This is a genomic window from Streptomyces silvisoli, assembly GCF_029269905.1.
In the GTDB taxonomy this organism is placed as follows: domain Bacteria; phylum Actinomycetota; class Actinomycetes; order Streptomycetales; family Streptomycetaceae; genus Streptantibioticus_A; species Streptantibioticus_A silvisoli_A.
Genome location: NZ_JARJBC010000020.1, coordinates 56,005 through 110,220, shown reverse-complemented (window position 1 = coordinate 110,220; position 54,216 = coordinate 56,005). Strand labels below are relative to the sequence as shown.

Sequence of the window (54,216 nt, the reverse complement as noted above, 5' to 3'; positions counted from 1 at the left end):
GGGGTCCGCACCTCGTCGGTGCGGACCCCTTTTCGCGTGCCCTACGGCGTGGCGCCCCCGAGCCGGCCCCGGGGCGCCGTACGCTGACGTCGTCAGCTGATCATTCGGACGGACCCTGCATGTGCTGGCTGATCCACTCGATCGTGCCCTCGTCCATGCCCCGGGTGTAGCTGCGGGCGTTGTGCTCGCCGCCGGCGATCACCTGCAGCCGGGTGTGCACCGGGCCGCGTCCGTACTCCTGTATGAACTGCTTGACCTTGACCATGTCGGACGTCTCGGTGGTGCCGACCTGGAAGCCCAGGTAGACGTCCGGGCCGCCCTTCCTGGCCAGTTCCTTGGCCAGGTACTGCGGGTTGTTGGCCTGCATCGCGGCCTTGTCGCCGTGCCACAGCGGCGAGTCCGGAACTATGTCCGGACCGCTGGGTATCGCGGCCTTGAAGGTGTCCGGGTACTGCAGCACGCTCTTGAGGCCGCAGAAGCCGCCGGAGGACGAGCCCATGAAGCCCCAGCCGTCACGGGTCTTCAGGGTGCGGAAGTTCTGCTTCACCAGGTCCGGCACGTCCTGGGTGAGCCATGTGCCCATCTTCTGCGAGCCCGGTATGTCACTGCAGTCGTGGTACTGCTTGTCCGGGTTGATCACCGGCATCACCAGGATGAAGGGCAGCGCCTTGCCCTCCTGGGACCACTTGTAGAAGTCCTCCTGGAGCTTCAGGTCGGCGCCGAACCAGTAGTTCGTCGGCCAGCCCTCACCACCCGGCAGGGCGATGATCACCGGGAAGCCCTTGTTGGCGTTCTCCTTCTGGAAGTACTGCGGCGGCGCCCAGACCCACACCTTGCCGGTGAAGCCGGACTTCGCACCGTGGTAGGTGGTCACACCTATTTTGGTGTTGTCCGCCGCCTCGACCGTCCGCTGCACCTTGAAGTTCGCGGCCGGGCCGGTCGGCATCTGTGCCAGGGAGTTCGGGTTGTCCGGCTTCGGCGCCGCGGAGCCCGCGGCGCTCGGGTTCGTGTTGCCGAACGACACCGGGTCGCCTTCGTCGCTGCAACCGGCGACCAGGCCCAGGGATATCAGGGCCACAGCCGCGGTCAGCCAACGTTTCATCAAGGGTCGCTCCACCGAATCGTTCTTCCTAACGGGTCCATGGCGAGTCATCTGCCCTCTGTGAGATGCAGAAAACGAGCGGGTGGATCCCGTCCTCCTCCATGAATTACGTCATAGGTTCGTAACAGCCGACAAACAGGGGGGTGATAGCCGGGTGAGAGCACCCGCCCCGTCACCGTCCGTGAAGATCAGTCTCCCAGCCCACGAGTTCGCCGCGCGAGCTGACGCCCAGTTTGGGATACGCCTTGTAGAGGTGGTAGCCGACCGTGCGCGGGCTGAGGAACAGCTGTGCCGCGATGTCGCGATTGGACAGCCCCCGTGCCGCCAATCGGACGATCTGTAGCTCCTGTGGGGTAAGCCCGGCCGGCGCCCCCGACCGCCCCGGTGTGCGCGGCGCCGACTCCCCGGTGGCGCCCAGCTCGGTGCGCGCCCGCTCCGCCCAGGGACCGGCCCCGAGCCGCTCGAACGTCTCGACGGCGGCCCGCAGTGGCGCCCTGGCCTCCGCCTTGCGCCGAGCGCGGCGCAACCACTCCCCGTACAACAGGGCGGTACGGGCCCGCTCCAACGGGCGGTCGGGGCCGTCCGCCTCCTGGTACGCGGCGAGCGCCTTGGTGTAGCAGGCCTCCTGGTCGGCGGGGTCGTCGGCGAGCAGCGCCCGGCAGCGCAGCGCCAGCGCCTCGGCCCAGGGCTGCCCGGTGAGCGCGGCCCACCCGGCGAACCGCTCGGCAGGTTCCCGGGCCCGCTCCGCACGGCCGAGCCGCACCGCCGCCTCGACCAGGTCGGGCACCGCCCGCGTGGCCGAGACATGGTGCCGCATCGGCCCCTCGACCAGCGGCGCCAACCGGTCCAGGGCCTCCGCCGCGCGTCCGGCGCCCAGGTCGAGCAGGCCGAACGCCCACCGCGTCCACGGCTCACCCGGCGCCATGGCCGGGGACCCGCCGGTGTCGGTGAGGGCGTCGTCACCCAGGCGGCGGCAGCCCTCCGCGTCGCCCTCGACGGCCGCCAAGTAGGCCAGGAATCCGGTCAGTTGACTGGTCCACTGCCGCTGCCCGGTGTCCCGGGCGATGCGCAGCGCCTCGGTGGCGCTGGCCAGCGCGTCGCGGTGGCGTCCGTGGAACAGTTCGGCCTCGGCCAGGAAGAACAGCACGGTGGGCAGTTGCCCGAAGCCGCCGCTCGCCCGGCAGCCGACGGCCAGCGAGGCGGCGAGGCGGTACGTTTCCGCGTCCCGCCCGTGGATCAGCGACGCCCCGCACACCTGGACCACGTCCCACGGCACCCGGGCGCCGTTCGCCTCGGCGGCGGCCACCGTCTTGGCGAGCGGCGGCAGCGGCACGGCGCTACGGCCGAGCAGCGGCGAGGTGGCGGCGACGAGGTAGTGGACCAGCGGGGTGACCGCGTCGTCCGCCGGATGCGTCAACCTCCCCAGCCCGTCGACGACCTCGCCCAGTTCGCGTTCGCCGAGGTACCAGGCGACGTGGAAGGCCTGCATCAGCATCCGGGCGGCCTGCCGCGGGTCGCTCCCGGCGGCGCGGTCGGCGCCGTCGACCAGCAGCCGGTAGGCGCCCGGGAAGTCCCCCCGCAGGAAGCGCGCGGTGGCCCTTACATGGGCCAGCACATCGCGCATTCCCGGCTCGCCCGGCATCACCGGGACGTCGTACAGCGGCTCGGTCAGGCGGGCGGCGGCGCGCTCCGCGAGGGACTCGGCGCGCGCCGGGTCGCCCGCCTCGATGGCCGCCTCCGCGGAGAGCGCGAAGCGGCGGGTGGCGGTGTCGCGGTCCGGGCTGAGGCGCGCGGCGCGTTCGATCGCGGCGGCGGCCGCCGCGTGGCCGCCACGGCCGTGGGCCCGCACGGCGGCCTGCTCCAGGGCCGCCGCCACCGTCTCGTCGGGGGCCGGGGCGGCCAGCGCCAGATGCCAGGCGCGGCGGTCGGCGGCCTCGTCGTCCGTCGACCGGGCGAGCGCGTCGGCCAGTGCGCGGTGTGCGGCGAGTCGGCTGGCGAGCGGCGCCCGGCGGTAGACGGCGGCCCGCAGCAGCGGATGGCGGAAGGCGAGCGTCCGCGGTGCCGGGTCCGACTCGACGGTGTGTACCAGGTCCGCCTCCTCGGCGGGGCGCAGGTCGGGCAGCCCGGCGCCGAGCCGTTCCGCGGCCCGGCGCAGCACCTCCAGGTCGCCGCCGGGTTCGGCGGCAGCCAACAGCAGCAGGGTCTGGGTGGCCGCGGGCAGTCTGCTGACCTGGCCGTGGAAGGCCACCTGGAGCCGGTCGGTGAGCGGAATCGCGCCCGGTACCTCGGGAACGCCCGCCGGTTCGGCGGCGAGCGCGGCGGGCAGTTCGGTGAGCGCCAGCGGATTGCCCCGCGCCTCGGTGAGCACCCGGTGCCGCACCGGGGCGGCGAGCCGGCCGAAGCGGGCGTCCAGGAGCTCCGTCGCGGCCGGCTCGGCGAGCCCGGTCAACCGCAGCTCGGGCAGTCCGGCGGTGGCCAGCCCACCCTCGCCGTCGCGGGCGGCCAGCAGCAGCGCGACCGGCTCGGCCTGTAGCCGCCGGGCGGCCAGCAGCAGGGCGTCGGCGGAGGCGCGGTCCAGCCACTGCGCGTCGTCCACCACGCACAGCAGGGGCCGTTCCTCGGCCAGTTCGGACAGCAGCGACAGCACGGCGAGCCCGGTCAGCAGCCGGTCCGTGACGGCGGGCGGTGCCAGGCCGAAGGCGCCCTCAAGCGCCTGGCGCTGCGGCTGCGGCAGGGCGGAGAGCCGGTCAAGGCCGGTTCCGAGCAGCAGATGCAGCGCGGCGTACGGCAGCTCGGCCTCGTACTCCACACCGGCGGCGCGGATCACCCGCATGCCCGCGGCGGCGCCGGTGGCGACCGCGTGGTCGAGCAGCGCCGTCTTGCCGATCCCGGGTTCGCCGCGCAGCACGAGGACGCCGCTCATGCCGTCCCCGGCCCCTTCGAGGAGACGGTCGAGCACCGCCTGCTCGTGCTCCCTCCCGTACAGCGATCCCGGCATGGACGTAAAGCTTAACGACGTCAACTCCCCTATCGGCTACGGGAATACCTATGGGCGACGGATTCCGCCGACCGCCGCTCTGCGTACGTTTCTGACCAGCGGGAACGCCCCGCGGTCGAGCAGGAGGAGATGACCATGAGCGACATCCAGGACCTCGTCGAGCGCTACATCGCCGTCTGGAACGAGACCGACCCGGTCGCCCGGCGCGGCAGGCTCGAAGCGCTGTGGGCCGAGGACGGCAGCTATGTGGACCCGATGGCGGTCGCGGAGGGGCGGGAGGCGTTCGACGCCACCATCGCGGCGGTGCAGGCGCAGTTCCCCGGGCTGGTCTTCCGGCTCGCGGGGCCGGTCGACGCGCACCACCATCTGGCCCGTTTCACCTGGGAGTTGGGTCCGGTGGACGGTGCGGCGCTGGCCGTCGGCTTCGATGTGGCGGCGGTCGCGGCGGACGGCAGGATCCAGACGGTGCACGGCTTCCTGGACAAGGTCCCGTCCCTCTGAACAACGCGGGCGGCGGGCGGTCGAACCCCTGACGGGCCATCTGGGCGGAACCCTCCGGACGGCTGCGCCAACCGGCGTACAAGGCGGCTTATCTGACGCCGGATGAGCTGATTATCGGGGTACATATCTGGCGTATCAGCCAGCCAGGGGAGGAAGCGCCCATGACCGCCAGCCTCGACCAGTTGCGCCGCTGCACCGTCGCCGTGGACCTCGGCCCGTCCAGGACCAGGGTGTATCTGAAGAACACCGGCATCATCGTGGACGAGCCCAGCATGGCCGCCGTCGACTGCCGCTCCGGTTCGCTCGTCGCCGTGGGAGACGACGCCGCGCACATGGTGGGCCGCACCCCCGAGCACATCCGAGTGGTGCGGCCCGTCGTCGGCGGCACCGTGGTCAACATCGACATGGCGCAGCGCATGCTGCGGGCGCTCATCGGCGACAAGCTGAGCAAGGCCTGGCGGTTCAAGCCGGTGCTGCGCGCCGCGGTGTGCGTACCGCACGGCAGCGAACCGCTCGCCCAGCGCGCCAGCATCGAGACGCTCGCCGGTCTCGGTGCCCGCCGGGTGGAGCTGATCGACGCGCTGGTCGCCGCCGCGGTCGGCTGTGGGCTGCCCGTGGAGCTGCCCGAGGCGACGATGATCGTGATGTCCGGGGCGGCGACCACGCAGGTCGCGGTGCTGTCGCTGGGCTCGATCGTGGCGGCCGAGACGATCCCGGTGGGGCGCGACATCATGGACCGCGCGGTCATCCAGCACCTGCGCAACCACCACGCGCTGATGATCCCCGGTCAGGAGGTGCATCCGCTGCACCAGATGCTGGACGCCGACGGCACCGCCATCCGCAGCACCGAGGTGCACGGCATGGACGCGGCCAGCGGGCTGGCCCGCTCGGTGCTGGTCGACTCCGAGAGCGTACGGATGGCGGTGCGCACCCCCATGAACGCGGTGCTCGACGGGCTGCGCTCGGTGCTGCGCCGCTGCCCGCCGGACCTCGTCGCCGATCTCGCCGACCGGGGCATCACGCTCGCCGGCAGCAGCGCGCCGATGCCGGGACTTGACACGATGCTGCGTACGACGACCGGGATGCCGGTGCAGATCGCGGAGAACCCGGACGACTGCGCGGTGCGTGGGCTGGGCGCCATGCTGGAGGGCCGGGTGCGGCCGGTGGCGTTCGACCCGATGCGCTGACGGCGCGGCCCCTAGGGGATCCCGGGTGGGAAATCCCGACCCAGGACCGGTTGGCCGCCCCATGGTCCGGTGCCCGCGGAGCAGAGATCCTGACCGGGACTTCGCACCACGACCAGGGGGATCTCCATGCACACGTCCACGGCCCGCCGCGGTTCAGGCGTCCGGCGAGGCGCCGGACTACTGCTCGGCGCCGCGCTCGCGGCCACCGCACTCGCGGCGCCCCAGGCGACCGCCGCGTCGAACGGCCCGACGCTGCCCGCGCCCACCGGCTCCCACCAGGTCGGCACGGTCTCCTTGCACCTGGTCGACCCGGCCCGGCGCGACCCGTGGGTCGCCGCCCGGCAGCACCGCGAGCTGATGGTGAGCGTCCGCTACCCGGCGCGCGACGCCGACCGGTATCCGCTGACGCCGCAGATGCTGCCCGGGGAAGCGGCCGGGTTCGACGCGCTGAACAACTTCACCGGCGTCCCCAAGGGCAGGGTCGACTGGTCGGCCACCCGCTCCCACGCTCACGAAGGAGCGCCGGTGGACCGGCGGGGCGGCCCGCTGCCGGTGGTCCTCTACGAACCCGGGACGCTGGACCCGCGCTCGCTGGGCACCACCCTTGCCGACGACCTCGCTTCGCACGGCTTCGTCGTGGTCACCATCGACCACACCTATGACGCCTCCGCCGTGCAGTTCCCAGGCGGTCGGGTCGAACGCTCGGTCCTGCCAAGCGAGTTCGCCGCCACCAAGGGCGAACCAGCCGCGATCACCGCACTGTTGGAGAAGGTGATGACGGTGAACATCGCCGACACCCGCTTCGTACTGGACCAGGTCGACGCCCTGGCCGCCGGGCACGATCCGGACGCGGAGCACCGCCCGCTGCCGCGAGGCCTGGTGGGCGCCCTCGATCCGCACCGCGTCGGCATGTTCGGCCAGTCCTCCGGGGGCATGGCGGCGCTGGAGACGATGCACGAGGACCCGCGCATCACGGCGGGCGCGGACCTGGACGGCGTGCTCGCCTACGAACAGGGTGACCACACCCCGGGCAACCCCTTCCCGGTGGCCACGGCCGGGCTGAAGCGCCCCTTCCTGCTGATGGGCATGGACGGCGACAACCACCACACCGTGCCGTCCTGGGGTCAGTTGTGGAACAACAGCCGCGGCTGGCACCGCGATCTGACACTGCGCGGCGGCCAACACGCCTCGTTCACCGACGCCGAGTCGCTGCTTCCGCAGATCGCCCGCCAGTTGGGGCTGCCCGCCAGTACGGTGCGGGAGAACGTGGGCTCCACCGACCCCGGCCAGGCCGTGGCCGCCGAAAGTGCCTACCTCACCGCGTTCTTCGACCAGTGGCTGCGCGGCGGCAGCGGCGATGGCCTGTTCGACGGCCCGTCCCCGCGCTTCCCCGTGATCGATTACGTACGCTGACGGCAAGACAGGAAACTGGCAGCGTAAGGGGAGCCGCATGGCACAGCGGGTACGTGGTGTGATCGCCCCGGGCAAGGGCGAACCGGTGCGCATCGAGACGGTCATCGTGCCGGATCCGGGGCCCGGCGAGGCGGTGGTACAGGTCCAGGCCTGCGGGGTCTGCCACACCGACCTGCACTACCGCGAGGGCGGTATCAACGACGAGTTCCCCTTCCTGCTCGGGCACGAGGCCGCGGGCGTGGTGGAGTCGGTGGGCGAGGGCGTCACCGACGTCGCGCCCGGTGACTTCGTGATCCTCAACTGGCGTGCGGTGTGCGGCCAGTGCCGCGCTTGTCGGCGCGGTCGGCCCTGGTACTGCTTCAACACCCACAACGCCCGGCAGAAGATGACCCTGGAGGACGGCACCGAGCTGTCCCCGGCGCTGGGCATCGGGGCGTTCGCCGACAAGACGCTGGTGGCGGCCGGGCAGTGCACAAAGGTCGATCCGGCCGCCTCCCCGGCCGCCGCCGGGCTGCTGGGCTGCGGGGTGATGGCTGGCCTTGGCGCGGCCATCAACACCGGCGGGGTCACCCGGGGCGACTCGGTGGCCGTCATCGGCTGCGGCGGCGTGGGCAACGCGGCCGTCATGGGCGCCCGGCTGGCGGGTGCGGCCAAGGTGATCGCCGTAGACATCGACGACACCAAGCTCGCCGTCGCCCGACAACTGGGCGCCACGCACACCGTCAACTCCCGTTCCCAGGACCCTGTCGACGCCATCCGCGAGCTGACCGACGGCAACGGCGCCGACGTGGTGATCGAGGCGGTCGGCCGTCCGGAGACGTACGAACAGGCCTTCTACGCACGGGACTTGGCTGGCACGGTCGTCCTGGTCGGTGTGCCAACTCCCGAGATGAAGCTGGAACTACCGCTGCTGGACGTGTTCGGGCGCGGTGGCGCGCTCAAGTCCTCCTGGTACGGCGACTGCCTGCCGTCCCGCGACTTCCCCATGCTGATCGACCTCTACCTCCAGGGCCGGCTGGATCTGGACGCGTTCGTCTCCGAGACGATCGCGCTGGACGGTGTCGAGGCGGCGTTCGACAAGATGACGAAGGGCGAGGTGCTGCGCTCGGTCGTACTGCTGTAGCCCCACCCATACCCGGGCTGCCGCTCGCCTTCAGCGCACTCGCGCCGCACACCGTGCGCTGGCGGCACGTGAGCCAGGGCGTCCCGCCCGGACAGCCCGGCGGCCTTGCCGCGTTCCCTGGGGAGCGCGGCGGGCACGCTGGACCGCCCCTGATCACCCACGCGCCTTGACGCGCCCCTGACGCTACTTGCGTCAATACGCAAGTAGCTGCGTATACTGCCGGTGGTTCCAACAGGAGGCACCTCGTTCGGTGAGGCGTCTTCACGGACACAGGCCACTGATCCCACCCGTCGAGAGACGCTCCGGATCAGGACAGGTCTCCCCGAGTTAAGGGGTGATCCCAAGTGGCTGCCCCCGCGGGGGACTACGCCGTGAAGTGCCAAAGCTCTGACGAGTTGGGGTGAGCCGGTCGGTCATGCGGGCCGGTCCGCTCCTGCCGAGTCGATGATGACGCGCACCATGCGCGGCCCCGGCCGGAAGGAGGCGACAGACATGGATCGCAGTAGCAGTACGTCGAGCAGCCCGAGTACTCCGGGCCATAGTCAGCCGCACACCCGGCCCGCTCCGCGCGCGTACTCGCCGTGCCCGGCGCCGCGTTCCGCGCGCTCTGCCGCCGACCGCTAGCGCCCCCTTTCCGTCGACCACCGCACCGACCCGCTCACGGCTCGCTGCGCACCACAGCACGTTGACCGATCTCCCCGCGTGCCGCGGGGGCACCGTCATGCCCTCGTGTCCCCCTCCCCGGAGGTGACCTCCATGACCGTACTGACCCTTCGCCGTACCCGCACCGTCCGCCTCGCGCTGTCCGACGGCGTGGAGCGCGACTACCTGCTCGACACTCCGACCTCGACCGCCAGCGCACTCGGCGGCCCCGTCTACGACCGGCTGGTGCACGCCGCGTACGTCCTGGCCCGCCAGGGCTACGACGCCCACTGGCTGACCCGGTTCGCCCAACTTCCGCCGACCGCCGCCCATCGCATCACCGAAGCGGCGGCGCACGCTTCCCACTGAACCCGCTCATCCCCCTTGCCTTCCTTCGATCTCCCCGAACTCCTCGGGAGGTGTCATCAGCATGACCGCGACCATCACCACCGTCCGCTTCCTGCGCCCCTCGTCGACCACGCGCCTGCGGCGCTTCCTCGCCGACGCGCTCAACCGGATCGCCGACGCCCCACTGCACAGCCCGGTCGTCACCGCGCTCCGGCCGACCGCACGCGCCGCCACCCTGCCGCACGGCGCCTGCCAACGCTCGTCCGTGACCCTGCACTTGGCGTGCGACGTACGCCAGGAGGGCCGGGTCCGCGCGCTGTTGAGTGATGCCCTCGCCACCTCGGGCCTGCGGTACGAGGGGCTGCGGGCCCAATTCGCCGACAACACCGTCGAGTTCCGGGCCACGGTCACCGTGCACGGCGCACCCGCTCCGGCCGTGGAGCCCCTGGTCTCCCGGTTGTTCCTCCAGCCTGGCGTACAAGACGTGCGCTGGACCGCGACGGACGCGCGGCCCCCGTCCCCGCCCGGGCCCCGCGCCGTAGCCGCCTGAACCGTCCCAACAGCCCCCCGGGGCCTCAAGGAGCACCGATGCCCGTCCGCTACCCCCGAGCCCACCGCCGTCGCGCCGTCTTCATACCGCCCTTCCGGGACATCCCGGCGACCGACGCGCGCCGGGCCGCCCCCTTGGCCTCCGCCACAGGGCGGACCATCCCTGTCCCGGAGGTGTCCTCAGCCCCAGGCCTGACCGTTGACACCGAACGCCGGGTGGCCTCGATCGAAGGCCGGGTGCTCAAGCTGACGTATCTGGAATTCGAACTCCTCGCGCATCTGGTCGCCCACCCCCGACGGGTGCACAGCCGCGCCCAGTTGATCGCCGCCGTGTGGAACCAGCCCGCGGTCGGCGACACCCGTACCGTCGATGTGCATATCGCTCGCCTCCGCAGCAAACTCGGAGTAGGTCACCGCCAGTTGATCGCGACGGTCCGCCAGGTCGGTTACAGCTACAGCCCCCTCTCCGCTTTCCCCGGCGACGACGAACGGCCATGACCGCGCATGAAGGCCGTGCCTTGCCGGGCATCACCAAGGTGACGGGGTTTCGGGCCGGGATGGTGGTGGCCGGGATGACGCTCACGACGCTGGTCCTCCTGCCGAGCCCGGAGGGACTTTCGACCGGCGCGGTGTTCGCCGTCGTCGCGGTGGCGGGCGCCGCCATGGTCTCGGTCGCCCTGTTCGGCGTCGCACGGCGGCGTCGGCGCGGCACGGTCCGGGCGTTCGATCCGGTGCTGCTCGTGACGGAGGAACCATGGTTCCCGGCCACGACACTGACCGGCTTTCCCGCGGACGCCCTGGACGCCACGCTCTCCGGTCCCGACGCACCGAGCCTCAACCGCCTCCATGTCGCCTGGGTGTTCGCCACCCAGGGCTACGACGCACCGTGGATCGCCCGCCACTTCGATCTGCGGTTGTCGGTGGCACGGATGCTGGAGGACGCGGCGCGCGAGTACCGGTGAGAAGTACGGCCCTGGCGCTGCCTGTTCGTCGCGGCCGTAATGCACCGCGACCCGTGCCCCGTCCCGCGCGAGCCGCTCCGCGATGGCCCGCCCGATGCCCTTGCTGCCGCCGGTGATCAGCACCGTCCTGCCTGCGAGCGCGCTCATGGCGGCACCCCCCTTCGCTTTTCTAGTGGTCGCTACAGAAATAGCGTAGGACACTTCCCGAGCGAACGCTACGGAATTTGGTTTTGGAATCAGGTTTCCACGCGATCGACGCGAGGGCGGGGTTGGCGGCGCGGCAGCGGCGGGCGTGGTCGGGGAAGGGTGGCGCGATGCGAGTGGGCGGGCGGGGACGGCGCGGCGGGCCGGGAGGGGGCAGCAGCCGCGGCGGCGAGGGGTCGCGGCGACGGCGGCCGGGTCAGCGGTGGCAACGCCTGCCGGAGCGGCGGCAGCGCCGCCCGGGCGGATGAGGGCCGGACGGACCCGCCGAGGGCCCTACTGCGGGCGCGGTGCGTCCAAGTGGGCGGCGAGCCGCTTCGGGGCGACCGCCCGGTAGCTGTCCTCGATCCACTCGCAGAGCACCTCCAGCGGCGGGATGCCCTCACCGAAGGGCACTGTCACCCAACCGGACTTGCCGAGTCCGTACCCCGCGGGCTCAGCGCCAGGAACGGCCAGGGCATCGGCGTGCACATCGTCATCCGTGAGCTTGAGTGTGAAGCGGAGCGGCCCCTCACCCTCGTCAGGACCGAGGAAGACGAAGATCTTCTTGTTCACCTTGGCGACCGAGCCACCCCACGGGAACTCCTCCCGCGCCTCCGGCAACGACAGCGCGTACTCGCGTACCGCCTCCCGGACCCCGCCCGCGTCGAACGCCGCGCCCATCCCGACCTCCCGCCGCCTGATCCATTCCCGGCCGATGCTAAGGCCTCCCCCCGGCGGCGCGCCCCCTTCCTAGTCGCAGGCCTTCCAGCCTCCGCCTGGACCGGTCCGCACGGTCTTCGCTGACCGAGGCATCCCTCGCGCCGAAGAAGTCCGCCGCCCACGCGCCGCCTATGACAAGGCACTTGAGCAGGTGAGCCTGCTCCTCATGCCCACCACCCCGCGGAAGGCGGAGCCACTCCCACCCGCCGACGCGTCGGTCGCCCAGTGGTGCACCCGAGCAACGGAAATGCTCGCCAACACCTCGTCCCTCAACGCCACCCACCAACCGTCCCTGCCCCTCCCCTGCGGCCCCTCGACGCCCTCCCCGTAGGCCTCACCCTGGTAACCCGCCACTTCGCCGAAGCCACCCTCTACCGCGCCGCGCACGCGTATGAGCGGCGGGACGGGAGGCACCCCCGGGGAAGCCGCGACAAACACAAGGCCCGCGACCTACAAGGTCACGGGCCAAGGTGTCGTTCCGCCAAGAGCCCCCTGTCGGGTTCGAACCGACGACCCCCGCTTTACAAGAGCGGTGCTCTGGCCAGCTGAGCTAAGGAGGCTTGGCCCTGCCGGGTGGACGGCTGGGGCCACGAGAAGGGTACCAAGGGGCGGGCGGGTGGCCACACAGATCGGGCAGGAAAACGCGGGTTCCGGGCGCTGACAAGTGGGCGGGCGGGGGGTAGCGTCACGGGCAGTCCACGCTGCGTGGACTAGACCTTTACTCGGATCGTCCGGCACGTTCCTGCCGGTGAAGGGATCTGCACCATGGCCACTGTCACGTTCGAAAAGGCGACCCGTATCTATCCCGGCGCGGAGCGGGCGGCCGTCGACAAGCTGGACATCGAGATCGCGGACGGCGAGTTCCTGGTACTCGTCGGGCCGTCCGGATGCGGCAAGTCGACGTCGCTGCGGATGCTCGCGGGGCTTGAGGACGTCGACGACGGCGCGATCCGGATCGGGGACCGCGACGTCACGCATCTGCCGCCGAAGGACCGGGACATCGCCATGGTGTTCCAGAACTACGCGCTCTACCCGCACATGACCGTCGCCGACAACATGGGGTTCGCGCTCAAGATCGCCGGAGTGAACAAGGCGGAGATCAGGACCCGCGTCGAGGAGGCGGCGAAGATCCTCGACCTCACCGAGTTCCTGGGACGCAAGCCGAAGGCGCTCTCCGGCGGCCAGCGGCAGCGGGTCGCGATGGGGCGGGCGATCGTGCGGGAGCCGCAGGTGTTCCTGATGGACGAACCGCTGTCGAACCTCGACGCCAAGCTTCGGGTGCAGACCCGCACTCAGATCGCCGGGCTGCAGCGACGGCTGGGGACCACCACGGTCTACGTCACGCACGACCAGGTCGAGGCCATGACGATGGGCGACCGGGTCGCCGTGCTCAAGGACGGGCTGCTGCAGCAGATCGACTCGCCGCGCAACATGTACGACCGCCCGGCGAACCTGTTCGTCGCGGGGTTCATCGGCTCCCCCGCCATGAACCTGGTCGAGGTGGCGATCACCGACGGCGGAGTGAAGTTCGGCAACAGCATCGTGCCCGTCAACCGTGAGGCCATCGCGGCGGCCGCTGCGAAGGGCGACCGCACGGTGACGGTCGGGGTAAGGCCCGAGCACTTCGACATTGTCAGCGGCGAGGCGCAGTCCCTCGCCAAGGACGAACCGGCGGGCGTCGCCGTCACGGTGAACGTGGTCGAGGAACTCGGTGCCGACGGATACGTCTACGGAACCGCCGAGATCGGCGGGGAGCACAAGGACATCGTGGTCCGGGTCGGCGGCCGCCAGGTGCCGATGAAGGGCGACGTACTGCACGTCGTACCGCGGGCGGGCGAGACGCACGTGTTCTCGACGTCGTCCGGCGAGCGGCTGAGCGACTGAGCCGGGCGTGGGCCCGTAGGGTCGATCCGCCGTACGGGCCCACATCGGCGAGTGCCGGGGCGATCACCGGCTCTGTCGACAAATAGCCAGACGTGGCGGGGCTTTCCGAGGGGCACGCGTCAATCAACAACCCCCGATCCAGGGACTTGCATCACTCGTAAGGGTGACTAAATGTCGCCAAATCATCACCCCTCGCTACCATCACCGTCGTGAACCAGGCAGCTCGCCGTATCGGCAAGACTCTCGCACTCGTGCTCCCGGTCGTCCTCGTACTGTCCGGGACCCTCGCCGTCACCCGCGTTCCCTGGGCCGCCTCGCCCTCCGACGCGCAAGTGCTCACGGCCTCCTCCCACCGCGGCACCACGGAGTCCGGCACGGCCGCGCAGGACGTACTGCGCCGTCGCCTCCTCGCCGAGCTCCAGGAGCGGAACCCCGGCGTCGCGCTGACCGACCTCCAGACGGAGATGGCCAGGAAGCCGTCGCTCGCCCGCTACTGCGCCGACCTCGCACGCGCCCTCGGCCAGGCCGCCGTCGCCAAGTACACCCGGCTGTACGGCGCTTCGTCGGCCGGTCGGCGGGCCCAGGCGTGGTCCCGGCCGGTGTGCGACACCTCCTTCGCCTCCGGCGTCGCCTCGATCCGCTGACCAATCCCGGGGTGACCAGGCGGCCTTGTCGTCAACCGGTGTTAACGCGAAGCCTGCCCAGCGTTATACCGAGCCCGTATCGTGCGCAGCATGACGACAGGTGCCATCTCCAACGCCCCGGTCACCCAGGCGGTCATCCTGGCCGGTGGCCAGGGTTCGCGACTGCGGCCGTACACCGACGACCGGCCCAAGCCGATGGTCGAGATTCCCGGGACCGGGACCCCGATCATCGGCCATCAGCTCGACTGGCTCGCCGCCGAGGGCGTCACCGACGTCGTCGTCTCCTGCGGGCACCTCGCCGAAGTGCTGCAGAAGTGGCTGGACTCGGCCGACCTGCCGGTGAAGGTGACCACGGTGGTGGAGCGGGAACCGCTGGGCCGCGGCGGTGGGTTGAAGTACGCGGCCGCCGCCCTGCCGCGCCCTGAGGAGCCGTGGTACGCCACCAACGGCGACATCTGGACGCGCTTCTCACTGCGCGCCATGGCCGACTTCCACGCCGAGCGGGCGGCCACCGCGACGCTCGCACTGGGCCGGCCGAACATCCCCTGGGGCGCCGTCGAGACCGACGAGTTCGGACACGTCCTGGACTTCATCGAGGCTCCGCCGTCCCCGTATCTGATCAACGCGGGGCTGTACGTGTTCGCTCCCGAGTTCGCGGAACTGCTGCCGGAGCGCGGCGACCACGAGCGGACCACCTTCCCGCAACTCGCCCGCGAGCGGCGGCTCGCCGGCTTCCCGCTGCCGCAGGGCGCCTACTGGCGGGCCATCGACACCGCGAAGGACCTCACCGAGGCGGCGAAGGAACTCACCCAGTCGGGCACCACGTCGGCCTGACGCATTAAGTACCGAGGACGCGTCAAACCGCCAACACGTAGGCCGCGCAACCCAGTCGGGTTGCGCGGCCTACGTGTTGACGCTCAGGCGATGCCGTTGTTCGACGGCGCCCTGCGCTCGCCCGGCATGCCCAGCAGCCAACCGGTCGGCGGCTTGCTGCCCAGCAGGCCGCCCAACGAGCCACCGGTCGACGAACCGCCGCTGGACGGAGGCGGGTTGGCGGGCTCGGAGCGCGGCGCCGGAGCGGAGTCGTGCGGAGCCTGCACCGTCTGGTCCTGGGTGGGCACCCGGTGACGGCCAGCCGTACCACCCAGGTGCGACGTACCGGCCGTGGTCCCGGCCCCCGACGTCGCGGACGCCCCCGGGGTGCCCGCGGTGGCCGCCGACGAACTCGCGCCCGCGGAAGGCGACTTGGAGCGCCCTGCGCCGGGCAGCAGCGAGTGGCGCGGCGACGGAACGCCGGTGTCCGGCGCCTGCGGCAGCGGCGAGCCGGGCAGGTCGTTGGTGGGCAGGTCGCTCGGGACCGTCGGGGGCACGAGGTGGGTGTGCGAGGCACGCACCGCGCTGCCCAGCACCGCGCCCAGCACCAGCGTGCCGCCCGCGGCGAAGGTCGCCAGCACGATGCCGCGCCGCAGCACGTACCGCCGCAGGTCCCACAGCGGGGCACGCGGACCGAGGCGCCGCCAGGCCTCGCCCGCCAGCTTGGCGTCCACCGAGTAGACGGGGGCGCCAGCGATGACCAGCGGGCTCCAGGCGGCCAGATAGATGATGTCCGGCGCGTCGTAGACCGGAACGGTCCGCCAGCTCACGGTCACCAGCAGCGCCACCGACAGCAGCGCGCCGAAGCTCGCCGCCACCCGCTGCCACAGCCCCATGATCGTCAGCACGCCGACGGTCACCTGGAGGAACGCCACCGTCAGCCCGGCGCCCACCGGGTGGGCGAGCGCCGTGGCGCGCAGCGGCTCGGCGACCGACCACGGGTGCAGCGCGTGCAGCCAGTGGACCATCGAGCCGCGCGCGCCACCGTCGAAGTACACCGGGTCGCAGAGCTTGCCGAGGCCGGCGTAGATGGAGATGAAGCCGAGGAAGATCCGCAGCGGGAGCAGGACCACGCCGAGGTTCATCCGGCGCCCTGGATACCAGGCGTGCCGAACCGGTTCCCCGCGCCTGCGGTCCCGGCGGTCGGCGCGGCCGAGGTACTCGTCCTGCTCGTTGTCGTACACCTCGTCGTACGAGGCGCCGTGCGGCGGCGTGCCGTACTCGTCGTGGCCGTCGCGCGGCGGCCGTACGCCGCCGCGAGCCTCGCCCGGAGCGGGGCCGCCCACGACCGGTGACCGGGGCGCCACGACCGCGGGCCGCACCGGCGGCATGCCGTCGTCCAGGTCCTCGTCGTGCAGCCGCTCGCCGACCCTGGGCAGCAACTGGGTGCCGCCCGCGCCGCGGACCGCCTGGAGGAGCTGGGTGGCCGCCGGATCGCCGTCGGTGTGCCCGGACCACACCACGGGCGCGGCACGGCGCCTGCGCGGCATGCGGGCTTCCGCCGCGGAGCGCACTGATGTCGGGATGACCGGGATCGGGGTGGTGTCGTCGGCGGGGTCGTACTTCGGCTCGGGCGCGCTCGCGCCGAGTTTCACCCGGAAACTGGCGTGGTTGACGATGACCTGGGCCGGATCGCTCGGGACCCGCACCGTGTTGAGCACGTCCTCTTCGAACCCGGGTGACCGTCCCCCCGTGGATGAGCGGGGTGTTCTGGTATCCACACTCATCTAACCGAGTGACGCCCGGTTAGGACACTGCCTGACGGCCGGTGCGGTGTCCGAGGCCCGTCAAAGTTCCAGTCAAAACCCGGATCTTGGACGGCCGGTGCGGCGGCCGTCGCATTAACCGACCGCGCCGCCGCCGAACCCGCCGGGCAGGCGCTACGCCTGCGCCCGGCGGCGAGCCGCCTCGTACAGCACGACGCCCGCCGCTACACCGGCGTTCAGCGATTCGGCCGCGCCGCCCGGCATCGGGATCCGCACCCGCAGGTCACAGGTCTCGCCGACCAGTCGGGACAGGCCCTTGCCCTCGCTGCCGACCACGATCACCACCGGGCCGTCCAGCGCCTCCAGCTCCGTCAGCTCGACGTCGCCGTCGGCGGCCAGGCCGACCACGATCAGGCCCGCCTTCTGGTAGGCCTCAAGGGTGCGGGTCAGATTGGTGGCCCGGGCCACCGGGACGCGCGCCGCGGTGCCCGCCGAGGTCTTCCACGCTCCCGCGGTCATGCCCGCCGCGCGCCGCTCCGGAACCACCACGCCGTGCCCGCCGAAGGCGGCGACGGAGCGCACCACGGCGCCGAGGTTGCGCGGGTCGGTCACACCGTCGAGCGCGACGATCATCGCGTCCTCGTCCTGGTCGGCGGCGGCGGCCGTCAGGTCGTCGGGGTGGGCGTAGTCGTACGGCGGGATCTGCATCGCCAGACCCTGGTGGTTGATGCCGTTGGTCATCCGGTCCAGCTCCGGACGCGGCGCCTCCATCAACGGGATGCCGCGCTCGGTGGCGAGCTTGAGCGCCTCGCGCACGCGTTCGTCGTTGTCGATGTACTGCTGGACGTAGAGCGCCGTCGCCGGGATGTCGGCGCGCAGCGCCTCGACCACCGGGTTGCGGCCGACGACCAGCTCGGAGGCGGACTTGCCGCCCTTGCCGCCCGCCGCGCGCCGCTGGGCGGTGACGGCCCGCTTGGCCTTGGCCTGCGCGGCGCGCTGCTTGACGTGGCCCTTGCGCATCTCGGCGGGCGGGGTCGGGCCCTTGCCCTCCAGGCCGCGGCGCCGCTGACCGCCGCTACCGACCTGGGCGCCCTTCTTGGACGCGGTGCGGCGGTTACGTCGCTGGCTGTTCCCGGCCATGGGGCACCTTCACTTCTTCTTCGAGCCAAAACTTGTGGGCGGGGTGGATCCCGGGGGCACTGCGGCCCCCGGGCCCCGCTGCGGAACCGTTGGCTCCGCGGGGCGGTGGGTGCGGTGATCGCTCACCGCGAGCCGATCGACCACCGGGGGCCGGACGGTGTGTCCTCGATCTCCAGACCCGACTGCTGGAGCTGGTCCCGGATGGCGTCGGCGGTGGCGTAGTCCTTGCGGGCGCGGGCGCTCTCGCGCTGCTCCAGCACGAGACGCACCAGCGAGTCGACGACCCCGTGCAGGTCGTCACCACGGTCGGTACCGGCCCACTGCGCGTCCAGGGGGTCCAGACCCAGCACTCCGAGCATCGCACGGACCTCGGCGAGCCGCGCCACCGCGGACTCCTTGTCGTCGGCCGTGAGCGCGGAGTTCCCCTGGCGGACGGTGGTGTGCACGATCGCCAGCGCCTGCGGCACCCCGAGGTCGTCGTCCATCGCCTCGGCGAAGGCGGGCGGCACCTCGGCGGCGGGAGGGATGACCTTCCCCGCCTTCTCGGTGACCCGCTGGACGAAACCCTCGATCCGCGCGAACGCCGCCTCCGCCTCGCGCAGCGCGTCCTCGCTGTACTCGATCGTGGAGCGGTAGTGCGCGGACCCCAGGTAGTAGCGCAGCACGATGGGCCGCCACCGGGTGACCATCTCGGAGACCAGCACCGAGTTGCCCAGCGACTTGCTCATCTTCTCGCCGCTCATGGTGACCCAGGCGTTGTGCACCCAGTACCGCGCGAACTCGTCTCCGCAGGCCACCGCCTGTGCGATCTCGTTCTCGTGGTGCGGGAAGATCAGGTCGATCCCGCCGCCGTGGATGTCGAACGCCGAGCCCAGGTACTTGTGTGCCATCGCCGAGCACTCCAGGTGCCAGCCGGGCCGTCCGGGGCCCCACGGTGTCTGCCAGCTCGGCTCACCCGGGCGGGCCGCCTTCCACATGGCGAAGTCCCGCGGGTCGCGCTTGCCGGTCTCGCCCTCGCCCTCCGGCTGGCGCAGGTTGTCCAGCTCCTGGTTGGACAGGGACAGGTAGCCAGGGAAGGAGCGCACGTCGAAGTACACGTTGCCGTCGGCGGCGTAGGCATGTCCCCGCTCGATCAGCTCGCGCATCATCTCGATCATCTCGGGAACATGGCCGGTCGCCCGCGGCTCGTACGTCGGCGGCAGGCAGCCCAGCACGTCGTAACCCGCGGTGAAGGCGCGCTCGTTCTCGTAGCCGATCGCCCACCACGGGCGGCCCTGCTCGGCCGACTTGGCCAGGATCTTGTCGTCGATGTCGGTGACGTTGCGGACGAACGTCACGTCATAGCCGCGGTAGGCGAACCAGCGCCGCATGATGTCGAAGTTGAGCCCCGACCTGATGTGCCCGATGTGCGGGGCGGCCTGCACGGTGGCACCACACAGGTAGATCGAGACACAGCCCGGCACGAGCGGGGTGAAGTCACGGACCTGGCGGGCGCTGGTGTCGTACAGGCGAATAGTCACGGCAACAAGGGTAGTGGGCGTGACGGGGTGCCCTGCGTCCAATAGGACCGCGGGGACACAAGAATGTGACGGCGGGCGCGTCAGCGCTCTCGTTCGGGGGTAGTGGCGAGCGATCCCGACCGTGTTTTCCGCCGTACCGAAATGTGTGAACGCGTTCGGCGACTCAGATGCTTCCCACGACCTTGCGCGGCGTAATGCGGACCACGACCCGCTGGGCGTCGTTCACGGACGCCGGGTTGAACTCGGCGTACGGCTTGCCGGTGTACTTGCGGGAGAGTTCCTCGATCAGTTCCGGCCCACCCTCGGTGGTCAGCATGGCCTCGCCGCGGATCTCGGCGTAGGTGTACGGCGCGTCGGAGGGCTGCGCGAGGACGGTCACGCGGGGGTCGCGCCGCATGTTCTTCTCCTTGCGGCGGCCGATGGTCGTCGAGATCAGCACGTCGTCTCCGTCGCGCTTGCACCACACCGGGGACAGCTGCGGGCTGCCGTCCGGCTGGATGGTGGCGAGAACGACGAAGACCGGGCTGTCGAGGAGCTTCTTCAGGTCGTCGGAGAGTGCAGCTGCCATGGCGGTCCCCTTCGGGCGTGGTACGTCGGGCCGTTGTGTACGTACCCTGGCATACCGGGACGAAGTAGTACGACACGTACGATCCACCGTGTTCCACACCCGTACGGACGCAGCACTGACGGGGCGTCAGGCGCGGGGCAGCACCAGGGCGGTGGCGATGGCGGCCAGGCCCTCGGCGCGGCCGGTCAGGCCGAGGCCGTCGGTCGTGGTGCCGCTGACGGAGACCGGGGCGCCGATCGCCTCGGACAGCGTGCGCTGCGCCTCGTCGCGACGCTTGCCGATCTTCGGGCGGACGCCGATCACCTGGATGGCGACGTTGCCGATCTCGTAACCCGCCGCGCGGACGATCCGCGCCGCCTCGGCCAGCAGCGCCACCCCGGAGGCACCGGCCCACTCCGGGCGGTCGGTGCCGAAGTGCGCGCCGAGGTCGCCGACCCCGGCCGCCGAGAACAGCGCGTCACAGGCGGCGTGCGCGGCCACGTCGGCGTCGGAGTGACCGGCCAGGCCGTAGGGCTCGCCGTCCCAGCGCAGCCCGCCGACCCACAGCTCGCGCCCCTCCTCGAAGGCGTGCACATCGGTGCCGACGCCGATGCGCGGGATCACCGGAACGTCAGAAGGCATCGCTGGCCCTCCGGCGGGCGAGCACCGCTTCGGCGAGCACCAGGTCAAGCGGCCTGGTGATCTTGAAGGCCTCCTCGTGGCCCGGCACGACCACGACCTCGACGCCGAGCCGCTCGACCATGCCGGCGTCGTCGGTTGCGCCGTCACCGTTGGACGCGATCTTCTCGTGCGCCTCGGCGAGCACATCGCGGCGGAACCCCTGCGGTGTCTGCACCGCGCGCAGCCGGGCCCGCTCGGGCGTGCCCACCACCGGTTCCGGGCCGCCACCGGGCTCGGGGACGACCTCCTTGACGGTGTCGGCCAGCGGCAGCGCGGGCACCACGGCGGGGGCTCCGGCGCGCACCGCCGCGGCCACCGCGTCCACCGTCTCGACCGGCACCAGCGGGCGGGCGGCGTCGTGCACCAGGACGACGTCCACGTCGTCGGGAAGGGCGGCCAGACCCAGGCGCACCGAGTCCTGGCGGGTGTCACCACCCGCGACGACCTTTATCTGCTTGGACTCGGGCAGGCCGTGGGTGTCCAGCAGGCCGCGCACCTCGGCCACGCCGTCCGCCGGGGCGACCACCACGACCAGGGAGACCTCGCGGGCGCGGATGAGCGCCCGCACGGCGTGCACCAGGATCGGGATGCCGCCGAGGGTGCGCAGCGCCTTGGGCGCGCCGGGGCCGAGCCGGACGCCTCGTCCGGCGGCGGGGATGACGGCCGCGACCGCTCGCGGCGCGGGCGGGGTCGCGGGCAGCGGGGTGGGAGTCAGGTTTGCGTCCTTGGCCGAGTTGGGTATCGCCTCAACGTGCCGGGCACGGTGTCACCGCGGACCCCTTCCGTGAAGCCGCAGTGGCACACCCCCGCCGACGCGGGGCAGGCTGCCCGGGCCCGGCACGCACGGCGCGCGCAGCGGCGCGTTGTACGTACGCGCTCAGCATGCCAGATGTCGGTGTACGCCATACGCCCGGATCTCGGGCCACGGCGGACCTGACAAACATGCCGCAGCGCCCGGCTACGAGACCGGGCACCGCGGCAGACTGGGTGTCCCAGGGGTTGCCCCCGGACCCCCAGGCGTCAGGACGCGAGAACTTCGTCGAGGAGCGCTTCGGCCTTGTCCTCGTTGGTGTTCTCGGCCAGCGCGAGTTCGCTGACGAGGATCTGGCGGGCCTTGGCGAGCATGCGCTTCTCGCCGGCCGACAGCCCACGCTCCCGCTCACGACGCCACAGGTCGCGCACGACTTCAGCGACCTTGATGACATCGCCGGAGGCGAGCTTCTCCAGATTTGCCTTATAGCGACGGGACCAGTTGGTCGGCTCTTCGGTGTACGGCGCGCGCAGCACCTCGAAGACCCGATCCAGCCCGTCCTGACCGACCACGTCGCGTACGCCGACGAACTCCGCATTGTCCGCGGGCACACGTACCGTCAAGTCGCCCTGGGCGACCTTGAGCACCAAGTAGGTCTTGTCCACGCCTTTGATCTGGCGAGTTTCGATGGCCTCGATCAGCGCGGCCCCGTGATGGGGATAGACCACGGTGTCGCCAACCTTGAACGTCATGTGACAGGTACCCCTTCCGTGGCTATCCAGGGTAACACGGGAACGGCCTCATCTGAATGGCGTTTTCGCAGGTCAGGGCATATCTCAGGGCTTGACAAGTGCGACCGGATCGTGCTGGAGGGAACGGTTCTGGACAGGTATCCGCAGGTCGGAGCGGCTGTGCGGGCGAGTCGAAACGCGCACGTTACGCGTCTGGAAGCTCCGATCGAGGGGCGTTTCGTCCCGCTTTGCCACCCACTCATGAGTGCACTTCCGCTACTCCGTTCGGAGATCGGACACCGAACCACGGACCGGTTCGGGCCGTTCCCGGCCCCCTTCACACCTTCGACACCACCCTCCCCGCACGAAATGGCGAATTAGCGCTCCCGGGGGTGATCCACATTTGGACAGATTCCGATAACCGGTCTAGTGGTACAGCCGACAGAATTGATCTTCGGATTGATCTTCAGCTGCCGGACAAGCGCTGGACATCCGCCGGACAAGCACCGCAATCACCCCTTGGGAATCAGCGAACGCAATCCCCTCACGGGCCGCTGGGGAACCGCCGCGGGGCTCCTCCCGGGGCGGTCCCACGGGCGGCCGTTCAACCGCCGCGTGGGTGAGGCGGGGCCGCGAAGGGGTGGCCGGGTGCGGCACCGCATCGGCGGCTCGGTAACCTAAGCGCGCTGGAAGATCCTTAGTGCGGCTTTACACGGCGCCACCGGGCACCGCGACGGCCGCCGAAGCCCGCCGCCGTAACTCGTCCAAGTCGTCCAAGGAGATGCCGCCGCCGTGAGCCGCAGCCTTCGACGCGGCGCTGTCGCCGCCGTTCTCGCTCTCTCCCTCGCCCCGTTCGCCGCCGCCTGCGGGGCCGGTAGCGACTCGCAGACCCTCGAGGTCAAGCCGGATTCCGTCGCCACGTCCGTCGGCAACATCAAGATCCAGAACGCCTACATCATCACCGAGCCGAACGGTACGGGACCTGCCACGGTCACCGCCCGCGTCTTCAACAACGGCAGCAGCCCGGAGCAGCTCACCGGGATCACCGTCGAGGGCGCCGCGCAGCAGGTGAAGCTGACCGGCGCGGACGGCAAGACCGGTCCGATCAACATCCCGGCGAACGGCTCGGTCACGCTCGGCGGCAGCGGCAACCCGACCGCCATGCTGTCCAGCAGCCAGGGCATCACCCCCGGCAACTTCCAGAGCACCGTCTTCAACTTCAGCAGCACCGGCCAGGTGAGCCTCGCCCCGCAGGTCACCCCGGCCACGCACTACTTCCAGCCGTTCGGCCCGGGCGTCGAGGCGACCCCGTCGACCCCCGCCTCCGGCGCGCCCTCGGCCCACCCGTCCGGCTCGGCCTCGACGAAGCCGGGCGCCTCGGGCAAGCCGGGCACGCCGGGAGAGTCCGGCGCGCCGAGCGCTTCCGCGTATCGGCCGCCGTGGCTTACGGCTCGAACTTGTAGCCGAGGCCGCGGACCGTCACCAGGTAGCGCGGCGCGCCGGGGTCCGGCTCGATCTTGGCCCGCAGCCGCTTGACGTGCACATCCAGGGTCTTGGTGTCCCCGACGTAGTCGGCGCCCCAGACCCGGTCGATGAGCTGCATCCGGGTCAGCACCCGGCCCGCGTTGCGCAGCAGCATCTCCAGCAGGTCGAACTCCTTGAGCGGCAGGTCCACCTTGCCGCCGGAGACCGTGACGACGTGCCGGTCGACGTCCATCCTGACCGGCCCTGCCTCCAGGGCCGCCGGGGCGACCTCCTCCGGCTCGCCCTGGCGGCGCAGCACAGCGCGGATCCTGGCGACCAGCTCGCGCGAGGAGAACGGCTTGGTCACGTAGTCGTCGGCTCCTATCTCCAGCCCGACGACCTTGTCGATCTCGCTGTCCTTGGCGGTGACCATGATCACCGGGACGTTCGACCTGTTGCGCAGCTGGCGGCAGACCTCGGTGCCGGGCAGACCGGGCAGCATCAGGTCGAGCAGCACCAGGTCGGCGCCGTTGCGTTCGAACTCCTCAAGACCGTCCGGCCCGGTGGCCGCGACCGCCACCTCGAAGCCTTCCTTGCGGAGCATGTACGACAGTGCGTCGCTGAACGATTCCTCGTCCTCGACAACGAGCACTCGGGTCACGGAAGGACCTCCGGAGCAGGATGGGGGGTTGCATGGGTCGGGGTTGGGGTGGTGGTCGCGTACGGCTCGCCAGGCGGTACGCGATGCCCGGCACCGTCGTCGGGCGCGTCGGCGTCCGATGTGCCCGCGGCGTCGTCGCGGCGGTCGGAGGGGCGGGCGCTCCCGGCCTCCGGCAGCCTGAGGGTGAACGTGGAGCCCTGTCCCTCGGCGCTCCACACGGTGACCTCCCCGCCGTGCGAGGCGGCCACGTGCTTGACGATCGACAGGCCGAGGCCGGTGCCTCCGGTGGCGCGCGAGCGCGCCGGGTCGACGCGGTAGAACCGCTCGAAGATCCGCTCCCGGTCGGCCTGGGAGATGCCCATGCCCTGGTCGGTCACGGAGATCTCGATCAGATCGCCGCCCGGTGCCGGGACCCGGCGTCCGGCGATGCCGACGCGGGTACGGGCCGGGCTGTAGTTGACCGCGTTCTCGACCAGGTTGCCGAGCGCGGCGGCGAGCTGGCCCCGGTGCCCCCACACGTACAGGTCGGGGGCGCCCGCGGTGGCCATGGTGATCTGCTTGGTGTTGGCCGGGTGGCGGCAGCGGTCGATGGCCTCGGCGACCAGGTCGTCCACCGCGACCGGCTCGGCGTCCTCCAGCGGGTCGTCGTTCTGCACCCGCGACAGGTCGATGATCTCCTGGACCAGGCTGGTCAGCCGGGTGGCCTCGACCTGCATCCGGCCCGCGAAGCGGTTGACCGCCTCCGGGTCGTCGGCCGCGTCCATCACGGCCTCGGAGAGCAGGGAGAGCGCGCCCACCGGGGTCTTCAGCTCATGGCTGACGTTGGCGACGAAGTCCCGTCGCACCGCCTCGATCCTGCGGGCCTCGGTCAGGTCCTCGACCAGCAGCAGCACCAGCCGGGAGCCGAGCGGCGCCACCCGGGCGGAGACCGCCAGGGGCTCGCCGCGCCCGCTGCGGCGCGGCAGGTCCAGCTCGACCTGCCGTATCTCGCCGTCCCGCCGGGTCTCCCTGGCCATCTGGAGCATCCGGTCGACGGCCAGCCGGCCGCCCCTGACCAGCCCCAGCGCGTACGCGGCCGAGCTGGCCTTGACGACCGTGTCGCCCTCGTCCAGCACCACCGCGGAGGAGCGGAGCACGGACAGCACGGTGTCCACACCGGGCGGCAGCACCGCCTCGGTGTGCAGCGAGGTACGGGTCGGACGCGCCTGCTCGCGCTCGCTCCAGCGGAAGGCCAGCACGGCGGCGGCACCGGTACACACACCGCCGATCGCACTGGCTGCGGCGATTGCCGCGTTCACGTCCATGCCGTCAAGACTAGGCGGGTGGAATGACTGGTCCACAGCCTTCCGGGGAGGGACTCGAACACTCGTTGCCAAGAGTTCACCGTGGTGTCGGGATCGGTTCACTCTGGGTGCCCGGCCGGGACGCGTGTACGAAGCACCGTGGGTGGCCGAGACTCGTACCGCCATACGGGCGCGGCTGCAAGAGAGGAAGACTGATGCGGGACGCCTACCACGAGGAGCTGGACTCGATCGGCGACGGCCTGGTCGAGATGGCACGGCTCGTCGGCTCTGCGATCGGGCGGGCCACCACCGCGCTGCTGGACGCGGACCTCAAGCTCGCCGAGAACGTGATCGCCTCCGACGAGCGGGTGGACGATCTCCAGCGCGAACTGGAGAACCGGGCCATCGACCTGCTCGCCCGGCAGCAGCCGGTCGCCACCGACCTGCGGATCGTCGTCACGTCCCTGCGGATGAGCGCCGACCTGGAGCGCTCCGGGGACCTCGCCCGGCATGTCGCCAAGCTGGCCCGGCTGCGCTACCCGCAGTCCGCGGTGCCGCGCGACCTGCACAGCACGGTGCTGGAGATGGGCCAGCTCGCGCAGCGGCTGATGGCGAAGGCGGCCGAGGTGATCGTCTCGAAGGACGTGGACGCCGCCCTGCAGCTGGAGGCGGACGACGACCGCATGGACGAGCTGCACCGCACCCTCTTCCAGCACCTGCTGGACGACCGCTGGCAGCACGGCATCGAGACGGCCGTCGACGTGACGCTGTGCGGTCGGTACTACGAGCGCTTCGCCGACCACGCGGTGTCGGTGGCGAACCGGGTCGTCTACCTGGTGACCGGTGAGCACGCGGACGAGCTGACCTCGTCGCAGTCCTCCGCCGCGGACGGCTCCTGACCCGGCAGCGCGAGGGCGCGGGCGGCGCGTCGGAAACTTGCCGCCACGCGCCCTTGATGCGCCGGGGGGTGCGAGCGTTCACTGAGCGCCAGCACGTGTGTTTGGCACGTAGCTTGGGCTCCACACCGAGGAGGGTGTTGATGAGTGGATGCGCTTGCGGTCCCGGTTGCAGCTGCGGATGCCAGTCGGGCGGCCCGTGCCAGTGCGGAGGGTCCTGCGGCTGACGCAGGAAGAAGACGAACCCATTGACGGAGTCGGGCCCCCCCCCCAGCGGGGTGGGGGGGCCCCGACTCCACTGCCGCACAGCCCAACTCACTTGGGCACGGGGCTACTTCTTCTTGCCCTGGGTCTTGTCGGTGATCTTGGCAGCCTGGGATTTGGCTGGTTGTGGCGCTGGACGTCCGCCTCTGACTGGTCGTCATTGGTCGTTGCTGGCCACTGTCGAGCGACCTCGGACGGCCCAGAGACGGCCCGGCTAACCCGACCGCCGGGGGGGACGAGCTTCTGATCCGTAGCTCTAGAGAGATCGGTCAACGGCGGTCAAAGAGGCCAGGGATGGGCCGCTGACGGGTGCTTCGGGTTACCTGCGGTTGGGGAGGTTGCTGTACTTCGGTGCTGTACAGCAACGGCTGCCGCCTGGGGCTGACGTCAGTCACGACTGAGACGGCGGGTCTGCCACTCGATGGCGGCCACGGTCAAGGCCAGGCCCCACGCAGTTCCGGCGAATCGGAGCAGCGAATCGACGTACGTCTCGTGCCCCGCCAGTTGGATCTGAAGCGCGAGCGCGAAGAGCACCGCGCCCAGCGCGGCAAGGGTTAAGGCAACGGGCCCGGAAGCACGGTTCTCGGACATGTGGACCTCCTTGGTATCTGAACAATTCTAGCGACGGACGCCGAGCTGTTGATGGTTGCCTTGTGAGTACGGAGCGAGACGCGGTGTGAAGCGTGAGCCTAGGCACGCGGTCGGCGTAGCGACTTTGGCCGGGAGCTGCTTTGGCGCGAGTGATCACGGCCCCGTAAGCTTCCGGCGCGTCGGGCAGTCTGTGGACCTGCCCGGTAAAGCACGACGTTGGGGCCGTGATCTTCGAGGCTCGCGCCAAAGTGGCTGGCTAAAGTCGCGGAGCCGACCGCCCCAGCCACAGGGGGGTTTCTCTCGTCCGCCCGCTGCACGCAGCGCGCCGCCGGGCGCGGCCAGCCGGGGCGAAGACAGGAGGCAGGCCGCGCCGCAGAGGCGGCGCGCGCCCGCGCTGTGCGCGGGCCTTGAACCCGTAGAGAAGGTTGTTACTCGCCATGTACCTGGGGTTGGCGAGCCAGTGCTAGACGAGCTTCACGCCGTCATGCGCACGGACGGCGGGTGGGGATGCCGCTTCGAGTGCGTCCAGGACGCGGATCGCGTATACCTCCTCGGCGAGTTGGCACACCTCGTCGCGAGTGGCCCAGCGCAGTGCCAGGGTCTCTGCTCCAGTCGTGAGGCTGCCGCCGATCACCTTGCAGCGGAAGACGAGGGCGACGACCAGGCCGGTCATGTTCTTGTAGACGCCTGTGAGCGTTGCCGGGAGTTCGATCGTGATCCCGGTCTCCTCTAGCACCTCGCGCCGGAGGGCTTCCGTGATCGTCTCCCCTGCCTCCAGGACTCCGCCGGGTGGTTCCCAGTGGCCGTTGTCCCGACGCTGTATGAGCAGAGCCCGACCCTGCCCATCGACGATGACTCCGGCAACGCTCACAGAGTGCGGGCGTTGGATGCTCACGATCACCGGTTCCCCTCGGCTGGCTGGTCGTTCCACCGTAGGCGCCAGCCAAGTGCGGCATCACCTGGCATGGCCACAGAACTGCTCTGTGCAGTCTGGGAGGTTGCCCCCTTGGCGGTGGGCCAGCGTCAGGAAGAGCACTGGTCGGGCGGTCCACTCGATGCGGGTGCTGGCGTGAGTGATGGCGAAGGCGCATGGCTGGGCGCGCTCCAGGTCGCCGATGGCAGCCACGTAGCCGCTGGTCATCCAGGCCCAGGCTCGATCGGCTGCGTCTGGTTCAAGGGCCGACACAATAGTCTGTAGGACCCCCCTGATCCATCGCACAGCTTGTGTGGCGGTGACCGCTTCGAACGAAGCAAAGAGACCAGGAGCACTGCCAGTTGTGGGGCTTGTGGTCCAGCACTCGCACCAGTAGCCGCGGCGAACGTTGAGGTCGGGGTTCTTCATCGTGCGGTCCCTATAGGGCGGACTGACAGGACGTATCGGGTGGTGTCGTCGGCGAGGATGAAGGCGTACGTCTCACCTGCGGCTAGTGCGGATAAGGCGCGTTCGTGCTCGACCTGGTCCTCGAGCCAGTGACTGGCCGGTCGAGCGGGCGCCGAGTCGAGTTGGTCGGCGACATCCCGTACGCGACCGCGGAGCCAACGCAGCGCCAGGCGTGGCGTGCTGGCCGGTTGCGTGCTCAGCAGGTGGGCGCTTCCGCTCTCCCCTACGTGGGCGACGGCTTCGCACCAGTAGTTGAAGAGAGTCAGCACGCGATCACCGGCTCAGCTGGCACTGGCATCAAGTAGGCGGTGATCGTGCGGCCGTGCTCGTCGCCGTCGATGTCGACGTGCTGAGCCAGAGCAACGACCAGCCCGAGCCCGCGGCCGTGGGGGTCCTCTTCGGCGGGGTCCTGGACGCTCGGCTCGTTCTTCGCGGCTCCGAGGTCGGCAACCGAGACCGTGATGCCTCCGCCAGACGTGGCTAGCGAGACACGGAAGGTGCCGGGCTCGTCGCCGCTCGCGGTGTGGAGAAGGGCGTTGGAACCGAGCTCGGTCACAACCAGGGCGGCGTCCTCGACACGCGGACTGCCGCTCAGGATGTGTCGCGTCCACTGGCGGACATTGCGGAGCTCCTCCGGCCGCCCGGGAAAGGTGCGTCGGTACTCGGGCATGGACCGCCTCCATCTCGGTGACCTGCGGATTTCTGCGCCAACTACCTCGTCCTGCTGACGCGGATCGCAGTGAGCCGTACAATTAGTACTAGCACCGTACCGAGTGTGCGGGTACTCCGAGTGCGGGATCGCACTTTTCGTGCGGGTCGCCTGGCGCATAGCGTTCACGCCGAGGTGTGGTGCTGAGCTGAGACATCAATCGAGAGGGGAACCGGATGTTCGGGCTGATGGTGCGCTTCACATGCAAGGACGAGTCGGCGGCTGCCGAGTTCGATTCCTTGGTGGCGCAGACCGGCGAACAGATCCGCGCGAACGAGCCCGGGACGGTGATCTACACGGTGCACCGGGTTGACGGTCGCCCGCTGGAACGCATCTTCTACGAGCTCTACCGGGACAAGGACGCCTTCGAAGCTCACGAGTCGAAGGACTACGTGAAGGCATTCCTCTCCGCGCGCGAGCAGTACCTTGCCTCAACCGAGGTCGATCGCTTGGACTTCGTGTCCGGCAAGGGTGTGGACGTTGAGCACTGACTATGAGAAGGCGCTTGGTCGCAAGATCGCCTTCAACCGCAAGCGCCGTGGGCTCTCACAGAAAGAGTTCGCTCGCCTGCTGGACCGTTCCGAAGCCTGGGTGTCCCAGGTAGAGCGGGGTGTACGCCGCATCGACCGTATGACGGTGTTGGAGAAGGTCGCCGAAGTCCTCGAACTGCCCTTGGCGGAACTGGCGGCGGAAGCGCCGATCGTGGCATCGGTGGCCGAAGGTGAGCCCCCGGGGGCCAGCCGCCTGCGCCTAGTGCTGAGCGCCGCCCATTCTCTGAAGGCGATCCTCGGGCACCACGAGCCGCCGGACGTGCCTGCGCTTCGGTCTGAGGTCGACCGCGCATGGGAACTGACGCACCAGGCCAAGTACGCGGATTTGGCAGACCTGTTGGAACGGCTGGTCCCCAGGCTGGAAGGAGCCGCGCGATCGACTCCGGAGAAACAACGGCCTGAGCTCTTCCGGCTGCTGGCCGCGATGTACCACACGTGCAGTGCCGCCCTGGCAAACATGGGAGAACCGGAGGCGGCCTGGATCGCCGTCGACCGATCGGTGGTCGCCGCCGAACGGGCCAACGATCCGTTGCTGATGGCGGCCGGTGAGTTCCGGCTGTCCATCGTCTTTCTCGGTGCGCGCCACTTCGACCAGGCCGCCCAAGCCTCCGGCACTGCCGCTGACGCACTCCGTCCCCTGGCGGACTCGGGGCAGATCGAAGCTGTCGCCCTGCGCGGGGCACTGACCTTGCAGCGGGCAGTAGCCGCAGCCAAGGCGAACGACGCCGAGACCGCGTACGCGTACCTGCGGGACGCCCGGGGCATGGCTGACCAGGTTGGCTCCGGGCGCAACGACTACAACACCGAGTTCGGTCCCACCAACGTCGGGCTTCATGAGGTCTCGGTCGCCGTCGATCTTGGTGACGCCGGAGTGGCTCTCAGGGCCGCGGAGAGCATCGACGCGTCGGTGCTCTCCTCCGAGCGACAGACACGGTTCCAGATCGACATCGCGCGTGCGCATGCGCAACGTCGGCAGGTCGACAGCGCTGTCTCCGCGCTACTGAAGGCCCGCCACCTCTCACCTGAGATGGTCCGCGCCATGCCAAGTGTGAAGCAGCTCGTGACGGACCTGCTGACCATGAGTCAGCCGCCGTCGGATCAGTTGCGGTCGCTTGCAAGCGAGTTGGGCGTACAGGAAGTGCGGACTAGTACGTGAAGTACTAGACAGTACTTGGAGTACGGGTTACTGTGGTGAGTGTCGGCAGACTCCTCCGCATCCGGCGGAGTGGGTGATGCGGGCATGCGAACGCGCCGGAGCAGGAAGGCAGACCTGCACCGGGGCGCGAGCAATAAGGGCCACAGACATGAATGTGGCCTGAGCGGGAGGCAGCCCACTCAGGCCGGGTGCGTCGTTGGCACAACGCTCCTAGAGCGTATCGCGCCCAGTCCGTATGCGGTCAACCTCCCGTTGCGTAGCTATTCGTCAGCAATTGCACCCCTCATCGAATGCAGAGGGGCAGCTCGCAAGGGAGTAGTTCTGTGCGTTCCATCCGTGTGGAGACCTCGGCGGCGACGATCCTGCTGACCGAGGCTCCGGAGAAGAAGGTCAAGGACCGGCAGTCGGGCGAGATCGCCACCGACTCGGTCACCGGCGAGACGCTGATGACGCTCGGCGTGGTCTACATCGAGGGCGGTGGGTCCTCGCTGATCAAGGTCACCGTTCCGGAGCGGGGCGTCACCGAGGGTCTGGCGGTCGGGGCTCCGGTCTCGCTCGTGGGTCTGGTGGCGCGGCCGTGGGAATCCACGTTCAACGGTCAGCAGCGGCACGGGATCGCCTACCGGGCCGAGGTGGTGGCTCCGGCTTCCTTCCCGGCTGAGGTGGGGGCCTGATCGTGTCCGATCTGATGACGTTGGTGGAGGTGGGTGGTCCGGTCGCCGCGTTCGGTGGCGGGGCTGCCTACCTCCGGGCCCGGCACCCGGCCGCCTACTGGTGCACGCTCGGCCTGCCGGTCTCGACGGCGAAGCTGCTGGGCTCGTACGGCTCGACCATGGACGCGTGCGGGCTGACCGTCCAGCCGTCCAGGCTCCGGGCTCTGCTGGTTCAGGCGACCACCCGGCAGGAGGTGCGGCCCGTCCCGCCACGGCGCGGGATGATCCGGCCGACCTCGACCGGGATGCGGCTTCGACTGCGGCTCGCGCCTGGGCAGGAACCGGCGGACGTGGCGGCGTCGGCGGAACGGCTGCGGCATGCCTGGGGCGTTCACGCCGTGTACGTCACCGTGGTCAAGCCGGGCGTGGTCGAGTTGCGGCTGGTCGGCTTCGATGTGCTGCGGAAAGTCCGCATGCCCCGCAAGACCGGCGGCGACTTCCTCAAGGTGCCGGTGGCGCTGCGGGAGGACGCGACGGCGTTCGTGCGGGACTATCGCGCGATACCCCACCAACTCACCCTGGGTGCCACGCTGTCGGGTAAGTCGATGTTCCTGCGGCACGTGGTCGCCGGGCTCGCTCCTCAACCGGTGGCGCTGGTGGGGATCGACTGCAAGCGGGGTGTGGAGTTGGCGCCGTTCGCTCCTCGGCTGTCGGCGCTGGCAACGGACCCGGAGCAGGCGGCTGAACTGCTGCCGGTGCTGGTCGAGTTGATGGAGGCCCGGTACGACCTGATCAAGGCCCGGCAGGGCATCGCGCCGGGCACCCCGGATGAGGAGATCACCTCGGACATCTGGGGCTTGCCCGAGGCCGAACGCCCTGTTCCCGTCGTGCTGTTGGTGGACGAGGTTGCCGAGCTGTTCCTGGTCGCCACGAAGAAGGACGAGGAACGGCGGGATGAGATGGTCACCCAGCTCATCCGCCTTGCCCAACTCGGCCGTGCCGCCGGGATCTACCTGGAGGTGTGCGGTCAGCGGTTCGGTGCCGAGCTGGGCAAGGGCGCCACGATGCTCCGCGCCCAGCTCACTGGCCGGGTCTGTCACCGGGTGAACGACGAAGCCTCCGCCAAGATGGCGCTCGGCGACATCGCCCCCCAAGCCGTTGGCGCGGCCTGCGCTATCGCCCCCGAAATGCCGGGCCTGGCGGTCGCCGGGGACACCTCCGGCGGCTGGTCCCGCATCCGCACCCCATATCTCTCGCTCGGCGACGCTGCGGCGGCCTGCGCCGAGACGGCTCACCTCGTGCCGGACGTTCCCGCGCTTGATCCGTTCCGGCCCGCCGTGCCCGTGCAGCCTGTTGACCGCCCGGTGTCGCTGGTCAAGCCGCTACCGGTGACCGACTAACCCCCTCCCCCTCCAACGGTCGGCGTGACCGCCTCACGCCACGTCCCTACCCCCGCCATGCCTGAACCAGGAAGGAGACCGCGCCATGCGCGCTCACCTGGCCCGCGTTGACGCGGTGCTCGTCCAGGCGGTCATCGCCGCCGCGTTGTCCTTCGCCCACCTGCACGACATCGCCTCGGCGGCCGGCCAGAACGGCTGGAAAGCCTGGGCCTATCCGGTCTCGGTCGACCTGCTACTCGTCGCGGCCTGGCGGCGGCTGCGAACTGGCTCGTCCAAGGCGGCCGGGTGGTGCTGGTTCGTGATCGCGCTTGCCGCCTCGCTCGGGGCGAACGTGGCCACCGCCGGGCTGCTCGACTTGGGCGCCGTCCCGGCCTGGCTGCGCATCCTCGTCGCCGGATGGCCCGCCGTCGCCTTCCTCGGCGGAACACTCCTCGCGCACACGGCCACGACACCTCGGCACGCCCAACCACCCGCCATAACAGCCGAGTTGGACCTGACCGACGAGGAAGAAACGGCTCCTCGCGCCGAGGCGGACGGCGGCACTCCCGCTCCAGCACCGCCGGAACCGGCCGACCAACCGACCACGCCCGCGGTACCCGCCGCCCTGGTCGAACACGCCCGCAAGCTCGCCACCGCCCACCAGGAACGCACCGGGCGGTCCATCGACACCCCGACCCTGCGCGCCCAGCTCGGCGTCCCCGCGCCGCTCGCCGAAGCCATCGCCGCCCAGCTCTGAAAGGAGTCCTCCCGTGTCCGCCAACCGCCGCTTCCGCAACGTCACCCGCATCGGCCCCGTCCAGGTCGGCACCGCCTACGACAACCGCGGCCGTGAGAAGCACACCGCCGCCTGCACCGCGCCCCGCTGCGGCTTCTCCAGCGACTACGACTCCCGCGCCGCCGCCGAACTGGCAGCCCGTACCCACCGCTGCCCCATCCGCTGAAAGGCCCCCCGTGACCGTCAGCCTGCCCCTGGTCGTCGTGCTCGGCGTCGTCGCCTGGGCCGCGATCAAGTTCATGAACATCCGCCTGTGGGTCGCCGTCGTGATCGCCCTGTTCGGCTTCTACCTCGCCCACACCTTCCTTGCCCCCGCCATCGACAGCGGCACCCGCACGGGCGTCGGCGTCGTCAACGGCACCCACCGCTGAAAGGACCAGCGCCATGCTGCTCCGCCCCACCTACCCCGCACTTCCCGAGCCGCGCACCCACACGACAACCGCCGTGGTGCACGGTCATGAGTCGGCCTGCCCCTGCGCCCACATCCCGGCGCCTCCGACCCGCGGGATCGCCCCCGTTGTCGGGCTCGGCGTCGGTGCGGTCGCCGCCGTCGTCCTGGTCGGCATCGTGCTGACCGCCCTCGTCACCGCTGTGGCCGTCGGGGCCGTGTCCGTGGCGGTCGCCGCCGTGGTCCTGCGCTCCCTGCTCGGCACCCCGCGCCATCGCTGATCCGCAACTGCCGGGGCGGCCCGATACCGCCAAGCATCGCCGCCCCGGCAGCCCACCCCTCACGACCTAAGTCGCAAAGGAGACAACCATCATCACCCGGGCCACCCCGCCCCCGCTGCCGGAACTCGGCATGCTCGCCTCGCTCGGCACCATGCCCGCGCTGGCACGCCAGCTCTCCGGCCTGGGCGGCTGCACCAACCCGATCCGCCTCGACGGCCACCGCTCCGAGTACGCACTGGACACCGCCACCGGCGAGATCGGCCCACTCCTCCACCACATCACCTCTGACCAGCTCCCCGCCGGTCACCTCCTGGTCCGCTGCAACAACCGCCGCACCACCCGCTGCCCGGCCTGCGCCGAGGTCTACCGCCGCGACACCTACCAGCTCATCACCGCAGGACTGCGCGGAGGCAAGGGCACCCCGGAGCAAGTCGCCACACACCCCCGCGTCTTCGCCACCTTCACCGCGCCCAGCTTCGGCCCGGTCCACAACCGCCCGGACTCCGGCCGCTGCCGCTGCGGAACCCAACACCCGCTGGAAGCCCCCGAGTTGGGTACACCACTGGACCCGGACTCGTACGACTACGAAGCCGCGGTGCTCTGGAACGCCCACGCCGGTGCGCTATGGCGGCGCTTCTCCATCTACCTGCGCCGCGAGATCGCCAAGCGCGCCGGGCTGACCCAACGCGCCTTCCGCCAGTACGCACGCGTCAGCTTCGCCAAGGTCGCCGAGTACCAACGGCGCGGCCTGGTCCACTTCCACGCCGTCATCCGCCTCGACGGCCCGGACGGCGGCACCACCCCTCCCCCGGCCTGGGCGACCGCCGAGCTGCTAACCGACGCGATCCAGGCTGCCGCTGCAACCGCCCGCATCACCGGCCCGGCCGTCGACGGACGCCAACACGTCTTCACCTTCGGGCGCCAGCTCGACGTCCGCACCATCCGCACCGTCGACTTCGACGGCCAAGCCGAGCTGACCGATCGCGCGGTCGCCGCCTACATCGCCAAGTACGCCACCAAGGGCGCCGAGTCGGCGACCGGCACCCTGGATCGGCCGATCAAGTTCCTCGCCGAGCTGGCCCGCCTCGCCATCAGCGACCACGCCCGACGCATGATCCGCACCGCCTGGGCGCTCGGCGGGCGGCGGGAGTTGGAGGATCTCCGGCTCCGCGCCTGGGCGCACATGCTCGGCTTCCGCGGCCACTTCTCCACCAAAACCCGCCGCTACTCCGCCACCCTCGGCGCACTCCGCACCGCCCGCGCCGAATGGCGACGACTTCAAGCCATCACGGCTCGCAACGAGGCCGAGAACCGGCCGACGGACGGCGAACCCGACGAGACGACGCTGGTCCTCGCTCACTGGGCCTTCGCCGGAACCGGCCTCACCCGTGGCGAGGAATGGCTCGCCGCCACGCTCACACCCGCGCTGGGAACGGAAGGAGAGTCCACCCGTGGCTAACCGACGCCTCACCGTGGCGGAAGTAACCGCCGTACCTCGCGTCCTGCCGTCGCGGTACCTGACCCCTGACGACCTGGTGGAGCTGTTCGATCTGCCCAGCGTTGAGACGGTCTACCAGTGGCGTCGCAAGCGCACCGGCCCCCGTGGCTTCCGCGTCGGCCGACACCTGCGCTTCGACCCGGCGGACGTGCGGGCCTGGGTGGACGCCCAGCGCGAGGGGGTGGCGGCCTGATGGCCGGACACATCCAAGACCGCTGGTACAAGACCGAGGTCGGCCCTGACGGCAAGGCCCACAAGGCCAAGACCGAGCGCTATGGCACGGGCATGCGCTACCGCGCCCGCTACGTCGGCCCGGACGGGACGGAGAAGTCCAAGAGCTTCCCCGATCGGCAGAAGCGGCAGGCTGATCTGTGGCTGGCGCACATCGAGGCGGACATGGCACGCGGGCAGTACATCGACCCGCGTGCGGCCCGGATCACGTTCCAGCAGTACGCGGAACGCTGGGTGGCCACCCAGGGCGCCGATCCGAACACCCAGGCCTCGATGGAGTCACAGCTCCGGCTGCACGCCTTCCCGTATCTGGGATCCCGCCCGCTGGGCTCCTTCCAACCTGCTCACGTCCGTGACTGGGTACGGCAGCTCCAGGAGAACGGCGTCCGCGGCTCGTACGCCCGGACGATCTACTCCAACGTCCGCGCCGCCCTGAGCGCGGCCGTGGACGACGGCCACCTTCCCCGGAATCCGTGCGCGGCTCGCTCGGTCCGGCCGCCGACTGTGGACAACAAGCGCGTCGTCCCCTGGACGCCGGAACGGCTCTTCGCCGTCCGGGCCGCCATGCCCGAGCGCTTCCAGGCCATGGTCGACCTGGGCGGCGGCTGCGGGCTCCGGCAGGGAGAAATCCTCGGCGTCGCCGTCGATGCGATCGACTTCGAGTCGGACACGCTCCACGTGGTCCAGCAGCTCAAGCTGAGCCGGAGCAAGGCCGTGTTCGCTCCGCCCAAGGGCGGCAAGCTCCGGGACGTGCCGTTGCCCGGGCCGGTCGCCGATGCGCTCCGCGAGCACATGAAGCGGTTCCCGCCGGTCGAGATCACCTTGCCGTGGAAGGTGGCCGATGGGCCTCCAGTAACCAAGCGGCTGATCTTCACCGGGCCGCGCGGCGGACACGTCTGGCGTACGTCCCTCAACGAAGAGATTTGGAAGCGAGCACTCGCGAAGGCCGGTGTGATCCCCGAGCGGAAGCCGGGCGAGTCGTACGCCGAGTCCCGCGAGAACGGCATGCACGCCCTGAGGCACTTCTACGCCTCGGTTCTCCTGGACGCCGGAGAGAACATCAAGGCCCTCGCCGAGTACCTCGGTCACTCGGACCCGGGGCTGACGCTCCGCGTGTACGCGCATCTCATGCCGTCCAGCCAGGAGCGCACCCGCAAGGCCGTGGCCGCCGTCTTCGACACGGCCCGGTCCGGCCCGTCCCCCACCTGACGGCCCAGAGACGGCCCCAGCACACCATCAAGCCCTCTACCAGCGGAGAACCCGCAGGTAGAGGGCTTGATCGTTCCGGGCTACTTCTTCTTGCCCTGGTTCTTGACCGCCTCGATGGCGGCCTTGGCGGCCTCCGGGTCGAGGTAGGTGCCACCGGGGGTGATCGGGCGGAAGTCGGCGTCCAGTTCGTAGGCGAGCGGGATGCCGGTGGGGATGTTCAGGCCCGCGATGTCGGCGTCGGAGATGCCGTCGAGGTGCTTGACCAGGGCGCGCAGCGAGTTGCCGTGCGCGGCGACCAGCACGGTGCGCCCGGCGATCAGGTCCGGCACGATGGCGTCGTACCAGTACGGCAGCATGCGGGCGACGACGTCCTTGAGGCACTCGGTGCGCGGGCGCAGCTCGCTCGGGATGGACGCGTAGCGCGGGTCGTCGCTCTGCGAGAACTCGGAGCCGTCCTCGAGCGGCGGCGGCGGGGTGTCGTAGGAGCGGCGCCAGAGCATGAACTGCTCCTCGCCGAACTCCGCCAGCGTCTGCGCCTTGTCCTTGCCCTGCAGGGCGCCGTAGTGGCGCTCGTTCAGACGCCAGGAGCGGTGCACCGGGATCCAGTGCCGGTCGCAGGACTCCAGCGCGAGGTTCGCGGTGCGGATGGCGCGCTTCTGCACGGAGGTGTGCACGACGTCGGGGAGCAGGCCGGCGTCCTTCAGCAGCTCACCGCCGCGGACCGCCTCCTTCTCGCCCTTCTCGGTGAGGTTCACGTCCACCCAGCCGGTGAACAGGTTCTTCGCGTTCCACTCGCTCTCGCCGTGGCGGAGCAAGATCAGCTTGTACGGAGCAGCAGCCATGGATGTGAGCCTAATCGAAATCCGCTGGTGCCCTGCCCGCGCGGGGTCCGCCGGGCCAGCCCTACACGTCCCGCGTCAGATGGGTGAACGCCTCCAGGTTGCGGGTGGACTCACCGCGGGCGGTACGCCATGCGTACTCCCTGCGGATCGCTGACGCGAAGCCCAGCTCCAGCAGGGTGTTGAAGCTGCCGTCCGCGTTCTCCACCACCGCGCCCAGCAGTTGGTCGACCTGCTCCGCCGTCACCGCGGCCAGCGGCAGCCGGCCGACCAGGTAGACGTCGCCGAGCCGGTCGATCGCGTAACTCACTCCGTACATACGGGTGTTGCGCTCCAGCAGCCAACGGTAGAACGCCTCGTGGTTCTCGTCGGGACGGCGTACCACGAACGCGTTCACGGAGAGCGTGTGGCGGCCGACGACCAGCGAGCAGGTGGTCGACAGCTTGCGCGTGCCGGGCAGTTGCACGACGTACGTGCCCGAGGCGCCGTCCGGCGTGTCCCATTCGAGCCCGGCGTCCTTCAGCGCCTGCTCCACGGTCGCGCGGGCTGCGTCGTGCTCGCTCATGTACTGATCGTAGGCGACCCGCCTACACCTTGCGGCGTCGGGCGGTCGCGCCCGCGTAGACGTCGGCGGTCGCCGCGGCGGAGGCGTCCCAGCCGAAGGCGCGGGCGTGGTGGGCGGCGGCGGCGCCCAGTTCGTCGGTGAGCCGCGGCTGGTCGACGAAGCGGCGCAGCAGCCGCGCGTAGTCGGCCGGATCGTGTCCGGAGACGAGGAAGCCGCTGCGCCCGTCGTGCACCGCCACCGGCAGGCCGCCGACCGCCGCCGCTATCACCGGCGTGCCGCACGCCTGGGCCTCGATCGCGACCAGTCCGAAGGACTCGCTGTACGAGGGCATGACCAGCACGTTCGCCGACCGGTACCAGTCGGCCAGCCGGTCCTGGTCGACCGGCGGCTGGAACCGTACGACATCGGCGACGCCGAGCCGGGCGGCCAGCTTGTGCAGCCGCTCCGGCTTGGCGAGGCCGCTGCCGCTGGGGCCACCGACCACCGGGACCACCAGGCGCTCGCGCAGCGAGGGGTCCTCGTCCAGGAGTACGGCGACCGCGCGGACCAGCACGTCGGGGGCCTTGAGCGGCTGTATCCGCCCGGCGAACAGCGGAATCACCGCATCCGGCGGCAGGCCCAGCCGGGCGCGGGCGGCAGCCCGGCCGTCCGCCGGGCGGAAGCGGTCGAGGTTCACGCCCGGGTGGACGACGGCGACCTTCTCGCGGGCGGCGCCGTAGTGCCGGACGAGTTCCTCGGCTTCCTCTTCGGTGTTGGCGATCAGCCGGTCGGCCGCCGCCACTATCTGGGTCTCCCCGATCACCCGGGCCGCGGGCTCGGGGGTGTCGCCCTTGGCGAGCGCGGCGTTCTTCACCTTGGCCATGGTGTGCATGGCGTGCACCAGGGGTACGCCCCAGCGCTGGGCGGCGAGCCAGCCGACGTGGCCGGAGAGCCAGTAGTGCGAGTGGACCAGGTCGTAGTAACCGGGCCGCTGTGAGGCCTCCGCCTGCATCACGCCGTGGGTGAAGGCGCACAGCTGGGCAGGCAGCTCCTCCTTGGCCAGCCCCTCGTACGGTCCGGCGTCGACGTGCCGTACCAGGACGCCGGGCGCCAGCTCGACTACCGGCGGCAGGCCGCCGGTCGTGGCGCGGGTGAAGACCTCGACCTCTATGCCCAACTCGGCGAGGCGCCTGGCCAGCTCCACGATGTAGACGTTCATACCGCCCGCGTCGCCGGTGCCGGGCTGGTGGAGCGGGGAGGTGTGGACGCTGAGCATCGCTATCCGGCGCGGGGTTCCCGCACGGCGCAGCCGTCGTGGCATGTGCGCTCGGGCACGCAGACGTTGCGCGCCCAGCCGGGGCGCGTGGGCCACCTGGTGGTTCACCGTACGGTGCCTCCCTCGGTCCTCTTGCGTCTGTCGTGTAACGGCGGCGGCGGGGCGGGCATTTCCGCTTTGCCAAGTCGTTATCCGCACGGAGGGCGGCGTGACCGAAGTGGCGTCGCCCGACGGCTGGCGGCGGCGGTGCGGGAGCGGCCAATTACCCTGAATCGTCAGCCCGCCACGCCCCCGGACTCGAAGGCCCCCATGAACCCCATCGGCACCGTCACCCGGGGGACCACCAACCCGAACCGCCTGCGCCGCATGGACCGCTGGATAGCCGCCACCTTCGGCGCGGCCCTGCGCCGGAGCGGGGATCCGGTGGTCGTCGACCTGGGCTACGGCGCCGCGCCCTGGACCGCCGTCGAACTGCTCACCAGGCTGCGTACGGTGCGCACGGACACCGAGGTCGTGGGCATCGAGATAGATCCGGCGCGGGTGACCGCCGCCGCGCCCTACGCCCGCGAGGGGCTGCGCTTCGTCCGGGGCGGCTTCGAGGTTCCGCTTCCCGCCGGGCGGCGCCCGACGCTGATACGGGCGGCGAACGTGCTGCGGCAGTACGGCGAGGCCGAGGTCGCCGCCGTCTGGGCGCGGCTGTGCGATCGGCTGGCGCCGGGCGGGCTGCTGGTCGAGGGGACGTGCGACGAGATAGGCCGCCGCCATGTGTGGGTGGCGCTCGGCCCGGAGGGGCCGCGCACGGTGACGTTCGCCACCCGGCTGGGTTCGCTGGAGTGGCCTTCCGATCTGGCCGAGCGGCTGCCGAAGGCGTTGATACACCGCAATGTGCCGGGCGAGCCGGTGCACGCGTTCCTCACCGAGTTCGACCGGGCCTGGGCGGCCGCCGCACCCTTCGGCGCGCTGGGCGCCCGGCAGCGCTGGATCCGCTCCGTCCAGGCGCTGCGGGCCGCGGGCTGGCCCCTCACCGACGGCCCGGCGCGCTGGCGGCAGGGCGAGGTGACCGTCCGCTGGGACGCGTTGGCCCCGGCGCGGCCGTTCGTTCCGGCCCAGCGCGGCTGACCTCCGCACGCATCTGTCGCATTGCGCCCCCCTGTGGCACCATCCGCACCGAGGTGACGGTTCGTCAGATTCGAGGTGGCCTCATGCGGTTGCGGGCGGCGGCGGTGGCGTCCACGGTACTGGCGTGTGCGGCGGGCCTGCTCGCCGTACCGGGCGACGCGCAGGCGGCGAAGCAGAAGTCAGTGGCCGAGGTGCGGGCCGAGGTCGACCGGCTGTACCGGCAGGCGGAGGCCGCCACCCAGTCGTACGACGCGGTCACCGAGCAGATCGACCAACAGCAGCGGGACCTGGTCACACTGGCCCGCGCCGTCGTCGCCGCGCGGTCGAAGGAGGACCGACTGACCCAGCGCCTGGGCGCGTTGGCCAGGGCCCAGTACCGCAGCGGCGGCGGCCTGCCGCTCGCCGCGCAGTTCCTGCTCTCCACCGATCCCACGTCGTTCCTGAACGACGCGGGCCTCGCCGAGAAGGGCGCACAGGCCGCCACGACCGCGCTGAGCCAGCTGCGAACGACCAAGGACGCACTGGAGGGTTACGCGAACGCCGCCACCAGGGGCTGGGAGAGCCTGACCGCCGAGCAGGCCAGGAAGGCCGCCGCGAAACAGCAGGTCGAGCGGAGACTGGCGCAGGCCCAGGCACTGCTCGGCACCCTCGCGGCACAACAGCGGGCACGGCTGAGGCAGTTGGACGACGAATCCGCCTACCGGTCGCAGGCCGACTGGCTGAAGAACGGCGTCGGCGCCAAGCTCGGCGGCGCCGCGGGCACGGCCAGCGCCCTCGGCGCACGGGCGGTGGCGTTCGCGTCCGCCCAGCTCGGCAAGGCGTACGAATGGGGTGCGCAGGGGCCGTCCACATACGACTGCTCGGGGCTGACGGAGATGGCCTGGGCGGCGGCGGGGGTGGCGATCCCGCGCACCTCGCAGGAACAGTGGGCCCGGCTGCCGCACATCCCGCTGGACCAGCTTCGCCCCGGCGACCTCGTCATCTACTACTCCGACGCCAGCCATGTGGCGATCTACGTAGGCGACGGCGCGATCATCCAGGCCCCGCGGCCCGGCCGAACGATAGACATCGCGGGCGCGGGCTCCATGCCGATACTCGGCGCCGTAAGGCCAGGCTGACCCCGCCGACCCCGCTCGTACCGCTGACCCCACCCGTCCCAACCGACGCGCGTCCGGCCTCAGCCCAAAGCCTCAACCCACAGGTGAGCGCGCCCGCGTTGGCGCGTGATGTATCTCATGCCCAGATCCCCCCGCGCCCCCCGAAATCCGCTCCCCACCTCCGGATATGCCAACGGCGAATCCCTCACACGCCCTCCCGCCGGGCCTGCCCTGCCGCTATGGTCGCCTGGCAGTGCCCAGCAACCGGCCGCCCCACATGGTCCGGACCTGGGACGGCGGCGCCTCCCCACAGCGTCCGCCACACCCTCGGGGGAGGGAAGGAAGCACGCCATGTCCGCCACCGGCCGGTCCACCGACCGGCAGCCCGACCAGCGCCCCGGCTGGACGCCCGACCAGCGTCCCGCGGGAACGGCCGCGATGCTCCCGCGCCAGCGGGTGACCGAGCCGGTACCCGTGGAGCGTCCGGGCGAGCCGGTGCGGTCGCAGCAGCCGTTCACCCTGCTCGTCGTCGGTGACGATCCCACCGGAAGCCTGGCCGCGGCCGATCTGCTGGACGCCGCGGGGCACCCGGTCCGCATCCGCCGCGCCCGCAACCTCACCGAGGCCGCGCGGCTGCTCACCGATGACGTGAGCTGCATCCTGCTCGACCTGGACATCGAACTGGTCCCCGACCACCCCAAGGCCGGTGGCCTCACCGCGCTGCGCGAGGTACTGCGGATGGCCCCCACCACCGCCGTGCTCGCGCTGGCGGCCGGCGAGGAGGACGCCGAGCTGGCCGCGGAGGCGGTCCGCGTCGGCGCGCAGGACTACCTGTTCCGTGACGAGTTCGACGCGTCGCTGCTCAACCGCGCGATGCGATACGCCGTCGAGCGCAAGCGCGCCGACCTCGCCCAGCGGCAGCTCACCGAGACCCGGCTGCTGGCGCAGGAGAACACCCGGCTGGAACGCGGTCTGCTGCCCACCCCCCTGCTGGACGGCGCCGACGACCTGCGGTTCGCCGCGCGCTACCGGCCGGGCCGCAGCCGTGCGTTGCTCGGCGGGGACTTCTACGATGTCGTCCGCACCCCCGACGGCACCGTGCACGCGATGATCGGCGACGTCTGCGGGCACGGCCCGGACGAGGCGGCCCTCGGTGTCGAGCTGCGCATCGCCTGGCGCGCGCTGACGCTGGCCGGGCTGAGCGGCGACGAGTTGCTGGGCACCCTCCAGGAAGTGCTGGAGTACGAGCGCCCGCACGACGAGATGTTCGCGACGCTGTGCACGATCGACATCGCGCCCGACGGCCAACGGGCCGGACTGTGCCTGGCCGGTCATCCGTCGCCCCTGCTGGTCCGCAGCGGGCGACCGGTCGAGCTGCTGCCCTACGAGCACGGCGGACCGGCGCTCGGCCTGCTGGAGCGGGCCGAGTGGAAACGCCTCACGGTGGAGTTGGGCGAGGCGTGGAGCCTGATGCTCTACACCGACGGGCTGATCGAGGGGCGGATCGGCGAGGGCACCGCCCGGCTCGGCACGGACGGGATGATCGAGCTGGTCGACCGCCACCGGCGCGCCGGACTGCGCGGTGAGGAACTGCTGGACTCGGCGATGGACGAGGCCAGGGAGCTCAACGGCGGCGAACTGACGGACGACGTCGCGGTGGTGCTGCTCGACCGCGGTTGACGCGACGGCCGTGGTCGATGTGGCGGCCACGGTCGATGCGACGGCGTCCGGCGGTCATCGCGCGGACCATGTCCACGGGGAGCGCGGCGGTTGGCGCGGGCCAGCCTGCGCTCAGCGGCGGAACGGTCCGTAGGGTCCGTCGCTGCTGCTTCCGCGACCGCCGCCGCCACGCCCCGACACCTCCTTGAGCGCCGGGCGTACGTCGACCATGTACACGATCGTGGCGACGAGCCCGATCAGCGGCAGGATCGACAGGATCGGGAAAAGTCCCATCACCACGGCCGCGATGCCGAGGATGATCAGCCAGAACGGCTTGGTGTGCTTGTCAGCCGCCCGGTACGCGTCCTCCCGGTGGATCGCCGCGTTGATGAACGCGACGACGGTGAACACCAGAAGGCCGGTCGAGACCCAGCTGAAGATCGTGTTGAACCCTTGGATCAGCATTCCGTCCACCGCCTTGTCGTCCCCCGACGGTCCCCTTCGCCGCCACGGTACCCGTACAACGGGCCGGGCACCGCGTACGTGCCCGGCCCGTTGTCACACCCTTGTCACCGCGGCGCGTCACTCACCCGGCTTGCCCTGCACGGTCTTGCGCGGTGTGGTCTTCTTCGCGGCGGGCTTGCGGGACGCGGCGGCGGACCGCTCCTCGGCGTCGTGCTTGGGCTCCGGCTCCGGCTCGAGGGCCACGGCCAAGTCCTCGGTGCTCTCGGCGGCCTGGCCGCGCCAGGTCCTGACCGCGCCACGGCCGCGGTCGACCAGGCCGTTGTAGGTCTCCCCCGCCTTGACCGCGGCCTCGGCCGCCCAGCCGACCTGGCGCAGCGCGAAGTCCTGCGCGGAGTCGGAGAGCTTCTTCAGGTCCAGCTCGACCGTGCCGAGCCGCTCGCTGAGCTTCGCCTGGACCTCCTTGGCCTGACGGGACACCCGCTCCTGGACGATCTTGGGGTCCGTGGCGCGCACCTTGTTGATCCGCTCCGGCGCCTCCTCGCGCAACTTGTCGAGAAGCGGCGGCACTTCGCCCAGCTTCTCGGCGGCGAGGTCGACGGCGCCGGCGACGGCGTAGAGAGGGGCCGGGTCGGTCAGTACCTTGCGGACGTTTTCGGTGGTCACCATGAGGGTCCTCCGTACGGGGTGGTGGCGTGTTCGTGGTCTTCGTTCGTGGGCGCCGATCAGGCTCCGGCGGCGAGGTCGCCATCACCGCCGGGCTTGTCCTGATTGTGCTGCTTATCCTTCGCCGGTACGGACTTCAGCGCACGCGTCCGCGCGGCGACGGTCTCCGCGACGGCGTCGGCGACCCTGGTGGCCGCCTTCTTCGCGGCGGCCTTCTTGGCGGCGGTCCGTGCTGCCGCCGCCTTCTTGGCCTGGGAGGCCTGGGCGGCGTCGACCACCGGACCGTCCGCGACACCGTTCTCCTTGCGGAACGACTCGTAGATCTGCAGCAGCACCTGCTTCTGCTTCTCGTTGATCGTCGGGTCGGTGAGAATCGCGGTGCGCACCTCGATGCCGTTCTGGTCGCGCTCGTCGAGGATCCCGGCCTGCACGTACAGCGTCTCGGCAGAGATCTGCAGCGCCTTGGCGATCTGCTGAAGGATGTCGGCGCTCGGCTTGCGCAGCCCGCGCTCGATCTGACTGAGGTACGGGTTCGACACCCCGGCGGCCTCGGCCAGTTGACGCAACGACAACTGAGCACTGCGCCGCTGCTCGCGCAGATACTCACCGAGGTTCCCGACATTCAGTGACGCCATGACACGACCGTGCCACACCGCCGCTAACTTTTGCAAGCACTCCGCTTGCAAAAGTGTCGTTTCAGTCGTGTGACACGACGCGGCCTGAGCACGAAGGTGGTCGAGCGGACCACCGCAGCGCTCGCCGCGACCGCGACCGCGGCCACGGCCGCCCTGCCGGCGGAGTTCGGCACCTGTTCGGTCGCCGAGGCCGAGCGGTCCGTGTCAGTCCTCGAAGCCCTTGTCGCTGAGGATCCTGTTGATGCGGGCGCGGTGCGCCGCCTCCCAGGCGTCGAGGGATTCGGCGGCCTCCTTGGCCAGCCTGGCCTCGGCGGCGAGCCGTACCTCCTCCTGGCGGCCATGGGGAACGACCACGACACCCTCCTCGTCGGCCACCACGACGTCCCCGGCGTTCACGTCCACACCGCCGCAGCGCACCCGGACGTTGAGCGGCCGGGCCTCCGTCTTGGCGCCCGGGATGGGGATGACGCCCCTGGCGAAGACGGGAAAGCCCATCGCGCGCACCTCGGCGAGGTCACGGATCACCCCATCGGCCACGAACGCCGCGACACCCCGGCGCTGAGCGATGGCGCAAACCCCGGTCCGTCGCCGGACGTTGGCGTGCCCGCACCTCGTCACGGCAGCGCCCAGGTGATCCGTCCCCCAAGTCCGGCCTGTCGGCCTGGGGTTGTGCGCCGAGCGACAGCGACAGCCCCACCCCTCACTTCACCGGCTTGCGGGCCAGCACGAAGGCCTGCGGGGTACGTTCCGGGAACTCGCCGTCCTCGTCGCGCTCGCGCCGCAGCCTGGCGCGCAGGGTCAGCCCGGCCTGGCCCAGCAGTTCGGCGACGTGGTCCGGCTGGCGCCGGTGGAAGTCCAGCGAGACGGCGTTCCCGAACGCTTCCGCCAGGTGCAACGGCTCCTCGCCCACCTGGAAGGCGAGCAGTAGATGACCGCCCGGCGCCAGCACGCGTCGGAACTCGGCGAACACCTCCGGCAGCCGTTCCTCCGGTATGTGGATGATGGAGTACCAGGCGATGAGCCCGCTCAGTGAGCCGTCCGGCAGGTCCAGGTCGAGCATCGATCCCACCTCGAACCGCAGGTCGGGATGGGTCCGCCGGGCCACCTCGACCATCCCCGGTGACAGGTCGACGCCGAAGACGGGCACCTCCAGGCCGCTGAGATGGGCCGTCACGCGGCCGGTGCCGCAGCCGATGTCGGCGACCGGTCCGAGATCGGCGGCCCGGACGAGTTCGGCGAACCCGGCGAGCATCGCCCGCTCCACCGGCTTGGCCGCCAGTTCGTCGCCGAAGCGCTCGGCGTATCCGGTGGCCATGGTGTCGTAGGACGCGCGGGTGTCGCGCAGGAAGCCTGGCTCGGTCATGGCCGAGCACCCTACTGCGCGCGGAGACCGGACGCTCGGGCTGGCCGTCTCACTCGGGCGGCGCCTGCCCCTCACCCCCTTCGGGCCCCAGCTGCGATTCGAGCCTGTCCGCCAACTCCCTCAGACCGGCGACCACTTCGTGGCCGGTCGGGGCGTGCGCCGGATCGGTGAGCCACTGCATCATGACACCGGAGAGCAGGGCCATCTGGACCGAGCCAAGGGTGCGCGCGTCGGCCTCGTTGATCGCCGACTCGTCAACTCCCCTTATCCAGGCCGCCATCCCACGGCGGCCCTCCTGCTGACCGTGCGCCAGCCCGGCGCGCACTTCTGGAGCGTGCTCGGCCTGGAGCAGCGCCTCGATGCTGGCAAGCCACAACTGGCGCCGCTCGGCGAGCGAGTCGACCATCGCGGTCCACGTCGCCGTGTAGCGCTCCACGGGAGTGGCCGAGGGGTCGACGGATTCGGCCAGGGCTCCTCTGACCTCGGCGCCCCACTCGTCCATCCCCTCGATCAGCGCCGCGTTCAGCAGCGCTTCGCGGGAGCCGAAGTGATAGCCGATGGCGGCCATGCTGACGCCACCGGCGGCGGCGGTGATGTCGCGGACGGTGGTGCGCGCATACCCCTTCTCCCACAGGCAGCGCTTGGCCCCGGCGAGCAGATCTTCACGGTTTCCCATGTCAGAAGCGTATCGAAGGGGTAGGACAAATGCCCTACACGATCGTTTTATACAAACGTCTTGCACGCTTGCCCAACGCGGGCGTATGGTCGTTTCACAGCCCGTCAGACGGCAGGATCCGGCAACCGACGGCTGAGGAACGACGGCTGAGGAACGAACGGCTGGCGGATGTCGGCGGTCAACGACGGCCGCCGACCGACGACATGTGGACCTGGGGGGATTCCCATGAAGACCGTGCTGATCTCCGGCGGCAGCATCGCCGGACCCGCGCTCGCCCATCAGCTGGGCCGGTACGGATTCCGCACCACGCTGGTCGAAAAGGCACCTGCGCCACGCGAGGGCGGCCAGGCGGTGGACTTCCGCGGCACCGCGCATCTGACCGTGCTGGAGCGCATGGGGATACTGGACGAGATCCGGCGGTTGCAGACACACCTGGGCGCCGTGGCCGTCGTCAACGGGGACGGCAAGCAGATCTCCAGCCTCCCGTCAATCATGAGCGGAGACGTGGAGATCGCCCGCGGCGATCTGAGCCGGGTGTTCTACGAGGCCACCAAGGACCGTACCGAGTACGCCTTCGGCGACTCGATCAGTTCGCTCAACGAACACGCCGACGGGGTGGACGTCACCTTCGAGCGCTCCGCACCCCGCACCTTCGACCTGGTCGTCGGCGCGGACGGCGCGCACTCGGGCGTGCGTCGGCTGGCCTTCGGGCCGGAGTCCGACTTCCGTCGCGACCTGGGCGTGTGCTCCGCGGTCTTCACCGTGCCGAACCAGTTCGGACTGGACCACCGCGCCCTGATGTACAGCACCCCGGGCAAGGGCGCCTACGTCTACAGCAAGCGGAACACCGCCGAGGCCACCGCCGCTCTCTTCTTCGCGTCACGGCGGCTGGAGTACGACCACCGGGACACCGAGCAGCACAAGGACATCGTCACCGGCGTCTTCGCGAACGAGGGCTGGCAGGTGCCATGGCTGTTGCGGGCCATGCGGGATGCACCGGACTTCTACTTCGACCGCGCCAGCCAGATCCACATCGACCGGTACTCCACCGGACGCGTGGTGCTGCTCGGCGACGCGGGTTACGCCGGTGGGCCGGGCGCCATGGGCACCGGACTCGCGGTGGTCGGCGCGTATGTCCTGGCGGGCGAGTTGGCGGCGGCGCCCGATGACCATCGAACCGCCTTCGCGCGGTACGAGGAGCAGATACGCCCGTACGCCGCGGTGTGCCAGAAGCAGGCCGAAGGCATGGACCGGTTCCTGGTGCCCGGAACACGGTCCCAGATATGGACGCGCAACCTGATGTGGAAGGCGCTGCCCTATCTGCCGTGGAAGGGGATCATCAACAAGCTCACCACGAAGGCCGCCAACGCGATCACGCTCAAGGAATACGCGAAGGAAGGGGAGTTGGGACAGCGTCTCGTCTCCGTCGACGGCTGACAGGCCGTCACCATCCGGCGTGCGGTATGGCTGGCGTGGCGCGCACACGGTAGCTTCGCAGGATGGAGCTGCGGCTGATCGACACCGGTGACGTCCGGTTGGCCTGCCGGGTGTCGGGGGATCCCGACGGGCCGCCCGTGGTGCTGCTGCACGCACTGGGCGAAACCAGCACGGACTGGGACGCGGTCGCGGAGGAGTTCGCGGCACGCTGGCGGGTCTACGTACCGGACCTGCGCGGACATGGGCGCAGCGACTGGCCGGGCAGATACTCGTTCGAGCTGATGCGCGACGACGTGTTGGCGCTGCTGAACGCGCTCCGGCTGGACCGGGTGACGCTGCTCGGGCACTCGATGGGCGGGGTGGTGGCCCATCTGTTCGCCCAGGCGCACCCGGAACGGGTGGAGCGGCTGGTGCTGGAGGAGGTTCCGGCACCGTACCCGCGGGACCACAAGGAAGCCGAACGACCGGATGGGGAGCTGGATTTCGACTGGGAGGTGGTGGCCGCGCTGCACGCGGAACTCGCCGCGCCACCGGAGCAGTGGCGCACCGGGCTAGCGGGGATCACCGCGCCGACGCTGGTGATCGCGGGCGGATCGCGCAGCCACATACCGCAGGACCAGCTCGCCCAGATGGCCCGGCTGATCCCCGGCGGCAGGCTGCTGACCATTCCGAGCGGGCATCTGGTGCACGCCGAGCGCCCGGAGGACTTCACGGCGGCGGTGCTCGGGTTCCTGCCGGGGGGCCGACGCTGAACCCACGTCCAGCGGTCGGCCGTCCAACCAGCCGTGCTGTCAGCGCAGTTCGGCGGCTACCAGCTCGGCGATCTGCACCGCGTTGAGCGCCGCGCCCTTGCGGAGGTTGTCGCTGGAGCAGAACAGCGACAAGCCGTGGTCCACGGTCTCGTCGGTACGGATCCGGCCGACGAACGTGGGGTCCTGTCCCGCGGCCTGCTGCGGAGTGGGGATGTCGGACAGTGCCACACCCGGCGCGCCGCCCAGCAGTTCGCACGCGCGGTGCGGGGTGATGGCGCGGGCGAACCGGGCGTTGATCTGTAGTGAGTGTCCGGTGAACACCGGGACACGGACGCAGGTACCGGAGACCTTCAGGTCGGGGATCTCCAGGATCTTGCGGCTCTCGTTGCGGAGCTTTCGCTCCTCGTCGGTCTCGCCCGAGCCGTCGTCCAGCAGGGATCCGGCGAACGGCAGCACGTTGAAGGCGATGGGCCGGGCGTAGACCTCGGGTTCGGGGAACTTCACCGCGCCGCCGTCAAAGGTGAGTTCACGGGCCCGCTCCCCCGCCGCCGCTGCCTGGTCGGCGAGTTCGGCGACGCCGCTGAGGCCGCTGCCGGACACCGCCTGGTAGGTGGCCACGACCAGGCTGACCAGCGTGGCTTCCTCGTGCAGCGGGCGCAGTACCGGCATCGCGGCCATGGTGGTGCAGTTGGGGTTGGCGATGATGCCCCTGGGGCGGTCGGTCACGGCATGCGGGTTGACCTCCGAGACCACCAGCGGGACCTGTGGATCGAGCCGCCACGCCGAGGAGTTGTCGATCACCACCGCACCGGCCTCCGCGACGCGCGGCGCGAGCGTCAGCGAGGCGGTCTTCCCGGCGGAGAACAGCACGATGTCCAGTCCGCGGTAGTCAGCGGTGTCGGCGTCCTCCACGACCACGTCGGTGCCCTGCCAGGGCAGCGTACGGCCCGCGGAGCGCGCCGAGGCGAACAACCGCAGCTCGCTCACGGGCAGCCCGAGGCCCTCGGCGGCGCGTTGTGCCAGGACGTGGCGCATGACGCCGCCTACCTGGCCGGTCGCGCCGACGATTCCGACCTTCATCCGATTCACCTTTCGCCGGTGGGCGTGCTCGATGGTTTCGCTGGAGAGGTTTCCCCCAGGCCCGCGTCGGGGATCCCGTGGAATTCCGTGGGCTGGTTCGCCTACTGGTCCGCGAGTGTCCCGAGCACCAGCATGGCAGCCTCCACCGCCTGGGGGCTCGCGGGCAGCATGGGCAGCCGGACCGCCGGTGTGGGGATGCGGCCCTGTGCGTGCAGTACGCCCTTGAGCACGCCGGGGCTCGGCTCGGCGAACAGGACCCGAGCCATGGTGGACAGGGCGCCGCCGAGGCGGCGCGCCCGTGCCAGGTCGCCGTCCTGCCAGGCAGTCGCCAGTTCCGCGTAGCGGGCGGTCGCGCAGTGCGCCGAGGCCAGGATGCCGCCGGCGCCGCCGAGGGCCAGCAGGCCGGAGAGGTAGATGTCGTCGCCCGCCAGCACCGCGAACCCGTCCGGCAGGTCGGCCAGCAGGTCGATGGTCTCGGCGTCGATGGCGCCCACCGCGTGCTTGACGCCGACCACCTGGGGCAGCACGGCGAGCCGGCGCAGGGTGTGGGCGCTGAGCGACTGCCCTGAGCGGTAAGGGACGTTGTAGACGACGAGCGGCAAGTGGCTCTCGGCGGCCAGGGCTTCGAAGTGCGCGAGGACGCCCTCCTCGGACGGGCGGGTGAAGTACGGGACGCTGACCAGTGCCGCGGTCGCCTCGGGCCAGCGCTTCAGCGCGTGCAGCGCGGCGGCGCTGGTGCGGGTGTCGTTCGTGCCCGCCCCGATGCTCAGCGGCACCGCGCGTTCGCCGCACACCCGGGCGATCACATCGATGACGGCGCGACGTTCGGCTTCGTCCAGCGTGGCGGGCTCGCCGGTGGTGCCCAGCGCGACGAGCCCGTCCGCGCCCTCATCGAGCACCTGATGGGCCAGCGCCTCCAGGGCCTGGTACGCGACCGAGCCGTCCGCCGTGAAGGGGGTGACCAGGGGGACATGGATGCCGGTGAGCGTACTGCTGTTCTCCATGCCGCGAGCCTGACCCACCCTGACACTTGAGGTCTAGTTAATTGCCCTACAGAGAACAACGAAGCAACACTTAACCATCGATGCGGACGGGTCTGCGGGCCGCACGCCACGCGCTCCGGCGTCGACCAGCAGCGACCGCGTTCTGTGAGCTCTTTACGCGTCCTTTTCATCCCGGTGCGACATGAATGGGACGGTCCGGTTGTGAAGCCGCTGGTGGGCGGGGTGTCTGCGGTGCTGGTGGCGGGGACCACTGCGAAATTCCCTCGACGCGGAGCCAGTTGGCCTGCCAGCCTCCCCAGCATGGAAGCCGTGTACGACATCTCCACCGATCCGGCCCGACTGGACATCTGCCGGGTGCACCGCTGGCTGAGCACCGACGCGTACTGGGCGATAGGCCGCAGTCGCGAGGCGCAGGAACGTGCCATCGCCGGATCGCTCAACTTCGGTGCGTACCAGGCGGATTCGGGAATCCAGGTGGCGTACGCCCGGGTGGTCACCGACCACGCCACCTTCGCCTGGCTCTGCGATGTCTACGTCGACCGCCCGGCCCGCGGCCACGGCCTGGGCACCGCCCTGGTGGAGGCGGTGCGCGACCATCTGGCGCCGTACGGACTGCGCCGCATCATGCTGGCGACCGACGACGCCCATGGCGTCTACGAGAAGGCCGGATTCCGGCCACTGGACGACCCGCAGCGCTGGATGGTCCTCACCAAGGGCTGACCTCCCGCGGTCAGAAGATGTCCGGGCACCACGGACGGCGCGGGGTGCGCAGCAGGGCGTCCGCGCGGGCGGCGGCGCCCGGACGGCGCTCCTCGACACGGCCGAGGGCGGCCAGCCGCACCGCCGACTCGTCGCCCAGGTACAGGGCGCCCAACTCCCCCACGTCCAAGGTGAGATCGGGCTCGGCGGTCGTGGCGAGGACCTGGGCGCCCTCGGGCGAGGCGGTCAGCCGCCAGCGGCCGTCGGCGTAACCGTCCGCGTCCCGGACCTCCAGCACCAACTCGCCCGTGCCCGCGTAGCCACGTGCCTCCAGCGCTGCCGGCACGTCGAGCATCCGCAGCCACATGAAGTCCGCGTGCGAGGTGATCCGGGCGGCTCGCGGGTCCCCCAGGAGCAGCGGCAGCAGGTCGTCGGGCGCGCGGGAGCCGGAGTCGAGTCTGACCACCCAGTCGACGGACATCGCGTACCGCCACAGCGCGCCCTCCGCCTCCGGGTTGGTCGCGATCAACTTCCGCACGGTGACGGTGCACTGCGGCAGCTTGCCGTCCCACACATCGGCGACGGAGTAGGTGAGCAGTCCGTCCACCTGGCCGGTGGCGTTCCGGTACACCGCGTGGAACGGCTCGGTCCAGGAGTTCCAGGGTAGCAGCGCCTCCCCGGTGTACTGCTTCCAGAAGCCGTCGGTGCGGTTGATCGCGCCGGGTGTCAACCGCCGCGTCCGCTCGTGGAGTTCCGGACCGACCTTGCGGACCTCGGCGCCGTCGACCAGGTCGACGCGGGCGCCGTCGGGCAGTTGGGGGAGGCCGAGGCGGGCGCGGGGAATCTCCACCGTCCAGTCGGTGACCCAGGTTGCCGGGCCGTACCCGAAGCGGCCGTATATCGGGTACTCGGCGGCGATCAGGATGGAGACCGCGTCACCGCGCTCCTTCGCCGCCGCCAAGCCGTTGGCCATCATCGCGCTGAGGAGTCCGCGCCGCCGGTGGGTCGCGGTCACCGAGACATTGGTGACCGCGTCGGCCGGTACCGTGCCGCCGCCCGGCACGGTCAGCTCGCGCGGCATCGTACGGAAGGTCGCCACGCACCGTCCGTCGTCGAACGCGCCCTGGGTGCGGGCCGGTTCGATCTCCAGGATCGCCGGCGCCTCGGTGGCGTCCCGCTCCGTGCACAACGGCGGGCGCATGAAGCCCTTGCGCAGCGCCAGCATCCAGTCGGCGTAGTCGGACTCCTCGATGTACCGGACCTCGATCGCACGGCTCATTCCCGCAGGCTAAGCCGCCGCGGCGGCGGGGCG

At 70.8% G+C, this 54,216-nt stretch carries 57 protein-coding genes, 1 tRNA gene, 2 pseudogenes and 1 riboswitch; of the genes and pseudogenes, 30 read left to right on the top strand and 30 right to left on the bottom strand.

All coding sequences use genetic code 11. The features are described from left to right. Window positions 1–100: 100 nt before the first annotated feature. Together P3G67_RS27130 and P3G67_RS27125 are read right to left on the bottom strand one after the other, a co-directional pair. A complete protein-coding gene (locus P3G67_RS27130) occupies window positions 101–1,102 on the bottom strand; it encodes an alpha/beta hydrolase (RefSeq protein WP_276095846.1) in 1,002 nt (333 codons plus the stop codon). 172 nt (window positions 1,103–1,274) lie between these two features. Then, complete coding sequence (locus P3G67_RS27125; RefSeq protein WP_276095845.1) at window positions 1,275–4,100, bottom strand: ATP-binding protein; 2,826 nt, start codon at window positions 4,098–4,100, stop codon at window positions 1,275–1,277. A gap of 135 nt (window positions 4,101–4,235) precedes the next feature. Here P3G67_RS27125 and P3G67_RS27120 point away from each other — a divergent pair, with 135 nt between their 5' ends. The 8 genes from P3G67_RS27120 (at window position 4,236) to P3G67_RS27085 (ending at window position 10,825) form a co-directional block, all read left to right on the top strand. Further along, window positions 4,236–4,601, top strand: coding sequence for a nuclear transport factor 2 family protein (locus tag P3G67_RS27120; RefSeq protein WP_276095844.1), 366 nt, complete (start codon window positions 4,236–4,238; stop codon window positions 4,599–4,601). Between the two features lie 161 nt (window positions 4,602–4,762). Beyond that, a complete protein-coding gene (locus tag P3G67_RS27115) occupies window positions 4,763–5,788 on the top strand; it encodes a rod shape-determining protein (protein WP_269858490.1) in 1,026 nt (341 codons plus the stop codon). Window positions 5,789–5,914: 126 nt separating this feature from the next. Next, window positions 5,915–7,201 (top strand): alpha/beta hydrolase family protein, encoded by a 1,287-nt coding sequence (locus P3G67_RS27110; protein WP_276095843.1) that lies wholly within the window; start codon window positions 5,915–5,917, stop codon window positions 7,199–7,201. Window positions 7,202–7,238: 37 nt separating this feature from the next. Next, the gene (locus tag P3G67_RS27105; RefSeq protein ID WP_276095842.1) at window positions 7,239–8,324 is read left to right on the top strand and encodes an S-(hydroxymethyl)mycothiol dehydrogenase; all 1,086 of its coding nucleotides are present in this window, start codon (window positions 7,239–7,241) and stop codon (window positions 8,322–8,324) included. A 235-nt stretch (window positions 8,325–8,559) separates the two neighbouring features. Beyond that, window positions 8,560–8,731, top strand: a riboswitch (M-box (ykoK) riboswitch). Between the two features lie 349 nt (window positions 8,732–9,080). After that, window positions 9,081–9,335 carry a hypothetical protein gene (locus P3G67_RS27100; RefSeq protein ID WP_276095841.1) on the top strand — a complete coding sequence of 85 codons (255 nt, stop codon included), beginning with the start codon at window positions 9,081–9,083 and terminating at the stop codon, window positions 9,333–9,335. Between the two features lie 61 nt (window positions 9,336–9,396). Then, complete coding sequence (locus P3G67_RS27095; protein WP_276095840.1) at window positions 9,397–9,864, top strand: hypothetical protein; 468 nt, start codon at window positions 9,397–9,399, stop codon at window positions 9,862–9,864. A 38-nt stretch (window positions 9,865–9,902) separates the two neighbouring features. Beyond that, a complete protein-coding gene (locus tag P3G67_RS27090) occupies window positions 9,903–10,361 on the top strand; it encodes a winged helix-turn-helix domain-containing protein (protein WP_276095839.1) in 459 nt (152 codons plus the stop codon). Continuing rightward, complete coding sequence (locus tag P3G67_RS27085; protein WP_276095877.1) at window positions 10,358–10,825, top strand: hypothetical protein; 468 nt, start codon at window positions 10,358–10,360, stop codon at window positions 10,823–10,825. Before P3G67_RS27090 ends, P3G67_RS27085 begins: the two co-directional genes overlap by 4 nt. 15 nt (window positions 10,826–10,840) lie before the next feature. Here the strand turns inward: P3G67_RS27085 and P3G67_RS27080 are convergent. The 3 genes and pseudogenes from P3G67_RS27080 to P3G67_RS27070 form a co-directional block, all read right to left on the bottom strand. Further along, window positions 10,841–10,972 (bottom strand): annotated as a pseudogene (locus tag P3G67_RS27080) (SDR family NAD(P)-dependent oxidoreductase); the annotation flags it as partial. A gap of 330 nt (window positions 10,973–11,302) precedes the next feature. Further along, complete coding sequence (locus tag P3G67_RS27075; RefSeq protein WP_276095838.1) at window positions 11,303–11,689, bottom strand: MmcQ/YjbR family DNA-binding protein; 387 nt, start codon at window positions 11,687–11,689, stop codon at window positions 11,303–11,305. A 525-nt stretch (window positions 11,690–12,214) separates the two neighbouring features. Further along, window positions 12,215–12,288, bottom strand: a tRNA-Thr gene (locus P3G67_RS27070). A gap of 205 nt (window positions 12,289–12,493) precedes the next feature. On the opposite strand from P3G67_RS27070, the gene P3G67_RS27065 reads away from it, so the two are divergent. The 3 genes from P3G67_RS27065 to P3G67_RS27055 all read left to right on the top strand — a co-directional run bounded on the left by P3G67_RS27065 (window position 12,494) and on the right by P3G67_RS27055 (window position 15,090). Then, a complete protein-coding gene (locus P3G67_RS27065; RefSeq protein WP_276095837.1) occupies window positions 12,494–13,612 on the top strand; it encodes an ABC transporter ATP-binding protein in 1,119 nt (372 codons plus the stop codon). Window positions 13,613–13,821: 209 nt separating this feature from the next. Further along, window positions 13,822–14,256 (top strand): hypothetical protein, encoded by a 435-nt coding sequence (locus P3G67_RS27060; protein WP_269858482.1) that lies wholly within the window; start codon window positions 13,822–13,824, stop codon window positions 14,254–14,256. A 90-nt stretch (window positions 14,257–14,346) separates the two neighbouring features. Then, window positions 14,347–15,090 (top strand): nucleotidyltransferase family protein, encoded by a 744-nt coding sequence (locus P3G67_RS27055; RefSeq protein WP_276095836.1) that lies wholly within the window; start codon window positions 14,347–14,349, stop codon window positions 15,088–15,090. A gap of 83 nt (window positions 15,091–15,173) precedes the next feature. Here the strand turns inward: P3G67_RS27055 and P3G67_RS27050 are convergent, their stop codons facing one another. The 7 genes from P3G67_RS27050 to P3G67_RS27020 all read right to left on the bottom strand — a co-directional run bounded on the left by P3G67_RS27050 (window position 15,174) and on the right by P3G67_RS27020 (window position 22,226). After that, window positions 15,174–16,856, bottom strand: a complete 1,683-nt coding sequence (locus tag P3G67_RS27050) for a DoxX family protein (protein WP_276095835.1) — start codon at window positions 16,854–16,856, stop codon at window positions 15,174–15,176. A 153-nt stretch (window positions 16,857–17,009) separates the two neighbouring features. Further along, window positions 17,010–17,975, bottom strand: coding sequence for a 23S rRNA (guanosine(2251)-2'-O)-methyltransferase RlmB (gene rlmB, locus P3G67_RS27045; protein WP_276095833.1), 966 nt, complete (start codon window positions 17,973–17,975; stop codon window positions 17,010–17,012). A 122-nt stretch (window positions 17,976–18,097) separates the two neighbouring features. Next, the gene (gene cysS, locus P3G67_RS27040; RefSeq protein ID WP_276095832.1) at window positions 18,098–19,495 is read right to left on the bottom strand and encodes a cysteine--tRNA ligase; all 1,398 of its coding nucleotides are present in this window, start codon (window positions 19,493–19,495) and stop codon (window positions 18,098–18,100) included. A gap of 163 nt (window positions 19,496–19,658) precedes the next feature. After that, the gene (locus P3G67_RS27035) at window positions 19,659–20,063 is read right to left on the bottom strand and encodes a PPOX class F420-dependent oxidoreductase (RefSeq protein ID WP_276095831.1); all 405 of its coding nucleotides are present in this window, start codon (window positions 20,061–20,063) and stop codon (window positions 19,659–19,661) included. Window positions 20,064–20,189: 126 nt separating this feature from the next. Then, the gene (ispF, locus tag P3G67_RS27030; protein WP_269858476.1) at window positions 20,190–20,684 is read right to left on the bottom strand and encodes a 2-C-methyl-D-erythritol 2,4-cyclodiphosphate synthase; all 495 of its coding nucleotides are present in this window, start codon (window positions 20,682–20,684) and stop codon (window positions 20,190–20,192) included. Next, the gene (gene ispD / locus P3G67_RS27025; RefSeq protein WP_276095872.1) at window positions 20,674–21,438 is read right to left on the bottom strand and encodes a 2-C-methyl-D-erythritol 4-phosphate cytidylyltransferase; all 765 of its coding nucleotides are present in this window, start codon (window positions 21,436–21,438) and stop codon (window positions 20,674–20,676) included. Before ispD ends, ispF begins: the two co-directional genes overlap by 11 nt. A 305-nt stretch (window positions 21,439–21,743) precedes the next feature. Next, on the bottom strand, window positions 21,744–22,226 hold the full coding sequence (locus P3G67_RS27020) for a CarD family transcriptional regulator (RefSeq protein WP_222975880.1): 483 nt from the start codon (window positions 22,224–22,226) through the stop codon (window positions 21,744–21,746). A 771-nt stretch (window positions 22,227–22,997) separates the two neighbouring features. Between P3G67_RS27020 and P3G67_RS27015 the strand changes: the two genes are divergently transcribed. Further along, window positions 22,998–23,741, top strand: coding sequence for a hypothetical protein (locus tag P3G67_RS27015; RefSeq protein WP_276095830.1), 744 nt, complete (start codon window positions 22,998–23,000; stop codon window positions 23,739–23,741). On the opposite strand, the gene P3G67_RS27010 is transcribed toward P3G67_RS27015, so the two are convergent. Further along, window positions 23,650–24,330, bottom strand: coding sequence for a response regulator transcription factor (locus tag P3G67_RS27010; protein WP_269858474.1), 681 nt, complete (start codon window positions 24,328–24,330; stop codon window positions 23,650–23,652). The genes P3G67_RS27015 and P3G67_RS27010 overlap by 92 nt on opposite strands. Further along, on the bottom strand, window positions 24,327–25,634 hold the full coding sequence (locus P3G67_RS27005) for a sensor histidine kinase (RefSeq protein WP_276095829.1): 1,308 nt from the start codon (window positions 25,632–25,634) through the stop codon (window positions 24,327–24,329). The genes P3G67_RS27010 and P3G67_RS27005 overlap by 4 nt, the downstream gene beginning before the upstream one ends. Window positions 25,635–25,828: 194 nt before the next feature. Between P3G67_RS27005 and phoU the strand changes: the two genes are divergently transcribed. Further along, on the top strand, window positions 25,829–26,512 hold the full coding sequence (gene phoU / locus P3G67_RS27000; protein ID WP_276095828.1) for a phosphate signaling complex protein PhoU: 684 nt from the start codon (window positions 25,829–25,831) through the stop codon (window positions 26,510–26,512). 648 nt (window positions 26,513–27,160) lie between these two features. Here phoU and P3G67_RS26995 read toward each other — a convergent pair. From P3G67_RS26995 to P3G67_RS26975, 4 genes are all read right to left on the bottom strand, one after another. Further along, on the bottom strand, window positions 27,161–27,364 hold the full coding sequence (locus P3G67_RS26995) for a hypothetical protein (RefSeq protein ID WP_276095827.1): 204 nt from the start codon (window positions 27,362–27,364) through the stop codon (window positions 27,161–27,163). Between the two features lie 463 nt (window positions 27,365–27,827). Beyond that, the gene (locus P3G67_RS26990; protein WP_276095826.1) at window positions 27,828–28,259 is read right to left on the bottom strand and encodes an NUDIX hydrolase; all 432 of its coding nucleotides are present in this window, start codon (window positions 28,257–28,259) and stop codon (window positions 27,828–27,830) included. Between the two features lie 443 nt (window positions 28,260–28,702). Continuing rightward, a complete protein-coding gene (locus tag P3G67_RS26980) occupies window positions 28,703–29,014 on the bottom strand; it encodes a hypothetical protein (RefSeq protein ID WP_276095824.1) in 312 nt (103 codons plus the stop codon). Beyond that, a complete protein-coding gene (locus tag P3G67_RS26975) occupies window positions 29,008–29,415 on the bottom strand; it encodes an ATP-binding protein (RefSeq protein ID WP_276095823.1) in 408 nt (135 codons plus the stop codon). Before P3G67_RS26975 ends, P3G67_RS26980 begins: the two co-directional genes overlap by 7 nt. 215 nt (window positions 29,416–29,630) lie before the next feature. Between P3G67_RS26975 and P3G67_RS26970 the strand changes: the two genes are divergently transcribed. From P3G67_RS26970 to P3G67_RS26920, 11 genes are all read left to right on the top strand, one after another. Continuing rightward, a complete protein-coding gene (locus tag P3G67_RS26970; RefSeq protein WP_276095822.1) occupies window positions 29,631–29,945 on the top strand; it encodes a putative quinol monooxygenase in 315 nt (104 codons plus the stop codon). Continuing rightward, window positions 29,926–31,161 (top strand): helix-turn-helix domain-containing protein, encoded by a 1,236-nt coding sequence (locus P3G67_RS26965; RefSeq protein ID WP_391858357.1) that lies wholly within the window; start codon window positions 29,926–29,928, stop codon window positions 31,159–31,161. Before P3G67_RS26970 ends, P3G67_RS26965 begins: the two co-directional genes overlap by 20 nt. A gap of 323 nt (window positions 31,162–31,484) precedes the next feature. Then, the gene (locus tag P3G67_RS26960; RefSeq protein WP_276095820.1) at window positions 31,485–31,835 is read left to right on the top strand and encodes an SCO3933 family regulatory protein; all 351 of its coding nucleotides are present in this window, start codon (window positions 31,485–31,487) and stop codon (window positions 31,833–31,835) included. A gap of 2 nt (window positions 31,836–31,837) precedes the next feature. Continuing rightward, window positions 31,838–33,214 carry an FtsK/SpoIIIE domain-containing protein gene (locus tag P3G67_RS26955; protein ID WP_276095819.1) on the top strand — a complete coding sequence of 459 codons (1,377 nt, stop codon included), beginning with the start codon at window positions 31,838–31,840 and terminating at the stop codon, window positions 33,212–33,214. 85 nt (window positions 33,215–33,299) lie between these two features. Beyond that, window positions 33,300–33,950: a DUF2637 domain-containing protein gene (locus tag P3G67_RS26950; protein WP_276095818.1), complete on the top strand. Its 651-nt coding sequence runs from the start codon at window positions 33,300–33,302 to the stop codon at window positions 33,948–33,950. Window positions 33,951–33,963: 13 nt separating this feature from the next. Continuing rightward, window positions 33,964–34,155 (top strand): mobile element transfer protein, encoded by a 192-nt coding sequence (locus tag P3G67_RS26945; RefSeq protein ID WP_276095817.1) that lies wholly within the window; start codon window positions 33,964–33,966, stop codon window positions 34,153–34,155. A 10-nt stretch (window positions 34,156–34,165) separates the two neighbouring features. Beyond that, entirely contained in the window at window positions 34,166–34,360 is a 195-nt protein-coding gene (locus P3G67_RS26940; protein WP_269854143.1) for a hypothetical protein, read from the top strand. A gap of 13 nt (window positions 34,361–34,373) precedes the next feature. Continuing rightward, window positions 34,374–34,658, top strand: coding sequence for a hypothetical protein (locus P3G67_RS26935; RefSeq protein ID WP_276095816.1), 285 nt, complete (start codon window positions 34,374–34,376; stop codon window positions 34,656–34,658). A 130-nt stretch (window positions 34,659–34,788) separates the two neighbouring features. Next, on the top strand, window positions 34,789–36,117 hold the full coding sequence (locus P3G67_RS26930; RefSeq protein WP_276095815.1) for a replication initiator: 1,329 nt from the start codon (window positions 34,789–34,791) through the stop codon (window positions 36,115–36,117). Beyond that, window positions 36,110–36,349: a helix-turn-helix transcriptional regulator gene (locus tag P3G67_RS26925; RefSeq protein WP_276095814.1), complete on the top strand. Its 240-nt coding sequence runs from the start codon at window positions 36,110–36,112 to the stop codon at window positions 36,347–36,349. Before P3G67_RS26930 ends, P3G67_RS26925 begins: the two co-directional genes overlap by 8 nt. Continuing rightward, complete coding sequence (locus tag P3G67_RS26920) at window positions 36,349–37,596, top strand: tyrosine-type recombinase/integrase (RefSeq protein ID WP_276095813.1); 1,248 nt, start codon at window positions 36,349–36,351, stop codon at window positions 37,594–37,596. The genes P3G67_RS26925 and P3G67_RS26920 overlap by 1 nt, the downstream gene beginning before the upstream one ends. 80 nt (window positions 37,597–37,676) lie before the next feature. Here the strand turns inward: P3G67_RS26920 and P3G67_RS26915 are convergent, their stop codons facing one another. The 3 genes from P3G67_RS26915 to mshA all read right to left on the bottom strand — a co-directional run bounded on the left by P3G67_RS26915 (window position 37,677) and on the right by mshA (window position 40,300). Continuing rightward, window positions 37,677–38,438, bottom strand: coding sequence for a phosphoglyceromutase (locus P3G67_RS26915; RefSeq protein WP_276095812.1), 762 nt, complete (start codon window positions 38,436–38,438; stop codon window positions 37,677–37,679). Between the two features lie 61 nt (window positions 38,439–38,499). Continuing rightward, window positions 38,500–39,000, bottom strand: coding sequence for a type III secretion system chaperone family protein (locus P3G67_RS26910; RefSeq protein ID WP_276095811.1), 501 nt, complete (start codon window positions 38,998–39,000; stop codon window positions 38,500–38,502). Window positions 39,001–39,022: 22 nt separating this feature from the next. Next, window positions 39,023–40,300 carry a D-inositol-3-phosphate glycosyltransferase gene (gene mshA / locus P3G67_RS26905; protein ID WP_269858515.1) on the bottom strand — a complete coding sequence of 426 codons (1,278 nt, stop codon included), beginning with the start codon at window positions 40,298–40,300 and terminating at the stop codon, window positions 39,023–39,025. Between the two features lie 264 nt (window positions 40,301–40,564). Between mshA and P3G67_RS26900 the strand changes: the two genes are divergently transcribed. From P3G67_RS26900 to P3G67_RS26890, 3 genes are all read left to right on the top strand, one after another. Next, window positions 40,565–41,374, top strand: coding sequence for a class I SAM-dependent methyltransferase (locus tag P3G67_RS26900; protein ID WP_276095810.1), 810 nt, complete (start codon window positions 40,565–40,567; stop codon window positions 41,372–41,374). Between the two features lie 83 nt (window positions 41,375–41,457). After that, window positions 41,458–42,492: a C40 family peptidase gene (locus P3G67_RS26895; protein ID WP_276095809.1), complete on the top strand. Its 1,035-nt coding sequence runs from the start codon at window positions 41,458–41,460 to the stop codon at window positions 42,490–42,492. A gap of 330 nt (window positions 42,493–42,822) precedes the next feature. Next, complete coding sequence (locus P3G67_RS26890; protein WP_269858467.1) at window positions 42,823–44,151, top strand: PP2C family protein-serine/threonine phosphatase; 1,329 nt, start codon at window positions 42,823–42,825, stop codon at window positions 44,149–44,151. A gap of 111 nt (window positions 44,152–44,262) precedes the next feature. Here the strand turns inward: P3G67_RS26890 and P3G67_RS26885 are convergent, their stop codons facing one another. From P3G67_RS26885 to P3G67_RS26860, 6 genes and pseudogenes are all read right to left on the bottom strand, one after another. Continuing rightward, the gene (locus tag P3G67_RS26885; RefSeq protein WP_269858466.1) at window positions 44,263–44,595 is read right to left on the bottom strand and encodes a DUF2516 family protein; all 333 of its coding nucleotides are present in this window, start codon (window positions 44,593–44,595) and stop codon (window positions 44,263–44,265) included. 117 nt (window positions 44,596–44,712) lie between these two features. After that, a complete protein-coding gene (locus P3G67_RS26880; protein WP_276095808.1) occupies window positions 44,713–45,261 on the bottom strand; it encodes a hypothetical protein in 549 nt (182 codons plus the stop codon). Between the two features lie 56 nt (window positions 45,262–45,317). Then, window positions 45,318–45,893, bottom strand: a complete 576-nt coding sequence (locus P3G67_RS26875; protein WP_276095807.1) for a helix-turn-helix domain-containing protein — start codon at window positions 45,891–45,893, stop codon at window positions 45,318–45,320. 204 nt (window positions 45,894–46,097) lie between these two features. Beyond that, window positions 46,098–46,469: pseudogene (locus P3G67_RS26870) on the bottom strand (RraA family protein); the annotation flags it as partial. Between the two features lie 124 nt (window positions 46,470–46,593). Further along, complete coding sequence (locus P3G67_RS26865; RefSeq protein ID WP_276095806.1) at window positions 46,594–47,256, bottom strand: class I SAM-dependent DNA methyltransferase; 663 nt, start codon at window positions 47,254–47,256, stop codon at window positions 46,594–46,596. 49 nt (window positions 47,257–47,305) lie between these two features. Continuing rightward, window positions 47,306–47,932, bottom strand: a complete 627-nt coding sequence (locus P3G67_RS26860; RefSeq protein WP_276095805.1) for a TetR/AcrR family transcriptional regulator — start codon at window positions 47,930–47,932, stop codon at window positions 47,306–47,308. 225 nt (window positions 47,933–48,157) lie between these two features. On the opposite strand from P3G67_RS26860, the gene P3G67_RS26855 reads away from it, so the two are divergent. Together P3G67_RS26855 and P3G67_RS26850 are read left to right on the top strand one after the other, a co-directional pair. Further along, window positions 48,158–49,369, top strand: a complete 1,212-nt coding sequence (locus P3G67_RS26855) for an FAD-dependent monooxygenase (RefSeq protein ID WP_276095804.1) — start codon at window positions 48,158–48,160, stop codon at window positions 49,367–49,369. 62 nt (window positions 49,370–49,431) lie between these two features. Then, on the top strand, window positions 49,432–50,121 hold the full coding sequence (locus P3G67_RS26850; RefSeq protein WP_276095803.1) for an alpha/beta fold hydrolase: 690 nt from the start codon (window positions 49,432–49,434) through the stop codon (window positions 50,119–50,121). A 39-nt stretch (window positions 50,122–50,160) separates the two neighbouring features. Here the strand turns inward: P3G67_RS26850 and P3G67_RS26845 are convergent, their stop codons facing one another. Beyond that, window positions 50,161–51,201 carry an aspartate-semialdehyde dehydrogenase gene (locus tag P3G67_RS26845; RefSeq protein WP_269858458.1) on the bottom strand — a complete coding sequence of 347 codons (1,041 nt, stop codon included), beginning with the start codon at window positions 51,199–51,201 and terminating at the stop codon, window positions 50,161–50,163. Window positions 51,202–51,302: 101 nt separating this feature from the next. Then, complete coding sequence (dapA, locus tag P3G67_RS26840) at window positions 51,303–52,205, bottom strand: 4-hydroxy-tetrahydrodipicolinate synthase (protein ID WP_276095802.1); 903 nt, start codon at window positions 52,203–52,205, stop codon at window positions 51,303–51,305. Window positions 52,206–52,505: 300 nt separating this feature from the next. Here dapA and P3G67_RS26835 point away from each other — a divergent pair, with 300 nt between their 5' ends. Then, window positions 52,506–52,925 carry a GNAT family N-acetyltransferase gene (locus P3G67_RS26835; protein ID WP_276095801.1) on the top strand — a complete coding sequence of 140 codons (420 nt, stop codon included), beginning with the start codon at window positions 52,506–52,508 and terminating at the stop codon, window positions 52,923–52,925. A 10-nt stretch (window positions 52,926–52,935) separates the two neighbouring features. On the opposite strand, the gene P3G67_RS26830 is transcribed toward P3G67_RS26835, so the two are convergent. After that, complete coding sequence (locus P3G67_RS26830) at window positions 52,936–54,183, bottom strand: GNAT family N-acetyltransferase (protein WP_276095800.1); 1,248 nt, start codon at window positions 54,181–54,183, stop codon at window positions 52,936–52,938. Between the last annotated feature and the right edge of the window lie 33 nt (window positions 54,184–54,216).

Bases quoted from the DNA above. Each gene is read 5' to 3' on its own strand.
- P3G67_RS27130 (WP_276095846.1), bottom strand. From the start codon at position 1,102: ATGAAACGTTGGCTGACCGCGGCTGTGGCCCTGATATCCCTGGGCCTG.
- P3G67_RS27125 (WP_276095845.1), bottom strand. From the start codon at position 4,100: ATGCCGGGATCGCTGTACGGGAGGGAGCACGAGCAGGCGGTGCTCGAC.
- P3G67_RS27120 (WP_276095844.1), top strand. From the start codon at position 4,236: ATGAGCGACATCCAGGACCTCGTCGAGCGCTACATCGCCGTCTGGAAC.
- P3G67_RS27115 (WP_269858490.1), top strand. From the start codon at position 4,763: ATGACCGCCAGCCTCGACCAGTTGCGCCGCTGCACCGTCGCCGTGGAC.
- P3G67_RS27110 (WP_276095843.1), top strand. From the start codon at position 5,915: ATGCACACGTCCACGGCCCGCCGCGGTTCAGGCGTCCGGCGAGGCGCC.
- P3G67_RS27105 (WP_276095842.1), top strand. From the start codon at position 7,239: ATGGCACAGCGGGTACGTGGTGTGATCGCCCCGGGCAAGGGCGAACCG.
- P3G67_RS27100 (WP_276095841.1), top strand. From the start codon at position 9,081: ATGACCGTACTGACCCTTCGCCGTACCCGCACCGTCCGCCTCGCGCTG.
- P3G67_RS27095 (WP_276095840.1), top strand. From the start codon at position 9,397: ATGACCGCGACCATCACCACCGTCCGCTTCCTGCGCCCCTCGTCGACC.
- P3G67_RS27090 (WP_276095839.1), top strand. From the start codon at position 9,903: ATGCCCGTCCGCTACCCCCGAGCCCACCGCCGTCGCGCCGTCTTCATA.
- P3G67_RS27085 (WP_276095877.1), top strand. From the start codon at position 10,358: ATGACCGCGCATGAAGGCCGTGCCTTGCCGGGCATCACCAAGGTGACG.
- P3G67_RS27075 (WP_276095838.1), bottom strand. From the start codon at position 11,689: ATGGGCGCGGCGTTCGACGCGGGCGGGGTCCGGGAGGCGGTACGCGAG.
- P3G67_RS27065 (WP_276095837.1), top strand. From the start codon at position 12,494: ATGGCCACTGTCACGTTCGAAAAGGCGACCCGTATCTATCCCGGCGCG.
- P3G67_RS27055 (WP_276095836.1), top strand. From the start codon at position 14,347: ATGACGACAGGTGCCATCTCCAACGCCCCGGTCACCCAGGCGGTCATC.
- P3G67_RS27050 (WP_276095835.1), bottom strand. From the start codon at position 16,856: ATGAGTGTGGATACCAGAACACCCCGCTCATCCACGGGGGGACGGTCA.
- rlmB (WP_276095833.1), bottom strand. From the start codon at position 17,975: ATGGCCGGGAACAGCCAGCGACGTAACCGCCGCACCGCGTCCAAGAAG.
- P3G67_RS27035 (WP_276095831.1), bottom strand. From the start codon at position 20,063: ATGGCAGCTGCACTCTCCGACGACCTGAAGAAGCTCCTCGACAGCCCG.
- ispF (WP_269858476.1), bottom strand. From the start codon at position 20,684: ATGCCTTCTGACGTTCCGGTGATCCCGCGCATCGGCGTCGGCACCGAT.
- P3G67_RS27020 (WP_222975880.1), bottom strand. From the start codon at position 22,226: ATGACGTTCAAGGTTGGCGACACCGTGGTCTATCCCCATCACGGGGCC.
- P3G67_RS27005 (WP_276095829.1), bottom strand. From the start codon at position 25,634: ATGGACGTGAACGCGGCAATCGCCGCAGCCAGTGCGATCGGCGGTGTG.
- phoU (WP_276095828.1), top strand. From the start codon at position 25,829: ATGCGGGACGCCTACCACGAGGAGCTGGACTCGATCGGCGACGGCCTG.
- P3G67_RS26995 (WP_276095827.1), bottom strand. From the start codon at position 27,364: ATGTCCGAGAACCGTGCTTCCGGGCCCGTTGCCTTAACCCTTGCCGCG.
- P3G67_RS26975 (WP_276095823.1), bottom strand. From the start codon at position 29,415: ATGCCCGAGTACCGACGCACCTTTCCCGGGCGGCCGGAGGAGCTCCGC.
- P3G67_RS26970 (WP_276095822.1), top strand. From the start codon at position 29,631: ATGTTCGGGCTGATGGTGCGCTTCACATGCAAGGACGAGTCGGCGGCT.
- P3G67_RS26950 (WP_276095818.1), top strand. From the start codon at position 33,300: ATGCGCGCTCACCTGGCCCGCGTTGACGCGGTGCTCGTCCAGGCGGTC.
- P3G67_RS26935 (WP_276095816.1), top strand. From the start codon at position 34,374: ATGCTGCTCCGCCCCACCTACCCCGCACTTCCCGAGCCGCGCACCCAC.
- P3G67_RS26930 (WP_276095815.1), top strand. From the start codon at position 34,789: ATGCTCGCCTCGCTCGGCACCATGCCCGCGCTGGCACGCCAGCTCTCC.
- P3G67_RS26920 (WP_276095813.1), top strand. From the start codon at position 36,349: ATGGCCGGACACATCCAAGACCGCTGGTACAAGACCGAGGTCGGCCCT.
- P3G67_RS26915 (WP_276095812.1), bottom strand. From the start codon at position 38,438: ATGGCTGCTGCTCCGTACAAGCTGATCTTGCTCCGCCACGGCGAGAGC.
- P3G67_RS26910 (WP_276095811.1), bottom strand. From the start codon at position 39,000: ATGAGCGAGCACGACGCAGCCCGCGCGACCGTGGAGCAGGCGCTGAAG.
- mshA (WP_269858515.1), bottom strand. From the start codon at position 40,300: ATGCCACGACGGCTGCGCCGTGCGGGAACCCCGCGCCGGATAGCGATG.
- P3G67_RS26900 (WP_276095810.1), top strand. From the start codon at position 40,565: ATGAACCCCATCGGCACCGTCACCCGGGGGACCACCAACCCGAACCGC.
- P3G67_RS26895 (WP_276095809.1), top strand. From the start codon at position 41,458: ATGCGGTTGCGGGCGGCGGCGGTGGCGTCCACGGTACTGGCGTGTGCG.
- P3G67_RS26890 (WP_269858467.1), top strand. From the start codon at position 42,823: ATGTCCGCCACCGGCCGGTCCACCGACCGGCAGCCCGACCAGCGCCCC.
- P3G67_RS26885 (WP_269858466.1), bottom strand. From the start codon at position 44,595: ATGCTGATCCAAGGGTTCAACACGATCTTCAGCTGGGTCTCGACCGGC.
- P3G67_RS26880 (WP_276095808.1), bottom strand. From the start codon at position 45,261: ATGGTGACCACCGAAAACGTCCGCAAGGTACTGACCGACCCGGCCCCT.
- P3G67_RS26875 (WP_276095807.1), bottom strand. From the start codon at position 45,893: ATGGCGTCACTGAATGTCGGGAACCTCGGTGAGTATCTGCGCGAGCAG.
- P3G67_RS26865 (WP_276095806.1), bottom strand. From the start codon at position 47,256: ATGACCGAGCCAGGCTTCCTGCGCGACACCCGCGCGTCCTACGACACC.
- P3G67_RS26860 (WP_276095805.1), bottom strand. From the start codon at position 47,932: ATGGGAAACCGTGAAGATCTGCTCGCCGGGGCCAAGCGCTGCCTGTGG.
- P3G67_RS26855 (WP_276095804.1), top strand. From the start codon at position 48,158: ATGAAGACCGTGCTGATCTCCGGCGGCAGCATCGCCGGACCCGCGCTC.
- P3G67_RS26850 (WP_276095803.1), top strand. From the start codon at position 49,432: ATGGAGCTGCGGCTGATCGACACCGGTGACGTCCGGTTGGCCTGCCGG.
- P3G67_RS26845 (WP_269858458.1), bottom strand. From the start codon at position 51,201: ATGAAGGTCGGAATCGTCGGCGCGACCGGCCAGGTAGGCGGCGTCATG.
- dapA (WP_276095802.1), bottom strand. From the start codon at position 52,205: ATGGAGAACAGCAGTACGCTCACCGGCATCCATGTCCCCCTGGTCACC.
- P3G67_RS26835 (WP_276095801.1), top strand. From the start codon at position 52,506: ATGGAAGCCGTGTACGACATCTCCACCGATCCGGCCCGACTGGACATC.
- P3G67_RS26830 (WP_276095800.1), bottom strand. From the start codon at position 54,183: ATGAGCCGTGCGATCGAGGTCCGGTACATCGAGGAGTCCGACTACGCC.